At 70.2% G+C, this 57671-nt stretch carries 45 protein-coding genes and 2 pseudogenes (2 of these 47 only partly in view); 14 read left to right on the top strand and 33 right to left on the bottom strand.

Annotation, left to right across the window (positions count from 1 at the left end; all coding sequences use genetic code 11):
- The 6 genes from OG293_RS06470 to OG293_RS06495 all read right to left on the bottom strand — a co-directional run.
- Window positions 1-488, bottom strand: partial view of an 8-oxoguanine deaminase gene (locus tag OG293_RS06470; protein WP_405997794.1) — the 5' end (the start) only. It extends 889 nt beyond the left edge of the window; only the first 488 of its 1377 coding nucleotides appear in the window; it begins with the start codon at window positions 486-488; its stop codon lies off the left edge, out of view.
- A 147-nt stretch (window positions 489-635) separates the two neighbouring features.
- Entirely contained in the window at window positions 636-1577 is a 942-nt protein-coding gene (gene pucL, locus OG293_RS06475; RefSeq protein WP_405997795.1) for a factor-independent urate hydroxylase, read from the bottom strand.
- A 7-nt stretch (window positions 1578-1584) separates the two neighbouring features.
- Window positions 1585-1995 carry a hydroxyisourate hydrolase gene (gene uraH / locus OG293_RS06480; RefSeq protein ID WP_405997796.1) on the bottom strand — a complete coding sequence of 137 codons (411 nt, stop codon included), beginning with the start codon at window positions 1993-1995 and terminating at the stop codon, window positions 1585-1587.
- Window positions 1992-2504 (bottom strand): 2-oxo-4-hydroxy-4-carboxy-5-ureidoimidazoline decarboxylase, encoded by a 513-nt coding sequence (gene uraD, locus OG293_RS06485; RefSeq protein WP_405997797.1) that lies wholly within the window; start codon window positions 2502-2504, stop codon window positions 1992-1994. Before uraD ends, uraH begins: the two co-directional genes overlap by 4 nt.
- 149 nt (window positions 2505-2653) lie before the next feature.
- Entirely contained in the window at window positions 2654-3031 is a 378-nt protein-coding gene (locus tag OG293_RS06490; RefSeq protein WP_405997798.1) for a helix-turn-helix domain-containing protein, read from the bottom strand.
- Window positions 3028-3279, bottom strand: a complete 252-nt coding sequence (locus OG293_RS06495; RefSeq protein ID WP_406003523.1) for a hypothetical protein — start codon at window positions 3277-3279, stop codon at window positions 3028-3030. The genes OG293_RS06490 and OG293_RS06495 overlap by 4 nt, the downstream gene beginning before the upstream one ends.
- Before the next feature lie 288 nt (window positions 3280-3567).
- Between OG293_RS06495 and OG293_RS06500 the strand changes: the two genes are divergently transcribed.
- The 3 genes and pseudogenes from OG293_RS06500 to OG293_RS06510 form a co-directional block, all read left to right on the top strand.
- Complete coding sequence (locus OG293_RS06500) at window positions 3568-4425, top strand: TIM barrel protein (protein WP_405997799.1); 858 nt, start codon at window positions 3568-3570, stop codon at window positions 4423-4425.
- 56 nt (window positions 4426-4481) lie between these two features.
- Window positions 4482-5372, top strand: coding sequence for a 2-hydroxy-3-oxopropionate reductase (locus OG293_RS06505; protein ID WP_405997800.1), 891 nt, complete (start codon window positions 4482-4484; stop codon window positions 5370-5372).
- A gap of 99 nt (window positions 5373-5471) precedes the next feature.
- Window positions 5472-5650: pseudogene (locus OG293_RS06510) on the top strand (catalase); the annotation flags it as partial.
- Between the two features lie 523 nt (window positions 5651-6173).
- On the opposite strand, the gene gcl reads toward OG293_RS06510, so the two are convergent.
- On the bottom strand, window positions 6174-7961 hold the full coding sequence (gene gcl, locus OG293_RS06515; protein ID WP_405997801.1) for a glyoxylate carboligase: 1788 nt from the start codon (window positions 7959-7961) through the stop codon (window positions 6174-6176).
- 204 nt (window positions 7962-8165) lie between these two features.
- Here gcl and OG293_RS06520 point away from each other — a divergent pair, with 204 nt between their 5' ends.
- The gene (locus tag OG293_RS06520) at window positions 8166-8885 is read left to right on the top strand and encodes a hypothetical protein (protein WP_405997802.1); all 720 of its coding nucleotides are present in this window, start codon (window positions 8166-8168) and stop codon (window positions 8883-8885) included.
- A gap of 111 nt (window positions 8886-8996) precedes the next feature.
- Here the strand turns inward: OG293_RS06520 and OG293_RS06525 are convergent, their stop codons facing one another.
- Window positions 8997-10613: an AMP-binding protein gene (locus tag OG293_RS06525; RefSeq protein WP_405997803.1), complete on the bottom strand. Its 1617-nt coding sequence runs from the start codon at window positions 10611-10613 to the stop codon at window positions 8997-8999.
- Window positions 10610-12298 (bottom strand): AMP-binding protein, encoded by a 1689-nt coding sequence (locus tag OG293_RS06530; RefSeq protein ID WP_405997804.1) that lies wholly within the window; start codon window positions 12296-12298, stop codon window positions 10610-10612. Before OG293_RS06530 ends, OG293_RS06525 begins: the two co-directional genes overlap by 4 nt.
- A gap of 101 nt (window positions 12299-12399) precedes the next feature.
- Here OG293_RS06530 and OG293_RS06535 point away from each other — a divergent pair, with 101 nt between their 5' ends.
- Both OG293_RS06535 and OG293_RS06540 read left to right on the top strand, forming a co-directional pair.
- Window positions 12400-13227 (top strand): response regulator transcription factor, encoded by an 828-nt coding sequence (locus OG293_RS06535; protein WP_405997805.1) that lies wholly within the window; start codon window positions 12400-12402, stop codon window positions 13225-13227.
- Between the two features lie 203 nt (window positions 13228-13430).
- Window positions 13431-14075, top strand: coding sequence for a LysE family translocator (locus OG293_RS06540; RefSeq protein ID WP_405997806.1), 645 nt, complete (start codon window positions 13431-13433; stop codon window positions 14073-14075).
- A gap of 195 nt (window positions 14076-14270) precedes the next feature.
- On the opposite strand, the gene OG293_RS06545 is transcribed toward OG293_RS06540, so the two are convergent.
- Entirely contained in the window at window positions 14271-15392 is a 1122-nt protein-coding gene (locus tag OG293_RS06545) for a winged helix DNA-binding domain-containing protein (RefSeq protein ID WP_405997807.1), read from the bottom strand.
- Between the two features lie 164 nt (window positions 15393-15556).
- Here OG293_RS06545 and OG293_RS06550 point away from each other — a divergent pair, with 164 nt between their 5' ends.
- Window positions 15557-16690, top strand: a complete 1134-nt coding sequence (locus tag OG293_RS06550; protein ID WP_405997808.1) for a magnesium and cobalt transport protein CorA — start codon at window positions 15557-15559, stop codon at window positions 16688-16690.
- A 57-nt stretch (window positions 16691-16747) separates the two neighbouring features.
- On the opposite strand, the gene OG293_RS06555 is transcribed toward OG293_RS06550, so the two are convergent.
- From OG293_RS06555 to OG293_RS06565, 3 genes are all read right to left on the bottom strand, one after another.
- A complete protein-coding gene (locus OG293_RS06555; protein ID WP_405997809.1) occupies window positions 16748-17851 on the bottom strand; it encodes a branched-chain amino acid aminotransferase in 1104 nt (367 codons plus the stop codon).
- Window positions 17852-17962: 111 nt separating this feature from the next.
- A complete protein-coding gene (locus tag OG293_RS06560; protein ID WP_405997810.1) occupies window positions 17963-18979 on the bottom strand; it encodes a class I SAM-dependent methyltransferase in 1017 nt (338 codons plus the stop codon).
- 435 nt (window positions 18980-19414) lie between these two features.
- Window positions 19415-28891: an amino acid adenylation domain-containing protein gene (locus OG293_RS06565; protein ID WP_405997811.1), complete on the bottom strand. Its 9477-nt coding sequence runs from the start codon at window positions 28889-28891 to the stop codon at window positions 19415-19417.
- A gap of 655 nt (window positions 28892-29546) precedes the next feature.
- Here OG293_RS06565 and OG293_RS06570 point away from each other — a divergent pair.
- Window positions 29547-29726: pseudogene (locus tag OG293_RS06570) on the top strand (hypothetical protein); the annotation flags it as partial.
- On the opposite strand, the gene OG293_RS06575 reads toward OG293_RS06570, so the two are convergent.
- The gene (locus OG293_RS06575) at window positions 29716-30516 is read right to left on the bottom strand and encodes a crotonase/enoyl-CoA hydratase family protein (protein ID WP_405997812.1); all 801 of its coding nucleotides are present in this window, start codon (window positions 30514-30516) and stop codon (window positions 29716-29718) included. The pseudogene OG293_RS06570 and the gene OG293_RS06575 overlap by 11 nt on opposite strands.
- 109 nt (window positions 30517-30625) lie before the next feature.
- On the opposite strand from OG293_RS06575, the gene OG293_RS06580 reads away from it, so the two are divergent.
- A complete protein-coding gene (locus OG293_RS06580) occupies window positions 30626-31468 on the top strand; it encodes a VOC family protein (RefSeq protein WP_405997813.1) in 843 nt (280 codons plus the stop codon).
- Window positions 31469-31540: 72 nt separating this feature from the next.
- On the opposite strand, the gene OG293_RS06585 is transcribed toward OG293_RS06580, so the two are convergent.
- The 4 genes from OG293_RS06585 to OG293_RS06600 all read right to left on the bottom strand — a co-directional run bounded on the left by OG293_RS06585 (window position 31541) and on the right by OG293_RS06600 (window position 35691).
- Window positions 31541-31771: a DUF6296 family protein gene (locus OG293_RS06585; protein ID WP_405997814.1), complete on the bottom strand. Its 231-nt coding sequence runs from the start codon at window positions 31769-31771 to the stop codon at window positions 31541-31543.
- Window positions 31772-32060: 289 nt separating this feature from the next.
- Window positions 32061-32606, bottom strand: a complete 546-nt coding sequence (locus OG293_RS06590) for a DM13 domain-containing protein (RefSeq protein WP_405997815.1) — start codon at window positions 32604-32606, stop codon at window positions 32061-32063.
- Between the two features lie 154 nt (window positions 32607-32760).
- Window positions 32761-34050, bottom strand: a complete 1290-nt coding sequence (locus OG293_RS06595) for an ATP-binding protein (RefSeq protein WP_405997816.1) — start codon at window positions 34048-34050, stop codon at window positions 32761-32763.
- A gap of 222 nt (window positions 34051-34272) precedes the next feature.
- Window positions 34273-35691: an aminotransferase class I/II-fold pyridoxal phosphate-dependent enzyme gene (locus OG293_RS06600; RefSeq protein WP_405997817.1), complete on the bottom strand. Its 1419-nt coding sequence runs from the start codon at window positions 35689-35691 to the stop codon at window positions 34273-34275.
- Window positions 35692-35766: 75 nt separating this feature from the next.
- Between OG293_RS06600 and OG293_RS06605 the strand changes: the two genes are divergently transcribed.
- Window positions 35767-36498 carry a class I SAM-dependent methyltransferase gene (locus OG293_RS06605; protein WP_405997818.1) on the top strand — a complete coding sequence of 244 codons (732 nt, stop codon included), beginning with the start codon at window positions 35767-35769 and terminating at the stop codon, window positions 36496-36498.
- 85 nt (window positions 36499-36583) lie between these two features.
- Here the strand turns inward: OG293_RS06605 and OG293_RS06610 are convergent, their stop codons facing one another.
- The 10 genes from OG293_RS06610 to OG293_RS06655 all read right to left on the bottom strand — a co-directional run bounded on the left by OG293_RS06610 (window position 36584) and on the right by OG293_RS06655 (window position 48630).
- Window positions 36584-36958, bottom strand: coding sequence for an RNHCP domain-containing protein (locus OG293_RS06610; protein WP_405997819.1), 375 nt, complete (start codon window positions 36956-36958; stop codon window positions 36584-36586).
- Window positions 36959-37228: 270 nt separating this feature from the next.
- Complete coding sequence (locus OG293_RS06615) at window positions 37229-38428, bottom strand: MAB_1171c family putative transporter (RefSeq protein ID WP_405997820.1); 1200 nt, start codon at window positions 38426-38428, stop codon at window positions 37229-37231.
- Between the two features lie 12 nt (window positions 38429-38440).
- The gene (locus tag OG293_RS06620) at window positions 38441-39892 is read right to left on the bottom strand and encodes an FAD-dependent oxidoreductase (RefSeq protein ID WP_405997821.1); all 1452 of its coding nucleotides are present in this window, start codon (window positions 39890-39892) and stop codon (window positions 38441-38443) included.
- Entirely contained in the window at window positions 39889-41085 is a 1197-nt protein-coding gene (locus OG293_RS06625; RefSeq protein ID WP_405997822.1) for an MAB_1171c family putative transporter, read from the bottom strand. Before OG293_RS06625 ends, OG293_RS06620 begins: the two co-directional genes overlap by 4 nt.
- Window positions 41072-41602 (bottom strand): toxin-antitoxin system, toxin component, encoded by a 531-nt coding sequence (locus OG293_RS06630; protein WP_405997823.1) that lies wholly within the window; start codon window positions 41600-41602, stop codon window positions 41072-41074. Before OG293_RS06630 ends, OG293_RS06625 begins: the two co-directional genes overlap by 14 nt.
- A gap of 175 nt (window positions 41603-41777) precedes the next feature.
- Complete coding sequence (locus OG293_RS06635) at window positions 41778-42929, bottom strand: XdhC family protein (RefSeq protein ID WP_405997824.1); 1152 nt, start codon at window positions 42927-42929, stop codon at window positions 41778-41780.
- A gap of 38 nt (window positions 42930-42967) precedes the next feature.
- Window positions 42968-44491, bottom strand: a complete 1524-nt coding sequence (locus OG293_RS06640) for an NCS2 family permease (protein ID WP_405997825.1) — start codon at window positions 44489-44491, stop codon at window positions 42968-42970.
- A gap of 244 nt (window positions 44492-44735) precedes the next feature.
- Window positions 44736-47144 carry a xanthine dehydrogenase family protein molybdopterin-binding subunit gene (locus OG293_RS06645; RefSeq protein ID WP_405997826.1) on the bottom strand — a complete coding sequence of 803 codons (2409 nt, stop codon included), beginning with the start codon at window positions 47142-47144 and terminating at the stop codon, window positions 44736-44738.
- A gap of 2 nt (window positions 47145-47146) precedes the next feature.
- On the bottom strand, window positions 47147-47740 hold the full coding sequence (locus OG293_RS06650) for a (2Fe-2S)-binding protein (RefSeq protein ID WP_405997827.1): 594 nt from the start codon (window positions 47738-47740) through the stop codon (window positions 47147-47149).
- Window positions 47740-48630, bottom strand: coding sequence for an FAD binding domain-containing protein (locus tag OG293_RS06655; RefSeq protein WP_405997828.1), 891 nt, complete (start codon window positions 48628-48630; stop codon window positions 47740-47742). Before OG293_RS06655 ends, OG293_RS06650 begins: the two co-directional genes overlap by 1 nt.
- Before the next feature lie 275 nt (window positions 48631-48905).
- Here OG293_RS06655 and OG293_RS06660 point away from each other — a divergent pair, with 275 nt between their 5' ends.
- Window positions 48906-50624, top strand: a complete 1719-nt coding sequence (locus OG293_RS06660) for a PucR family transcriptional regulator (RefSeq protein ID WP_405997829.1) — start codon at window positions 48906-48908, stop codon at window positions 50622-50624.
- Between the two features lie 372 nt (window positions 50625-50996).
- Entirely contained in the window at window positions 50997-51821 is an 825-nt protein-coding gene (locus tag OG293_RS06665; protein WP_405997830.1) for a hypothetical protein, read from the top strand.
- A 7-nt stretch (window positions 51822-51828) separates the two neighbouring features.
- Here the strand turns inward: OG293_RS06665 and OG293_RS06670 are convergent, their stop codons facing one another.
- The 3 genes from OG293_RS06670 to OG293_RS06680 all read right to left on the bottom strand — a co-directional run bounded on the left by OG293_RS06670 (window position 51829) and on the right by OG293_RS06680 (window position 53626).
- Window positions 51829-52257, bottom strand: a complete 429-nt coding sequence (locus tag OG293_RS06670; RefSeq protein ID WP_405997831.1) for a pyridoxamine 5'-phosphate oxidase family protein — start codon at window positions 52255-52257, stop codon at window positions 51829-51831.
- A gap of 79 nt (window positions 52258-52336) precedes the next feature.
- Complete coding sequence (locus tag OG293_RS06675) at window positions 52337-52702, bottom strand: hypothetical protein (RefSeq protein ID WP_405997832.1); 366 nt, start codon at window positions 52700-52702, stop codon at window positions 52337-52339.
- A gap of 141 nt (window positions 52703-52843) precedes the next feature.
- Window positions 52844-53626 (bottom strand): GntR family transcriptional regulator, encoded by a 783-nt coding sequence (locus OG293_RS06680; RefSeq protein ID WP_405997833.1) that lies wholly within the window; start codon window positions 53624-53626, stop codon window positions 52844-52846.
- 175 nt (window positions 53627-53801) lie between these two features.
- Here OG293_RS06680 and OG293_RS06685 point away from each other — a divergent pair, with 175 nt between their 5' ends.
- Window positions 53802-54647, top strand: a complete 846-nt coding sequence (locus OG293_RS06685) for a (2Fe-2S)-binding protein (protein WP_405997834.1) — start codon at window positions 53802-53804, stop codon at window positions 54645-54647.
- Between the two features lie 210 nt (window positions 54648-54857).
- Entirely contained in the window at window positions 54858-55931 is a 1074-nt protein-coding gene (locus tag OG293_RS06690) for a DUF2637 domain-containing protein (RefSeq protein ID WP_405997835.1), read from the top strand.
- A 71-nt stretch (window positions 55932-56002) separates the two neighbouring features.
- On the opposite strand, the gene OG293_RS06695 is transcribed toward OG293_RS06690, so the two are convergent.
- The gene (locus OG293_RS06695; protein WP_405997836.1) at window positions 56003-56461 is read right to left on the bottom strand and encodes an ATP-binding protein; all 459 of its coding nucleotides are present in this window, start codon (window positions 56459-56461) and stop codon (window positions 56003-56005) included.
- Between the two features lie 189 nt (window positions 56462-56650).
- A protein-coding gene (locus tag OG293_RS06700) for a protein phosphatase 2C domain-containing protein (RefSeq protein WP_405997837.1) crosses the window boundary here: on the bottom strand, window positions 56651-57671 show its 3' portion. It continues 590 nt past the right edge of the window; the window shows 1021 of its 1611 coding nt (coding positions 591-1611); its start codon lies beyond the right edge, outside the window; the stop codon is at window positions 56651-56653.

The raw sequence follows: 57671 nt of genomic DNA on the forward strand, positions 1-57671 counted from the left end.
CCGCGGTCCATGGAGCCGCGGGCGAGGGTGAAGCGGACACCCGTCTCGCTCGCCGCGCCGATGATCGCGCCGGACAGGTCGCCGGAGCCTTGGGGGTAGACGTAGTGGTGGTCCATCGCGGTGGTGACACCGCCGCGGGCCATCATGGCGAGTGAGCCCCGGGCGGCCGCGCGTGCCATCGGCTCGTCGATGCGCGCCCAGGTCGGATACAGCGCGACCAGCCAGTTGAAGAGGTTGTGGTCGGTGGCCAGGCCGCGGGTGATCCACTGGTAGAAGTGGTGGTGCGTGTTGACCAGGCCGGGCGTGACCAGATGACCGGTGCCGTCGATGCGGCGGACCACGTTCTCCAGGCCGTCGGGGGCCTGGCCGGCTCCCACGGACTCGATGCGGTTGTCCGCGACGACGACGTGGCCCGAGGCGTACTCGGTGTCGTTCGCGTCCACGGTCGCGATGGCACAGTTCTCGATGACGATGCGCGAAGCCGCCATGACGGGTCCTCGTTCTTCCCATTGGTGGAATGGACCCGGGGGTCGAGCGGGGTGACGACCGGGCCCGCGGTGCCGATGTTGCGCAGATGCCCCGCTCTCCCCCTGGGACCTGACGCCGGCGCGCGCGTCGGGGGTGTGGCGGGACGTCTACAGATTGGTCATGTCGACCGGAATCCGCGGCTCGACGCCGTCCCGCAGAATCGTGGCCTCGATCAGACCGTAGGGGCGGTCGGCCGCGAAATAGACTTCATTGTCGTTCTTGAGCCCGAATGGCTCCAGGTCGACCAGGAAGTGGTGGTTGTTCGGGAGCGAGAAGCGGATCTCATCGATCTCGCCGCAGCTGTCGATGACCCGCGAACCCATGTGGTAGAGGGTCTGCTGGAGCGAGAGGGAGTAAGTCCCGGCGAAGGCCTGGAGGATGTGCTTCCTGGCCTGCTCGTACGACTGCTCCCAGTGGGGCATCCGGTCGTCGTCGCTGCTCCAGCTGTAGCGCCAGGCGGCGGAGACGTCGGTGCACAGGATGCGGTCGTACGCCTCCTTGAGCGTTGTGTACTTGTCCTTCGCATAGCCCCAGAACTCCGAGTTGGTGGAGTTCATGACCGTGAGGTCCTTGAGCCCGGAAATGACCTCCCAGCGCTCACCGTCGAAGGTGATCTGGGTGGTACGCAGCTCCTGGCCCTTGCGGGCGAAGGAGTGCCGGACCTTGTCCGAGCCGATGATGTTGGCGTCGGAGGTCGCGATGCGCTCCCAGGCGTACTCCTGAATGCGGATGCGCGCCCGGTGGATCGGCTCCTGCGACGTCACGAAATGACGGGCGAGGTGGATACCGAACTGCTCGGCCGACTCGATGCCGTGCTCCTTGGCGAACGCGTACACCGTGTTCTTGGTGGTGTCGGTCGGCAGGACGTTGGCGTTGGAGCCGGAGTAGTGGACCTCCTCCATGTCGCCGGAGAGCGCGACCGAGACGTTCAGGTCCTTGATGTGGTGCGTATCGCCGTCCCGCGCAATCCTGACGACGCGGTTCTCTGCTTTGCCGTACTGGTTCTGGCCGAGAATCACAGGCCGGGAGTGGTGCGAATGAGCTGTCATGTGTCTGCTAGCTCCCTCGGTAAACGGAGTAGCCGAACGGGTTGAGCAGCAGCGGTACGTGATAGTGCTCGCCCGGGGTGACGGCGAACGTGATGGTCACCTCGGGGAAGAACGCACCGCTGTCCCTTACGCGGGGGGCGTCCTGCTGCGCCTCGGCTTGCCTGTCAAAGCTGTGCTGGTTGTTCAGGAAGTACGCCTCGGTCTCGAAGTCGAGACGTACGTGGGTGGTTCCTTCCGGCAGCGCCGGCAGGTCCTTGCAGCGCCCGTCGGCGTCGGTCGCGGATCCGCCGAGCACCGACCACATGGCGTCGGACCCGCCGCTGCGGGCCGCGAGCGAGACGGCAACGCCCTCGGCGGGCCGGCCGACGCTGGTGTCCAGGATGTGCGTGGACACCGATGCCGTGGTCTGCGTACTCATACGCTCTCTTCCTCTACGAGACGGGCCAGCCGGATGCGGTTGATCTTGCCCAGTTCGGCGCGGACGATATCCCGCTCCTGCTCGGGCGAGTTGCCGATCCGCTCCCGGACCGCGTCACGCATCTGCTCGCCGGTCCGGCCGGTGGCGCAGATCAGAAAGACATGCCCGAATCTGTCCTGGTAGGACAGATTCAGTTCGAGCATTTCGGTCTTGAGCTCCTCGGAGGCCCCGGCCATCCCGCTCTGCTCGCGGGAGGAAGTCGGGTCCCCGGGCTTCGGGCGGCCGATCGGCGGATGCCCCGCCATCGCTTCGGCCAGATCCTCGGCGGTGAGCTCGGCCGTGGCGGCGTCGCCGGCGTCGAAGAGGGCTTCCACGGTGGCGTACGGGCGCTGGGCGAGCAGTGTGCTCCCCCACGCCGAACTGGCACACACCTCGTGCAGTGCGGCCCGGGCCGCGCTGTCCTGTGAGGCGTTGAACCGGGCGAGGCCCGGTGTCGGACTCGAAGTCACGGGAGCCTCCGTGGCTGTTCTTCGCAGTGCGTCGGACGGGCTGCGGACAGCTAACGCCCTCGACAACACGGCGTCAACACATTGTTGAAAACTCGGCAACGCAGAAGCCGCCGCCCGGTTGACCCGGACGGCGGCCCCAGAGGCGGGTCTCAGCCGTTCTTCGCCGGGTTGTCCCTGTTCAGATAGTTGTAGACGGTGAAGCGGCTGACCCCGAGGGCGCCGGCCACCGTCTCCACGCCATGCCGTACAGAGAAGGCACCGCGTGCCTCCAGTGTGCGCACGACCAGCTGTTTGGTCTTGCGGTCCAGGTCGGACAGGGGCATTCCGTGGCGGCGCTCCATGGCGGCCAGGACGTGGTCCAGCGAGTCCGACAACTGGGGCAGTCGCACCGCGAGGACGTCCTCGCCCTCCCAGGCGAGCACCACATCGTCCGGATCGGCCTGATCCGGCCTCACTATCTCCGCGCCCATCGCGTCGACGAGCGGCTTCACGGCGCTGACCAGGGGGTGCTCTGCGGGCTCGGTCACTGCTCGCCCTCCCCGATCACGTTCACCTGAAGCGAGACCCGGGTGGCCCCGGCCTCCAGCGACCGGCGCAGCAGCGCGTCGACGGCCTTCAGGACCTCGTCGGCGCCCCCCTCGGCCGTATTGCCGAACGGGCCGACATCCACGGCATCCAGCGCGGCCGTCTGAATGACCTCCCGGGCGACCACCGCATGGGCGGGCACTTCGTCGAGGTCGAAGGGCTCGGTCGTGAACTCCACCCGCAATCGCACCATATCCCCACGGCACCCTTCCGACCTGCGATCTTTCCTGGATTCCACCGCCCTCCGGCGGGCGGAGGGGTGGAGCGACCTTACTTGAGACAGCCCGTGGGCGGCCCCTGCGCGAAGGGGCGCCCTGCGCCGGAGGGACTCCGCCCGGCAGTGCAGGCGTGCCGCGCCCCGACCGGCCCAAAGCCGGACGAGTTCACCGGGGCCCCCTTGACAGCCCTCCCACCTCCCCTGCAACCTTCCGTTAAGCAGAAACTTACTTCCGCAATACGGAAGGGGCGCGGACTCCCCATGACCCGCTTCTCAGACGGCGCAGCCACGGGCCGGCGCTTCGATGTGAACCTCTCGATCCTCTTCACGGAACTCCCGCTCCTGGAGCGCCCCGCGGCGGCGGCCGCGGCTGGCTTCACCGCGGTCGAGCTGTGGTGGCCCTGGATCGAGACCCCCACCCCGCCGCAGGCCGAACTCGACGCGCTCAGGAAGGCGCTCGACGACGCCGGCACCCAACTGGTGGGCCTGAACTTCTACGCCGGGCGGCTGCCCGGCCCCGACCGCGGTGCGCTCTCCCTGCCGGGCGAGGAGTCCGACCGCTTCCGCGCAAACGTCGACGTGGCCGCGGACTTCGCCGCCTCGGTGGGCTGCGCCGCACTCAACGCGCTGTACGGCAACCGTGTCGAGGGCGTCGACCCGCAGGTCCAGGACGGCATCGCACTGGCGAACCTGGTGCTCGCGGCCCGCGCGGCCGACCGCGTCGGCGCGATCCTGCTGATCGAGACCCTCAACAAGCCGGAGTCGCCGCTCTATCCGCTGGTGAGCGCCCCGGCCGCGATCGAGGTCATCGACAGGGTGAACGCCGCGACGGGACTGTCCAACGCGAAGTTCCTCCTGGACATCTACCACCTGTCGATGAACGGCGAGGACGTCAGCAGGGTCATCGCCGCGTACGCCGACAGGACCGGCCACGTCCAGATCGCCGACAACCCGGGCCGAGGCGCGCCGGGCAGCGGCTCGCTGCCGCTGGAGCAGTTCCTCGGCGAGCTGGGCAAGGCCGGTTACGACGGCTGGGTCGGCCTGGAGTACAAGGCCGGCGACCGCCCGAGCGCCGAACCCTTCGACTGGCTGCCCGCCGGGGCCCGCGCCGCCGAATGACGCGCCCGGCGCCCGGCGCCCGTCTTCACGTACGAGAGTTTCAGAGAGGCACCCCCATGAGCAATCTCCCCAAGGTCGCATGGATCGGACTCGGCATCATGGGCTCCCCCATGTCCGAGAACCTGCTCAAGGCCGGTTACGACGTCACCGGGTTCACCCTGGAGCAGGACAAGATCGACCGGCTGGTCACGGCCGGCGGCAAGGGCGCGGCCTCGATCGCCGAGGCCGTCAGGGACGCCGACGTCATCATCACGATGGTGCCCGCCTCCCCGCAGGTCGAGGCCATCTCCTACGGCCAGGACGGCATTGTGGAGAACGCCCGGCGAGGCGCCCTGCTGATCGACATGTCCTCCATCACCCCGCAGACCTCCGTGGACCTCGCGAAGAACGCGGCCGAGAAGGGCATCCGCGTGCTGGACGCCCCGGTGTCCGGCGGTGAGGCGGGAGCGATCGAGGCAGTCCTGTCCATCATGGCCGGCGGCGAGCAGGCCGACTTCGACAGCGCGCTGCCGATCCTTCGGGCGCTGGGCAGGACCATCGTCCTGTGCGGTCCGCACGGCTCCGGCCAGACGGTGAAGGCCGCCAACCAGCTGATCGTCGCGGTCAACATCCAGGCCTGCGCCGAGGCCGTCGTCTTCCTCGAGAAGTCCGGCGTGAACCTCCGGGCCGCGCTCGACGTCCTCAACGGCGGTCTGGCCGGCTCCACGGTCCTGACCCGCAAGACGGACAACTTCCTGAACCGGGACTTCAAGCCCGGCTTCCGGATCGACCTGCACCACAAGGACATGGGCATCGTCACCGACGCCGCCCGCAGTGTCGGTGCCGCGCTGCCCGTCGGCGCGGTGGTCGCCCAGCTCGTCGCGTCGCTGCGCGCGCAGGGCGACGGCGGCCTCGACCACTCCGCCCTGCTGCGCTCCGTCGAGCGTCTCTCCGGCCGGCAGGTCTGACCCTCACGGCCCGCTCAGGGCCCCTCGATCTCCGGGCGGCGTCGGCGCTGACACCTGTCCCGTCGCGCCCAGGCGCCGGCGTCGTCCGGAACCCCATCCAACCCCTTCGACCGCACCAAGGTGTGGCCTCACGGCGGCTATCCGCTCCAGCGGGTGGGCCGTCCGGTGCTCGACCGCAACCCCGACAACGTCTTCGCCGAGGTCGAGCAGGCCGCGTTCTCGCCGAACAACCTCGCCGAACAAACATCGTGCCCGGCATCGGCCCGTCCCCGGACAGGGCCGCCGGTGCCGACCACGGCAAGCGCGTCGAGGCCGTCCGCGCCCTGCGCGAGGACTGAGAGCGGCAAGGCCGCGCCCGGGACCTGACGGGAGGTCATGTCTCGGGCGCTCGCCCGCACCGCGGACCCGGCTGAGGGTGGTCACGCGGTACGGGCGGGCCGAGGACCGCGGCGGTGGTGCGATGCCGGTGCGGTGGTGAAGGCTCCGGAGACCGCTTCCTGACCTGAAGGAGGGTCCGAGCCGATATCCGGGTCACCGCCGGCATCGCGACCGGGCCTCAGAGGCAGTGCCGGGTCATGGAGACGGTCCATGGCCCGGCACGACCCATGTGGACGGCCTGCGAACCACCCAGGCTCCGGCGCCTTCTGATGTGCCGCCACATCCCCCGCCCCCGCAGCGCGACGCGCCAGACATCGGCGAGTCCTGGGGTTCCGGGCCCCGGCCGGTCCGGGAACACGGCGTCATGCCCCCGGTCCTCCTCATCGGAGTCCCGGGGGCATGCGCGGGTGGACGCGAAGGGTGTCAGACCTTCAGGAGCCTCACGGCCGTCGGCGCGTGACCCGGCTCCGTCGCCAGCTCCTCGAACTCGGTGACATTGCTCATGTCGACCGTCTTGCTCATCGAGATGTTGGTGACGCGCTCCAGGATGGCCTCGACGACCACCGGGACGCTGTACTCGGCGGCGAGCTTCTTGGCCTCCTCGAAGGCGGCAGCCAGCTCGTTCGGGTCGGTGACGCGGATCGCCTTGCAGCCGAGGCCCTCGACGACCTTGATGTGGTCGACGCCGTAGAGGCCGATCTCCGGGGTGTTGATGTTCTCGAACTCCAGATTGACCTGGAAGTCGATGTCCAGGCCGATCTGCGCCTGACGGATCAGGCCCAGGTAGGCGTTGTTCACCAGGACGTGGACGTACGGAATCCTGTGCTGCGCGCCGACCGCCAGCTCCTCCAGCATGAACTGGAAGTCGTAGTCGCCGGAGAGCGCGACGATCGGAGTCTGCGGGTCCGCGGTGGCGGCACCCAGCGCGGCCGGGATGGTCCAGCCGAGCGGGCCGGCCTGGCCGCAGTTGATCCAGTTGCGCGGCCTGTAGACGTGCAGCATCTGCGCGCCGGCGATCTGCGAGAGGCCGATGGTGGTGACGTAGCGCGTCTCCGGGCCGAACGCCCTGTTCATCTCCTCGTACACGCGCTGCGGCTTCATCGGGATGTCATCGAAGTGGGTACGGCGCAGCAGGGTGGCCTTGCGCTCCTGGGCGGAGGCGGCCCACTCACCGAAGTCCGGCAGCCTGCCCGCGGCCTTGAGGCCCTTCGCCACCTCGATGAACAGCTCCAGAGCGGCCTTGGCGTCGGAGGCTATGCCGTAGTCCGGGGCGAAGATCTTGCCGATCTGGGTGGGTTCGATGTCGACGTGGACGAACGTCCGGCCCTCGGTGTAGGCGTCCAGGTTGTAACCGGTGTGGCGGTTGGCCCAGCGGTTGCCGATGCCGAGGACGAAGTCCGACTCGAGGAAGGTCGCGTTGCCGTAGCGGTGCGAGGTCTGCACGCCGACCATGCCGGCGCTCAGCTCGTGGTCGTCGGGGATGGCGCCCCAGCCCATCAGGGTGGAGATGACCGGGACACCGGTGAGCTCGGCGAACTCGACAAGGAGGCCGCAGGCGTCGGCGTTGATGATGCCGCCGCCTGCGACGATCAGTGGGCGCTCGGACTCCAGCAGGAACCGGATGGCCTTCTCGGCCTGGGCGCGGGTCGCGGCGGGCTTGTAGACCGGCAGTGGCTCGTAGGTCTCGGGGGCGAACTCGATCTCGGTCTGCTGGACGTCGATCGGCAGGTCGATGAGGACCGGGCCGGGACGGCCGGAGCGCATCAGGTGGAAGGCCTGCTGGAAGACACCCGGGACCTGCGCGGCCTCAAGGACCGTGGTCGCGGCCTTGGTCACCGGCTTGGCGATCGCGGCGATGTCGACGGCCTGGAAGTCCTCCTTGTGGAGCTTGGAGACCGGGGCCTGGCCGGTGATGCAGAGGATCGGGATCGAGTCCGCGATCGCCGAGTACAGGCCGGTGATCATGTCCGTGCCCGCGGGACCCGAAGTGCCGATGCAGACCCCGATGTTGCCGGCCTTGGCACGCGTGTAGCCCTCGGCCATGTGGGAGGCGCCTTCGACATGGCGGGCGAGCGTGTGATCGATGCCGCCGCCGGCCTGGAGGGCCTTGTAGAAGGGGTTGATCGCCGCGCCCGGCACACCGAACGCGTGCGTGACGCCCTCGCGCTTGAGGATCTCAACTGCCGCTCGGGCAGCGGTCATACGAGGCATGGGGGCTCCTGCTTCGGCCGGGCGGAGTCGGGCGCTTCTGCGTCACTTCAGCATCCAATTCCGCATTGCGGAAGTATTGTTCTGCTATACGGAAGTAATCTAGGCCGCGCTCCGTGCGTCGTCAAGGGATGGCCGAAGTCGCTCCCCAAGGCATCCCACTTGGTGGACGATGGACGGCAGTACGAATGGAAAGGGGGATCAGCGGTGGCCGAGACCGTGCCGGTGCGCTGTCCGTCCTGCCGCCGCGACCATCTGTTCGCATCGCCGGTCTATCCCTGCGCGTGCGGAGCACCGCTCGCCCCGCCCCTGCTGCACGCCCCGCCCGAGCCGATCACGCACCGCACCTGGACCGGCGACTGGGTGACGGTCCGCTGCCGGACCTGCGGCCGTCAGGACCACTGGCCGCAGCCCGAGCTCGGCTGCCCCTGCGGCACGGTACTGCGCATCCCCGTACGGCCGGTGACCGCGCACGGCGAACCCACCACGGGGTTCTTCTCGACGCGCCCCTCGCACATCCCGCTGCCGCGCACCGCGACCGTGCCGCGACCGTCCTTCCGCCCGGTCACGATCCGCACCGCGCACGACGCCGTGACCGCCGCGGCGCGCTATCTGAAGTGGCTGGGCTTCCGGGACGTGGTCCAGCCCGAGGTACGGCCCTCCTCGGGAATCGATCTGCGCGGACCGGGCCTCGTCGCCCAGGTCGACCCCTCCACCCGCCCCGCCAGCCTGCGCGACGTCGAGTGTCTGTGGCTGAACGGGCTGACCACCTCGGCGGCGAGCGTCTTCTTCTCCCTCGCGGGATACGCGGACGACGCCCGGTCCCGCGCGGACGACCTGGGCATCCCCCTCTTCGTCATGGACCTCACGGGCAGCCCTCAGCCGGTGAACGCACCGGCCGACGAACTCATCTCCACCGGCGCCTGAGCTGTCCGTCAGCCCGGAACCCGGGAGTCGGCTCCGGCTGCCGCGCCTGAGCCACCGGATCCTCGGAGCCACCCAGTCCCCACCGGTTCCTGGGGCCTCGCCGGTCAGGCCCTAACTCCCCGTCCCGGGGCCGAACCTGCTGCGCAGCTCCACCTTTCTGACCTTGCCGCTCACCGTCATCGGGAACTCGGAGAGGATCTCCAGCCTGCGCGGGATCTTGTAGTGCGCAAGCCGCTCCCGGCAGTACGCGGTGATGTCCTCCAGGGTCGGCGGATCCGCCGGGTCGCGCGGGATGACGCAGGCCAGGATCTCCTCGCCGTAGCGCTCGTCGGGAACCCCGACCACCTGGACGTCCGTGATCCCTGGATGGCTGTGGAGAAACTCCTCGACCTCCCGCGGATACACGTTCTCACCACCCCTGATGATCATGTCCTTGATCCGGCCGACGATCTGGACGTATCCGTCCTCGCGCATCACGGCCAGGTCGCCGGTGTGCATCCACCGTCCCGCGTCGATCGCTTCGGCGGTCTTCTCCGGCTCGTCCCAGTAGCCCACCATCACGCTGTAGCCGCGGGTGCACAGCTCGCCCGCCGCGCCGCGCGGCAGTGTCACGCCGCTGACCGGATCGAGGACCTTCACCTCGACGTGGGGCAGCACCCGGCCGACCGTGCCGGTGCGCCGCTCCAGATCGTCGTCCCTGCGCGTCTGCGTGGAGACGGGCGATGTCTCCGTCATGCCGTAGCAGATCGAGACCTCGGCCATGTTCATCTCGGCGACGACACGCTTCATCACCTCCACCGGGCACGGCGAGCCCGCCATGATGCCGGTGCGCAGGGTGGACAGGTCGTACGAGGCGAAGTCCGGGAGGTTCAGCTCGGCGATGAACATCGTAGGGACGCCGTAGAGCGACGTGCAGCCCTCATCGGCGACCGCGCGGAGGGTGGCAGCCGGGTCGAACGAAGGCGCCGGGATGACCATGCAGGCGCCGTGCGAGGTCGCCGCGAGGTTGCCCATCACCATGCCGAAGCAGTGGTAGAAGGGCACGGGGATGCAGATCCGGTCGGCCTCGGTGTACGCGATCGACTCGCCCACGAAATAGCCGTTGTTGAGGATGTTGTGGTGGGAGAGGGTGGCGCCCTTGGGGAAGCCGGTGGTGCCCGAGGTGTACTGAATGTTGACCGGGACGTCGCAGGACAACTCCCCTTCACAGGCTGCCAGTTGTTCGTCCGTGACGGTTGCCGACGCGTCCAGCAGGACGTCCCAGGAGCCGTCCTCGATGTAGTGGACGGCCCGCAGCTCGGGGCAGTTGGGCCGCGCCTGCTCCACCAGCGCGCGGTAGTCGCTGCTCTTGTGCCGCTGAGAGGCGCAGAGCACCGAGATCCCGGCCTGCTTCAGCACGTATTCGAGCTCGTGCGCGCGGTAGGCCGGGTTGATGTTGACCATGATCGCGCCGATCCGGGCGGTCGCGTACTGCACGAGTACCCACTCCGCGCAGTTGACCGCCCAGATGCCGACCCGGTCGCCCGTGGCGACGCCGCTCCCGAGGAATCCGCGTGCGAGCCGGTTCACCGCCGCGCCGAATTCGGCGTATGTCCAGCGGGTGCCCGCGCCCACGTCGACCAGTGCGTCGCGGTCCGGCCAGGCGGCGACGGCCCGGTCGAGGTTGCGCCCGATGGTGTCGCCGAGCAGGGCGGTCGTGCCCGTGCCGTGCGCGTACGACAGCGTCATCGCAGGTCCCCCTCGGCGTACTCGGCCGACGAGCCCTCGGCCGTACGCTCGCGCAGCTCGACCCGGCGGATCTTGCCGGAGACGGTCTTGGGCAGTTCCGCGAACTCCAGCCGGCGGATGCGCTTGTACGGGGCGAGGACGGAGCGCGAGTGCTCGAAGAGCAGCTTCGCCGTGTCCGGGCCCGGCTCCCAGCCCTGCGCGAGCACGATGTACGCCTTCGGCACCGCGAGCCGCACCGGGTCCGGCGCCGGGACGACCGCCGCCTCCGCCACCGCTTCGTGCTCCAGCAGCGCGCTCTCCAGCTCGAACGGCGAGATCTTGTAGTCGGACGCCTTGAAGACCTCGTCGGAGCGGCCGACGAAGGTGATGTAGCCGTCGGCGTCGCGCGCGCCGATGTCGCCGGTGCGGTAGAAGCCGTCGGCCATCGCCTCGGCCGTACGCTCCGGGTCCCCGTGGTACCCGGTCATCAGCCCGACCGGGTCGAAGGACAGGTCCAGCGAGATCTCGCCCTCGTCCGCGCCCGGCTCGCCGGTCACCGGGTCGAGGAGCACGACCCGGTAGCCGGGGCTCGGGCGTCCCATCGACCCGGCCTTGAGGAGCTGGCCGGGACTGTTGGAGACCTGGACGGCCGTCTCCGTCTGACCGAAGCCGTCCCGGATGGTCACCCCCCATTCGCGCCGTACGGTCTCGATGACCTCGGGGTTGAGCGGCTCTCCAGCGGCCACGACCTCGCGCGGGGGCGTGCGCAGCAGAGCGAGATCCTCCTGGATCAGCATCCGCCAGACCGTGGGCGGCGCGCAGAAGCTGGTGACGCCCGCGCGGTCCATCTCCGCCATCAGCCGGGTGGCGTCGAAGCGTGCGTAGTTGTGGATGAAGACGGTCGCCTCGGCGTTCCAGGGCGCGAAGAGATTGGACCAGGCGTGCTTGGCCCAGCCCGGCGAGGAGATGTTGAGATGCACATCGCCGGGCTTGAGCCCGATCCAGTACATCGTCGCCAGATGACCGACGGGATACGAGGCATGGGTGTGCTCGACCAGCTTGGGGCGGGCGGTCGTGCCGGAGGTGAAGTAGAGCAGCAGCGGGTCGTCGGCGCGGGTGACGCCGTCGGGTTCGAACCCGGCGGGTGCGGAGAAGGCGTCGTCGAAGTCGAGCCAGCCGGACGCGAGTTCCTCGCCGGGCGCCTTGACCGCGATCCGGGTGTAGTCACCTGGTACCTCGGCGAATTTTCCGGTGTCCTCCCCGCGCACGATGACATGTGCGGCGCGTCCGCGGTCGATCCGGTCCCGGAGGTCCAGGGGGCCGAGCAGCGGTGTGGCGGGGATGACGACCGCACGGAGCTTCATCGCGGCGAGGGCGGTCATCCACAGCTCCTGCTGGTTGCCCAGCATCACCAGGATGCGGTCACCTGCCCGCACGCCCTGTTCGCGCAGCCAGTTGGCGACCTCGTCCGACCGCAGGGACATCTCGCCGTACGAGAGGGTGATCTCGCGGCCGTCCTCCTCCACGATGTGCAGGGCGGTCCTGCCGTTGCCCTCGGCGATGACGTCGAACCAGTCCAGCGCCCAGTTGAAACGCTCGGGCCGGGGCCACGCGAAGCCCTCGTACGCCGTCGCGTAGTCGTCCCGGTGCCGCAGCAGGAAGTCCCGGGCTGCCCGGAAGCTCTCCGTTGCGCTGTCTGACGTCATGTGTCCTCCTCGTTGCGGGACGGCCTACTGACATCGTGTAATCAGTGCCCCAGGTCTCACTACCCCCGTACGGGGGTGACCCAGCACGAAGAGAGGACGCGGTGCCCGAGTCGGCCGATGTGGTGGAGATGCGAGCGGCGCTGCTGCGACTGCGGCGGACGACCGGGCTGACCGTCGCCTTCGGCGGGCTGCTGCGGGACGCGCGGCAGCTGCGGATCGCCGAACTCAGCGGGGCGGCGACGGGCGCCCTGCGCGGTCTCGCGATCAGCGCGGGCAACGGCCTCGGCGGGAAGTCCATCGCCCTGTCGCGGCCGTGTGCGGTGACCGATTACCCCTCGGCGCGCCACATCAGCCACGAGTACGACGCGGCGGTCGCGGCGGAGGGCCTGCGCTCGGTGCTGGCGGTGCCGGTCGTCGTACGGCGCAAGGTGCGGGGCGTGCTGTACGGCGCTCTGCGTGAGCCGTCGGCGCTCGGCGAGCGGATCTTCGACGCCGCTGTGGCCGCCGCGCGCGATGTGGAGCAGGCACTGGTCGTACGGGACGAGGTACAGCGACTGCTGGTGGCTTCGCGCGAGCCGGTGGCGGGACCGGAGGCGTGGGAGGAGGTCCGTGAGGCGCACGGTGAGCTGCGCGCGCTGGCACCGCGGATCGTCGACGAGGGCCTGCGGCGGGATCTGCTGGCGGTCTGCGGGCGCCTGGCCACCGCGGCGGGCGGGACGCCCCGGCCGCGTACGGTCACGCTCGCGCCGCGGGAACTGGATGTTCTGGCGTGCGTGGCGGCGGGCTCAACGAACGCGTCGGCGGCGGAGAGGCTCGGGGTGAAGCCGGAGACGGTGAAGGGGTACCTTCGGGCGGCGATGCGGAAGCTGGGGGCGCACACACGGCTGGAGGCGGTGGTGTCGGCCCGCCGCGCGGGCCTGCTGCCATGACCCGCATACCGCCGTCACCGCCTACCGCCAAATGCCCCGTCCGCCGCCGTCACCGCCTACCGCCGTGACCCGCATGCCGCCATGACCCGCCCGCCGCCCGGCCGGATAGCCGCGCCGCCACCTCCCCACTCCCCACCGGGCTCAATGCGGTGCCCGGCCGCACGCCCCTGGGCGGCAGGCCGGCCATCAGGTTGAATGAGCGAATGGTGTCCACCGACCGTTTGCTCGCCTTCGCCGCCATGTCCCTTCTGGTGATCGTGATCCCGGGGCCGAGCGTGCTCTTCGTGATCGGCCGGGCGCTCGCCCACGGCCGCCGTACCGCCGTGGCCACGGCCCTCGGCAATGTCGTCGGCTCGTACGCCCTGGTGGTGGCCGTCGCGCTGGGTGTCGGCACGCTGGTGGAGCGCTCGGCGTCGGTGTTCCTGGCGGTGAAGCTGGCCGGGGCCGCCTATCTGGTCTTTCTCGGGGTACAGGCGTTCCGGCACCGCAAGGAGATGAAGGTCTCGGACATGTCCGCCCCGGCGGGACCTGCGCGCGGCGATGCGCGCACGGTGCTCGACGGCATCCTCGTGGGCGTCACCAACCCCAAGGGCATCGTCTTCTTCGCCGCGGTACTTCCGCAGTTCGTGGACCACTCGGCGGGGCACCTGCCCGCGCAGATGCTGCTGCTCGGCCTGGTCCCGATCTCGATCGGCCTGGTCACGGACACCCTCTGGGGGCTGGGCGCCGCGGCGGCGCGAACCTGGTTCGCCCGCTCGGAACGCCGGCTGTCGATGGTGGGCGGCGCGGGCGGATTCGCGATGATCGGGCTGGGTGTGACGGTCGCCGCGACGGGACGCGCGGACTGACCCGTCCCACGGCCGGGACGCACCGTCAGGGATGCGTCAAACACCGGGTGCCGGCGGTCAGCAGGGCATCAGGGCATCAGGCCGCGCTGACGGTCCCGCGGGCGGGCGAAGCTTCTGCGGGTCCCGCGGTACGCGGTGAACCGGGGCTCGCACGGCGCGTCCGCGTATCCGCCGGACTGTGACCGCCCGTGACCGCTACTCGGTGAAGGTCCCGAAGCGGATGTCGTGGGCGGTGGCCGGGGAAAAGATGCTGAGCATCCGCGCACCCTCCTCGGCCAGCTCGCCGCGCTGCGCGCGGGTCAGCTCCCCGAAAGGCTGCACCGTCACAACGGCCTCCTCCTTGGTCTCGGCCAGCCGCCAGATCCCGGCGAGGAACCCGTCGACGAGGAAGGTGGAGTAGGCCTGATTGCCTTTCCACGTGCGTACCTTGTACGCCTCGGGCACCACGCGGGCACGGTCGCCGTGCGAGAGCAGCAGATTGTCGAACTCGGGCAGGAACCGGGGCGGCGCGGGGGTGTCGGCGTCGGGACGGGGAGCGTCGGGGAGGTCGAACAGCTCGACGCCCCGCTCGTCCTGGAAGACGGCGAGAGCGGGCCGCAGCCGTTCGAAGACCTCCCTCATCCGGGTCAGCCCGGACCAGGTCTGCATGTCCTTCACGGAAGCGGGCCCGAAGGCGGTCAGGTAGCGCAGCACCGTCTCGTCAGGGGCGGCCACGGGCTCGGCCTCCCGGCCGAACCAGTGCTCGGCGGTGGTCAGGGTGACCTGGCCGCTCCTTCCCCAGAGACCACGCGGGGTGACCTGCACCAGTGGAAGCAGACAGCGGGCCGCGACGGAGAGCGCGAACGGATCGGCGTCCGGCCAGTCCTTCAGGAGCGCCTCCCGCAGCTCCTTCATCGTCCTGGGCTGCTCCTCGACCAGCTCACGCGCGAGGACCCGGAGCCTTTCGAGATCGACTCCGGCCAGCCCGGTCCGGAACATCCTGAGCTCCCGGTCGCGCGCGGCCTGGACCAGCGGGCGGAGGGTCAGACAGTCCTCGGCGGTGTGCGTGTGGATGGTGGAGCGCATGGTGACCAGGCGTCCGACCTCGCGCGACGCCATGAGCGCGGAGAGCTCCTCGGGGTCGAAGCCGTCGAGCCGGGCGGCGAGGGCGTAGTACGGCGGCTTGACGTTCTGCGCCTGGAGGCCGACGAGATGCTCGACGGCACCCTTGACGGACATGTCCGCCCCGGGGGCGCGGCGCAGCAGAAGCTGACGTTCCAGGGTGGCGCGGTTCAGGGCGCGGTTGCCGAGTACGGGACGGGTCGTCTTCGAGGCCATGCCCACACGTTACCCACGCTTGCGGACAGCTCCTGTCCGCAATGCTCAAGCCATCCTCGTCACCCCGTCATGCCGGGGCAATTCGACCCGGATATCCTGCTCCGTGGCCGTACCGGCGCACACGAAGAAGGCAACGATCCCCGAGGTAGGAGGTGAACGACGCGATGCCACTGTCCCCGAGGAGAAACCAATGGCGCCGCCGCCTCCTTCCTCCCGCGAGCCCCCCGCCGGCCGCTCCTTCGCCGGCTCCCGACGCTCCCCCTGTGCACAAGGACCAGGGCAGTGTCGTCCAGGCCGCCCTCTACCGCGACGGCCGGCGCGTCTCCACGCCCGACTCGCTCGCCCAGACCTTCCGCCAGCTGCGCGAGTACCCCGACGGCATGGCATGGATCGGCCTGCACCGTCCCACCGAGGCTGAAGTCCTGTCACTGGCCGAGGAGTTCGACCTCCACGAGCTCGCCGTCGAGGACGCGCTGGAGGCCCACCAGCGCCCGAAGCTCGAACGCTACGGCGACACGCTTTTCGTGGTGCTGCGCGCCGCCCGCTATCTCGACGCCCAGGAGGAGGTCGAATTCGGCGAGCTGCACGTCTTCGTCGGCAGGGACTTCCTGATCACGGTCCGCCACGGCGCGGCACCGGACCTGTCGGCGGTGCGCCGCCGGATGGAGAAGACCCCCGAACTGCTGGCACTGGGCCCGGAGGCGGTGCTGTACGCGATCCTGGACGCGGTGGTGGACGGCTACGCCCCGGTCGTGTCCGGTGTGCAGAACGACATCGACGAGATCGAGACCCAGGTCTTCGGCGGTGACCCGGCGGTGTCCCGCCGTATCTACGAACTCGCACGCGAAATGGTCGAGTTCCAGCGAGCCACCCGCCCCCTGGTCGGCATGCTGCACGCCCTGATGGCGGGCTTCGCCAAGTACGGCACGGACGAGGAGCTCCAGCGCTATCTTCGCGACGTCGCGGACCATGTCACGCACACGAGCGAACGCGTGGACGGCTTCCGCCAGGCACTGGCGGACATCCTCACGGTGAACGCGACGCTCGTGACGCAGCAGCAGAACGAAGAGATGCGGGCGATGGCGGAGGCCGGCTTCGAGCAGAACGAGGAGATCAAGAAGATCTCCTCGTGGGCCGCCATCCTCTTTGCACCCACGCTCGTGGGAACCATCTACGGCATGAACTTCGAGACGATGCCGGAACTGAAGTGGGCGGCGGGGTATCCCTTCGCGATCCTGCTGATGGCGGTGGTTTGCGTCAGTCTGTACTTCATCTTCAAGCGCCGGGACTGGCTCTGAGTCACGTGGAGCGACCCGGGCAACCGGTGTTGATGCATTTCCGCGGTCGAGGACATCTCAGTCGACCGGGAACAGCCATCGACGGGCATCGGCGGATTCGTCGTGCTGCACCTCCGACAGCCGCCGCGCCAACCGCATGGTGACCTCGCCGGGCTTACCGTCCCGTACCTGCCAGGAGCCGGTCGTGGAGCGGACTTGACCCACCGGGCTGATACCGGCCGCGGTGCCGCAGGCGAAGACCTCGGTCAGCGCTCCGCTGGCGCAGTCGGCCCGCCACCGGTCCACCGAGATGGGGGCCTCGACCGTGTCCATGCCGAGATCGGCGGCCAGCGTGAGCACCGAATCCCGTGTGACACCGGGCAGGATGGTGCCGGACAGCGGCGGGGTCAGCAGCCGAGGCCGCACCCCACCGCCGTAAACGAAGAAGACGTTCATCCCGCCCATTTCCTCGACCCAGCTGTGTTCGGCGGAGTCCAGCCACACCACCTGATCGCATCCGTGCTCAGCGGCCTGCGCCTGGGCCGGGTAGGTGGCCGCGTAGTTGCCGGCGTACTTCGCCGCACCGGTTCCACCCGGCGCGGCCCGGGTGTACTCGTCGGTCAGCCAGACCCGGACCGGCCGAGGTTCTCGGCCGAAGAATCCTTCAGTGACAAAGGCAATGACCAGCAACTGGTACTCGGTGGCCGGCCGCAGCGCGAGCTTCGGCTCCGAGGCGAACAGGATCGGGCGCAGGTACAGGCTGACGTTCGGATCGTTGGGCAGCCACTCCCGGTCCTGCCTGGTCAGTTCGGCCACCGCCGAGACGAACATCGACTCCGGCAGTTCGGGCATGTGCAGCCGGCGTGCGGAGGCCCGGAAGCGGCGCGCGTACTCGTCCGGGCGGAAGATTCCCAGGCCGCCCCGCACCGTCCGAAACGCCTTCAGGCCCTCGAACACCACCTGGCCGTAATGCAGGCCGACCATCGCCGGGTCCATCGGAAGCGGGCCGTAGGGAACCAGTTCGGCTTCGTGCCAGCCGCTCGCGGTCGACCAACGCATGCGCACCATGTGCTCGGTGAACGCGCCCCCGAAGGCGAGGTGCGCCAGCCGCGCGGTGCGCTCAGCGGCGGACAGCCTGGTCGCCGCGGGTCTCAACTGCACAGTCACGGGCGCTGGTTCCATGCTGTCCTCCTGCCGAACTGCCGGATCGGGCTCAGACCATCGGAGCGAAGAAGAAGTCCTGCCGGACAGCTGACCCGGGTGTGGGGCAGGTGACCCCGCACCCGGTGCGGGTCAGTGCTTCTTCGCGATGAACAGCCGGCCCGTGGGGAACCGGTGCGGCAGGCACCGGACGTCCGAGAACCCCGCCGCCAGCAGCTTGTCGGTCCACTCCTGCTCGTTGAGCAGCCGCCGACGCATGAACTGCTGGTGGTAGTACGTCACGATCGCACTGAACCGGCGCTCCCTCGGGTCGGGCACGTAGGGCACCGCCTCCGTGATCGCCATCATGCCGCCCGGCCGCAACGCGTCCCGGCAGCTGGCCAGGGTCCGGTCGGCGACGTCCTCCTCTTCGGGCATCATGTCGTGGAAGACGAACCCGGCGTGCACCACGTCGGCGTCCTTCACCGGCGTCGGGTCGGTGGCCACCGACTGGATCGCCCGCTCGTACACGGTGATCCGGTCGGCCACCCCCGCTCGCTCGGCCGCCAGCTCCGCTTCCCGGCACGCCTCGCCGTCCAGGTCGAGCGCCACGGCCGTGGTGTCCTTCAGGGTCAGCATGATCTCGATGAGCAGCCGGGCGGTGCCCGCGCCGAGGTCGACCACATGCGACGGACCGGCATCGAGGATGGTCCGCAGCGCCACGGGATAGAAGCCGAACGAGCCCATCCACTGCGAGCTCACGGCGACCTGCCGGCCGTCGCGGCTGTGCCGCTTGCCGGCGGCCACGTTGTCGGTGAGGAACTCCACTGCGTTCTCTATGAATGGCCGGTTCGCGTTGAGCGCCCAGGACAGGTAACCGGACTCGTACAGGATCTGGTCGAAGTCCGCCGCCACCTGGTACGTCCCGGCCGACTCGACCACCAGCGCCGCCGAGGTCAGAGCCTCCAGGTAGTTCGCCACACCCTGCCTCGGCAGCCCGGTGGCCGACACCAGGTGCTCGATGTCGACCTGCCGGCCTTTCTCGATGTGGGGCAGCAACCCGATCCGGTCGCCGATCTCCAGCAGCGCCGCCGCTCCCGCGACGTCCGCTGCCGTCTCGCGAGCAACTGCCGCGGCGGTGGCGGTCGCCGGGTTCTGTATCGTTGTCATCTGCCGTGTTCCTTTCAGTAATTTCTCGATCGCTGCCTGAATTTCTCGATCACTGCCGCCTGACGATGAAAATCCAGCCGTACGTGTCGGGCGTATGACCACGGCACAGATCGACGAACATTTCTCGGAGTTGCCGGGTCCGCCGTGTATCACGGATCCGGCGTGACGGTCACGCCCGTGCCGCATGCGAATACCTCGGCCATGGAGCCGTCCGCGCACACGGTGCACGGAACACCGAACGCGTCAGCGAGAATGCGGCGGAGGAGCAGAACCATTCGGATTCCCGGGCAACCAGCCGCAGCCTTCGATTTCCCTCGCAGATCCAGGTATCCAGATCCTCAACCCGTCATGCCAATTGTTGGCGCGCCCCCGCCAGGTTCGCCAACCGAATGACAGAAGTTGGCAAGAGGTCGAAAAGGAACGGCGGGGGGTCGGTCACCGGTGCCGCGCCTCCCGGAGCATGCGGTTGATGACTCGGCTGATCTCGGCCGCGTTCCGCGGCCAGTACATCTCGTTGTGAGCGCAGGCGATGTCGACGCGCTGGACCCGGCCGTCGACGTACCGGTGCCACAGCACGTCCATCTCCGCATCGAGTTGGCGCTTGTCGTGGGTCTCCGGGTCGAGGAGCGCGTTGAAGAAGACGACATCACCACGGTACCGCGGTGATGTGTAGCGCCGCATCTGCTCCAGGTGCTCGATGAAGATCGACGAAGCGGTGCTGACCAGGAACTCGTACTCCTCCATTCCCCTGAGGTGCCCCATGTAGTTGACGAGGAACATGCGCACCATGTCCTCGTCGAGGAGCTCAAGGTCGGAGAAGTGACTGGCGGGTGCTGAGTCCAGCAGCGCGAGGAGCGCCACCTCCTCTCCGCGGCGCTGCAGCTCCGCGGCCATCGCGTGGGCCAGGGTGCCCCCGAAGGACCAGCCGAGCAGGTAGTACGGGCCACACGGCTGGACGTCCTGCACCTGCCGCACGTAGTCCTCGACCATGTCCTCGATGGAGGCCGACCGGGGCGTGGTTCCGTCGAAGCCGCGCGCCTGGATACCGTAGAGCGGCCAGGACTGGTCGATGTGCCGCCCGAAGCTCAGGTAGGGCCAGCTCAGGCCTCCACCGGGGTGCAGCCACCACAGCGGGGGATTCTTCCCCTCGGTGCGGATCGGCAGCAGGGCGGCGAACGGGTCTTCGAAGTTCACCTGTGTGTCCGCGGACAGCTGCTCCGCCAGCTCGGCCACCGTGGGGTACTGGAACACCGTCCGGATCGGGACGTCCACGCCCAGCTTCTCGTGGATCTGCCAGACGAGGCGGGTCAGCCGCAGGGAGTGGCCGCCGCAGGCGAAGAAGTCGTCGTCGATCCCGATCCGGTCCAGGCCCAGCACCTCGGCGAACAACCCGGCCAGTGCCTCCTCGCGCGGTGTGCGCGGGGCGCGGTACGCACCGCCGGCCGGGTCGGGGTCGGGCAGTGCGGCACGGTCCACCTTCCCGTTCTTGGTGAGCGGCAGCCGGTCGAGGAGCATGATCTCGCTCGGCATCATGAACGCGGGCAGTTCGCGTGTCAGTTCCTCGCGCAGCAGCGACGGCAGCCGGGACGCACGGCCGGAGACCGCGGGCGAGTTGACGAGCCGCCCGAACGGCGTCCGCGCGGGTCGGTAGACGCCGTCGCAGACGGGGGCGTCGCCGTCGGGCAGCACGACCGCCTCGAAGTGCTCCGCCGCCTGTGCCGACCAGGTGCAGTACACCGCCAGCCCCTGTGCGGCGCCCCATGCCTCCAGCTCGGCCGGGTCGAGCGCGCCCCGGTCGTCGATCGGGCCACCCCACTCGCCCGCCTCGGTGACCAGCCTGGCGTTCGGCACCCGGGTGAGGCGGATCTGGCCGTGCCGCGCAAGCACGGGCGCCACGTCGGACAGCTGGTGGACATCGCTTCCCCAGGTCACCACCGGCAGGTCCGCGAGGTCCAGGGCCCGGCCAGGTCCCTTGTGCAGCACGACCTCGTAGCGGTGGCGGGTCAGCTCGTTGTGGTGGGTGCCCTGCTTGAGGCGGATGTCGGTGGCGACCACGTCCGGATGCACATCGGCCCACTGTGTGAAGTAGTCCGGATCGATGACCAGTTCCTTCTCGTCCAAGAGCGCGCGCGACACCGCGGCCTGCACGGCGGCGGCCCGGTCGTCCGGGCGTCGCGAACGGTGGACCGCGGCGCTGAACGACCTCTGGGTGCGGTAGTTGCGGACGTCACCGATCACCAGGCGTCCGCCGGGCGCGAGCCGGTCCATCGCGATGTCGAGCACCCGGGTGAGGTAGTCGGCGTCCGGGAAGTACGACACGACCGAGTTGAGGATCACCGTGTCGAAGTGCGCCGCGGGAATGTCGCCTGCCTCGTCGGCGGGCTGGCAGCGCAGGGTCACCCGGTTCGACAGCCGCCGGTCGGCGCCGACTTGAGCGCTCAGCCGCTCGATGACGGGGGCGGAGAAGTCGATGCCCCAGTACTCCGCCACCTCCGTCGCCAGCGGTCCCAGCAGCAGGCCCGAGCCGACACCGATCTCCAGCACTCGCTGCGGGCGCAGGGCGCGCACCCGCCCCACCATGGCATCGCGCCAGGCCCGCATCTCGGGCAGCGGGATGGCCTGACCGGTGTACGAGCTGTTCCACCCGGTGAAGTCGTCGCCGACTCCCCCCAGGTCCACCTCGGTCCCGCCATACACGCCGTCGTAGATCTCGCGCCACTCCCCGACCTGCTCGACGGCCTCGTGGTCGGACGACCCCGACGCGCCGGGCACCACGTAGGCGACCAGGCTGCGTTCACCGAGCCGGTCCTCGCGGCTGACCACGACCGCCTGTGCCACGCCCTCGCGCCTGCGCAGCGCCGCCTCGACCTCCCCCGGCTCCACGCGGAAGCCGCGGATCTTGATCTGGTCGTCCACCCGGCCCACGTATTCCAGGTGCCCGGCGGAGCTCCAGCGCACCAGGTCACCGGTGCGGTACATCCGCGCACCAGACAACCCGAACGGGTCGGCGACAAACCGCTGACCGGTCAGGCCCGGACGGCCCGCGTACCCGCGAGCCACTCCGTCGCCCCCGATGTACAGCTCACCGACCACGCCGGGCGGCACCGGCCGGAGGCGCTCGTCCAAGGCACGCAGCATGGTGCCCTGCATGGGGCCACCGATCGGCACCGGATCGGTGCAGTCGTCAACCGAGGTCAACCGGTGCCGGGCGGCGAATGCCGTGGTCTCCGTCGGCCCGTACCCGTTCACCACGGTGAGACCAGGCCAGGCACCGAGAATCCGGCGGACGGCGGCGGGCGGCATGACTTCACCGCCCGCCCACACCTCGGCGACGCCCGTGAAGCACTCCGGGTGCTGCTCCACCATCGCGGCGAACAGGCCCGTGGGCAGGCACAGCCCGGTCACCCCCCGCTCGACGATGGCACGGGCCAGTTCCGCGGTGTCCAACTGACCGGCGGATGCCACCACAGCGGTGCCGCCGCCGAGCAGCGGCACCCACAGCTCCCACGTGGACGCGTCGAACGTCTGCGCCGAGTGGACCAGGACACGGCGAAACGCATCGCCCGCCCAGCAGTCGTCGAGTGCGAGGTCGATCACGTTCCGGTGGGTCACCTCGACGCCCTTGGGCTGGCCGGTGGAGCCGGATGTGTACATCACATATGCGGTGCTCTGCTCCCCGACGCCGTCGGCCTCGGGCGGCGAGTCCGGACACCCGTCGAGGTTCTCGTCGGCGAGGGTGTCGTCCACGGTGACGGTGGGGGCGAGGTCGGCGAGCATGAAGTCGATACGCTCGGACGGGTAGCCGGGGTCGACCGGCACATACGCGGCTCCGGTCTTCAGCACCCCGAGGATGGTCGCGACCAGCAGCGGTGAGCGTTCGAGCAGGAGCGCCACCCGGGTGTGCGGGCGGGCGCCGCGTGCGCGGAGGTGGTGGGCGATGCGGTTGGACCAGCGGTCCAGTTCGGCGTAGGTCCAGCTGAGCGTGCCGTCCGCGCAGACCAGCGCGGTCGCGTCCGGGGTCACGGCGGCCGTGGCGGCGAACCGCTGGTGGACGGTACCGGACACGGACCGGGCGTCCCCGCGGCCCTGACCGCCCCACCGGGTCAGCGCCGCGCGCTCACCGTCCGCGAGGATGTCCACGGCCCCTATGGGCGTGTCCGGCGCTGCGACCACCCGGCGCAGGAAGTCCAGCCAGCGGTCGAGCAGCGCGGTGATCGTGCCGGCGTCGAACAACTCCGTCGCGTACTCCACGAACCCTGAGATCCGGGAACGCCCGTCATCGTCGTCGTCCCGTTCGCCGAGATTGATGGACAGGTCGAAATGCGAGACACCCGGGCTGAAGAACTCCTCGGACACGCTCAGGCCCGGCAGGGCGAACTCCGCTCGCGTGTTGTTCTGCAGTGCCAGGCACACCTGGAAGAGCGAGTGGTGCGCGGTCGACCGCACCGGGTTCAGGACCTCGACCAGGTGCTCGAACGGGATGTCCTGGTGATCGTAGGCGGCGAGGCTGGTCTCCCGTACCCGGCCGACGAGTTCGGCGAATCCGGGGTCGCCGGAGGTGTCCGCCCGCAGCACCCAGGTGTTGACGAAGAAGCCGACCAATGCATTCAGCGCCTCGTCGGTGCGTCCGGCGATGGGCGAACCGATCGGCACGTCCGTGCCCACACCCAGCCTGGTGAACATCGCCGCGAGCCCGGCGTGGAGCACCATCGACACGGTGGCACCGGTCTCCCGGGCCAACCGCCGGATACCTTCGGTGAGTTGGTCGTCGAATTCGAGCGGAACCTGGTCGCCGGCGAAGGACGCCACCGCGGGCCGTGACCGGTCGGCTGGCAGCTCTACGGTCTCCGGCAGATCGGCCAGCTGGGCCGTCCAGTAGTCCAGCTGACGCCGGTACAGGCTGCCCGGGTCCTCGCTGTTCCCCAGCAGGTCCCGTTGCCACAGGGCGTAGTCCGCGTACTGCACCGCAAGCGGCTCCCACACCGGCGGCAGGCCGTCACGGCGGGCCTCGTACGCTGTGATGAGGTCCTTCGCCAACGGGAGGGCCGACCAACCATCGGACGCGATGTGGTGCGCGCCGATCAGGAACACCGACTCACGCTCGCTGATCCGGAACAACCACGCACGGATCGGGATCTCGGTTGCCAGGTCGAACGGCAGGCGCGCCGCCTCACGCAGGGCAGCCGGAACTTCGGCCTCGGTGACCTCACGTTCCTGCCAGGGCACCTGGATCGCGGTCGGGGGGAGGATCTGCTGGTACGGCTGCCCCGCCTCCTCACCGAAAACGGTGCGCAGCGACTCGTGCCGCACCACGACGTCACGCAGGGCTCGGCGGAGCGCCGCCGCGTCGAGGTCACCGCGCATCCGCAGGGCCAGCGAGACGTTGTAGGTCGCCGACGGCCCCTCGAACCGGTGGATGAACCACAGCCGCTGCTGCGCGAAGGAGACCGGCAGCCGCTCGGGCCTGACCTGAGGGACCAGGGGCGGGCGGACAGTGCTCACGGTCGTCAGGTGAGCCGCCAGCTCGGCGACCGTGGGCGCCTGGAAGACGACCCGGATCGGGATCTCCACACCGTGCGCAGCGCGAATACGGCTGACCAGTTTGGTCGCCAGCAGCGAGTGGCCCCCGACGGTGAAGAAGTTGTCGTCCACCCCGACCCGGTCCAGGCCCAGCACCGCGGCGAACAACGCGCACAGTGACTCCTCCTCCGGTGTGGATGGGGCCCGGCCACCACTGCCTGCCGTGTAGTCCGGGACCGGCAGCGCGCGCCGGTCCGGCTTGCCGTTGTCCGTCAACGGCACACCGCCGATCGGCACGATCACGGCCGGCACCATGTACTCGGGCAGGACGTCCCGCAGGTACCCGCGAAGAGCGGGCAGCAGCGCGGCAATGCCGCTCGCGACCGCAGGGTCGTTGACCAGCGCCCGGTCCCCTTGCCCGGGCACGTACGTTCCGGTCAGGACCCGGCCGGCCACCAGGCCGTCCCGGAAGACGAGCACATCAAGCTGGTCGACCGCAGTCGCCGACCACGTCACCACCGCGTCCCAGCCATGCCGCTCGGCCCACAAACGGATCGCGGACGGGTCGAGCGATGGCGCCTGCGGCGCGGCGGAGTCCTCCTGGCCCAGTTCACGTGCCGCCGCGACCTCGTCGGTCAGGCGCGCATTCGGGACACCGGTGATCCGCACGACTGTTTCGTCCTGGCCGCCCACCTCATCGGCGAGGCGGTCGAGGTCTGCGTCCCATGCGATGGCGGGGACGGCGTCCAGGGGCAGCACGTCGCCGGGTTCCATGGTGCCCGGCTTGTGCAGCACGACCTCGTACCGGTGCCGGGTGAGCTCGTTGTGGTGGATGCCGTCCTTGACCCGGACATCGACACCCGCTCCCCCCGCCCGCTCCGACCAGCGCAGGAACCACTCGGGATCGACCACCAGTTCCTTCTCCAGCAGCACCGCCTGCTCCACCGCACCGCGCAGCACCGCCGGCTCCGTACCCGGGTGCCTCGCCCGCTGGACCGCGACCTGCAACACCCGCAACGAGCCCGCCCGCCGGACATCGCCCAGGACAATCCGGCCACCCGGCGCGAGCAGTTCCCACACCCCGTCCAGGACCCGCTCAAGGTAGTGCTCGTTCGGGAAGTACTGCACTACCGAGTTGAGCACCACAGTGTCGAACCCGCCCCGGGGAAGTCCGCACAGGTCGTCGGCGGCCTGGCAGCGCAGCTCGACCCGGTCGGACAGACCCGCCCCCCTCACCTGGTCCCGCAACCGCTCGATCACCGACGAGGAGAAATCGGTGGCCCAGTACTCCTCCACCCGGCCCGCCACACGCGCGAGCAGCAGACCCGAACCGACACCGACCTCAAGCACACGCCGGGGTGACCAGCACAGAACTCCCTCCACCGCGGCGTCCCGCCACGCATGCATCTCCTCCAACGGGATCGGCTCACCCGTGCAGGAGCTGTTCCAGCCGGTGAAGTCCTCACCGAACTCAACGCCGCCGGCGTCCAGATACGCCTGATCGTAAACCTCCAGCCACTGCCCGACCCGCTCGTCCGCCCCACCCCCGGTCCCCAAGACCCCGGCATCCGCAACAACGTAGGCGACCAGCCGCAGATCACCTGGCTGGTCCTCCCGCGCGGTGACAACCGCCTGCCGCACAGCCGGATGACGGACCAGAACATGCTCGACCTCACCGGGTTCGACACGGAACCCCCGCAACTTCACCTGGTGATCCGCACGGCCGAGGAAACAGATGTTCCCGTCCGGGAAGAAACAGGCACGGTCCCCCGTCCGGTAGAGCCGGTCACCCTCCCGCCCACTGAACGGATCAACGACGAAGCGTTCCGCTGTCAGCCCGGGCCGGCCGGCATAACCGGTACACAGACACTCCCCACCGATGTACAGATCACCCTCAACACCAACCGGACACGGCTCCAAATCCCCGTCGAGCACGTAATAACGCGCATTGTCGACAGGACGGCCATACGGAATACTCCGCCACCCCGGATCCACCTCACGAACACGGAAATAGTTCGACCACACCGTCGCCTCAGTCGCCCCGCCGAGACTGACAACCTCCGCTCCCCGGAACACCCTGCGCACCTCATCCGGCAAAGCCAACGGCGTGTAGTCACCGGAAAGAAACACCAGACGAAGATGATGAGCTCCCTCCCACTCGTCCTGCCGGGACAGCAGCGAGGCCACCTGGTTGAGCGTGGTCGGCACCGAGTCCCAGAACGTGACCGGCTCGGTGAGCAGCACATCGAGCAGCAGGCCGGGATCGCGCTGCTCGGCATCGTCAGCGATGTAGAGGCCGCCACCACAGCCCAGGAGACCGAAGATGTCGAAGACCGAGAGGTCGAAGCCCAGCGAGGTGACGCACAGGCCGACATCCTCGGGCCCGAAGCCGAAGGTGCGGTAGCACCAGTTGAGCAGGTTGTGCACCGGCCGATGGGTCACCACCACGCCCTTGGGCTTTCCGGTGCTCCCGGAGGTGAAGATGACGTACGCGGTGTTGTCCGGCCCGGCGACCGGCTCCGGATTGCCCTCAGCGCGAGAGGGGGGAGACACCTCGGGCCCCGCCACCTCGACGAGCTCGACACCGGCCGGAACCGCCCAGTGTTCGGTGTCCGGCGTGGACAGCACGATGCCCGCCCCCGCGTCAGCGAGCATGCCGGCCACGCGCTCGGCCGGCAACGACGGTTCCAGAGGCAGATACGCCCCGCCCGCCTTCAGCACACCGAACACCGCAGCGATCATGACCGGACCACGGGGAACACCGACTCCGACCACCGTCTCCGCGCCGACGCCACGCTCCTTCAGATCCCACGCGATCCGGTTCGCCCGCCTGTTCAACTCGCCGTAGGTCATGGTTCCCCCGGCCCACCGCAACGCGACCGCCTCCGGCCGCCGCCCGGCCTGCTCCTCGAACAGCAGGTGAACCGGCCCAGGACACGGGAACTCGCGGGCCGTGTCATTCCACTCGACCAGAATCCTGTGGCGCTCATCCGCGCCAAGCAGGACTCCGCCGACCTCGGGCGGCGCGGCCGCGCTGTCGTGCTCCTTCTGCGCATCGGCCGGCACGTCGACCGCGCCGACGGCGATCCCCGGATCGGCGACCGCCTGCTCCACCACCGCTACGAACCGGGCCGCGATCCCCTCCACCGTCGAACGGTCGAAGAGATCGACGGCATACTCGATCTCCCCCACGACCGACCCGTCGGACTCGTCCGGCGCCAGATTGAAAAACAGATCGAACTTCGCCGTGCCGGTCGGGATGGGCTCCATCGACACCATCACACCCGGCATGTCCAACTCCGGCGCCGCATTGTTCTGCCACGCAAGCACCACCTGGAACAAGGGGTGATGTGCCGTCGACCGCTCCGGCCGCAGCAATTCGAGCAGCGCTTCGAACGGGACGTCCTGGTTCTCGTACGCCGCGAGCGCCTTCTGCCGGACCTGCTCCAGCACCGACTCGAACGACGACTCCGAGGCCAGCCGGACGCGCAGCACCCACGAGTTGACGAAGAACCCCACCAGATCGTTCAGCGCCTCATCGGTGCGCCCCGCGATCGGTGATCCGACCGTCACGTCGTCACCACTGCCCATCCGGTGCAGCAACACCACCAGCGCGGCCTGCAACACCATCGACACCGTCGCACCGCGAGCCCGCGCCATCTCTTCGACCCGCGTCCGCACCTCGGTCGAGAGGCCGATCTCCACCGACCCGCCCCGGTTGCTCGCCACCGCGGGCCGGGGCCGGTCCAGCGACAGCGGCAACGGCTTGGACACCCCGGCGAGTTCCTCGCGCCAGTACGCCGCCTGGATCGACAGGAGGCTCTCCGGGTCTGCCAGGTCCCCCAGCTCCTCCCGCTGCCACAGCGCGTAGTCCGCGTACTGCACCGGCAGTTCCGTCCATTCCGGCTCACGACCGGCCACCCGCGCGCGGTACGCCACGGACACGTCCCGCGCCAACGGCGCCAACGACCCACCGTCACCGGCGATATGGTGAATCACCAGCACCAGCAGGAACTCTTCGTCACCGCTCTGGACGAGGCTTCCCCGCAGCGGTACGTCGGCCGACAGGTCGAACCAGCTACTGGTGACGGAGGAGATCACACCAGGCACCCGCTCAGGAGCCACCCGGCCCCAGTCCTTCCAGGGCAGATCGACCTCGGCCGGGTTGAGGATGCGCTGGAACGGCTCGCCGTCCACGTCACCGAACACCGTCCGAAGGACCTCGTGGCGCGCCATCACGTCCTGGAACGCCGCGCGTAACGCAGCCGTGTCGAGCGCTCCGGTGAACCGAAGGAGCAGCGGGATGTTGTACGTCGAGGAAGGACCCTCGAAGCGGTTGATGAACCAGATGCGACGCTGCGCGTACGACAGGGGAATCATTTCCTCGTTCACCTTTCGATCATCGTGCGCAGTGGAACGGCTCCCACGCCGCGAGGTTCCGGGTGACCAGCCTCGGCCGGTCGTCGCCCGGCGGAAGTTCACCGCCAGAGCGCCTGCTTCCGCCATGGCCACTCTCGGCGCCGAGGTGAAGAGGGGGAACGCCCAGGTCGCCTTCGACGCTCCACAGCGACACCACGCTGTTCGGTCGGTCCGGTGCGAACTCCTGCGCAAGCCACATAGCCTCCTGCGCGGCCGTAACGCCGATCCACCCCATCCAGGCATCCCCCCGCAGACGTGGTATCCAGATCACCGGGGCACTCATCGCACCCAATCGTTAGGGCGACTCGGGGGATTGGCCACTCAGGTGAAAGAAGTTGGTCAGAGATCAAGGGACAGCGAAGGAATCTGCCTGAAGGCGTGGCGCTCAGCCGCTCGGATCGGTTGAGCCGGACTCCTCGGGTTCGGAAACCGGTGCCACCGCGGACGCTCACCGAGACACACCCGCGACCCGGCCTGCGGCATGCACCACACATCCCCCTGTCGGGGCAGTGCTCTTGAGCGGACGATCGGGCGGGTTGCCGCACCGATGCTGTCCGAGTTCCGCTGCGACGGCATCGGGCAACCGACCTAGGGCGAGGCACTGCCTGCCGTGGGGCAGTCCGCGCCCGGCGCGGCGCTGGAGCGGCAGTTGCGGCCCCTCGCCGACGATCTCGTCAGCCACGTCATCGAGGACTGCGGCCACATCATTGCGCTGGACCGGCCCGAGACCCTGCTCGCGTTGCTGAAGCCTTTCCTCGCCGCCGACCTGGACGTTCCGCGGCAGCGGGGGCAGCGCGTCAGTCCTTGAACGAGCCGTGTCGGCCGGCCCCGCGCGCAAAACGCTCGGCGCCGGCCCCGGTCTCCCCCGCGGTGAGCGGGACCATGCCGTGCCGGTACTCGGCGGCCAGCGCCTCCGGCTCGCTCAGACCGTGCTGTTCGCGGGCCGAGAGCCGGTCGTGGCGCAGACACAACTGGGGGAACGCGGCGATCTCGTGGGCCAGTTCCTCGGCCGCCCTGCGCGCGTCACCGGCCGGGACGAGCCGGTTGGCGAGCCCGATGTCGTACGCCTCACGGGCCGGGACGGGGCGTCCCGTGAGGATCATGTCCATCGCCCGGCTCTCGCCGATCAGGCGCGGCAGGCGCACGGTGCCGCCGTCCACCAGGGGCACGCCCCAGCGGCGGCAGAAGACGCCGAAGACCGCGTCCTCCTCGACGACGCGCAGATCGCACCAGATCGCCAGCTCCAGGCCGCCGGCCACCGCGTGTCCGGACACCGCGGCGACGACCGGCTTGCTCAGCCTCATCCGGGTGGGGCCCATGGGTCCGTCGCCCCGGGCCCGCACCATGTTGCCGCGTTCGGTGCCGATGCCCTTGAGATCGGCTCCGGCGCAGAAGGTGCCGCCCTCGCCCCACAGCACGGCGACGGCCGCGTCCTCGTCGGCCTCGAACCGGCGGAAGGCGTCCGCGAGCCGGGCGGCCGTCGGACCGTCGACGGCGTTGCGGACCTCGGGCCGGGCGAGGATCACCGTGAAAACGGGACCGTCGCGTTCGATCCGTACCGTGGGCTTCTCACTCCCTGCCGCGGGCTTCTCGCTCATTCGTCCGCCCTCCCCGAGGTGGTCACGCAAGCTCCGGCGCAGGATCCTACGCGGCCGGGTCACAGGGCAGGGCTCGCGATGAGTCCCGCGTCGCGACAGGATGGAGGCGATGGACAGGAATTCGACAGCTGGTACCCCGGGCGTCACATCGAGTCACGAGGTCTTCGGCGCACCCTGCTGGATCACGCTGATGACACGCGACCTGGCGGCAGCCCGGTCCTTCTACGGCGCGGTCCTCGGCTGGCAGTTCCGGCGTGCCCGCCTGGGCGACGAGTTCCGGCTCGCGCTCTTCGAGGGCACGCCCGTCGCCGGTATCGGCGCTCTCGGCCCCGCTCTGCCCGTCCCGGTCGCCTGGACGCCCTACTTCGCCGTCGCCGATGTCGACGAGACCGCCGCGCGGATCCTGGAGCGCAGCGCCACCGTCGCCGTGGGCCCGCTCCGCTTCCCCGTGGGCCGCGGGGCCCTGGCCGCGGACCGTGACGGCGCCGTCTTCGGCATCTGGGAGGGGCAGCTCGTCTCGGACTGGCAGGCCTGGCGCAAGAACGCGCCGGCCTGGCTGCGGCTGCGGACCCGGGACGCCTTCGACGCGGCGATCTTCTACGGCGAGGTCCTGGAGTGGGCCTGCGATCGGCCCGGCTGCTGCCAGGTCGACTACCGGGAGGGCGAGGTCGTCCTGCACCAGCACGGCCAGATCCTCGCCCGGCTCAGCTCCGGCGCGGTCGACACGGCACCCGACCCGCTGGTCCGGCCGCGGTGGCACGTCCACTTCCCGGTGGCCGACGTCGAGGCCACGGTCGAGGCAGCGCTGCGCCACGGCGGCTCGGTCCTCGGGCGGGGGCCGACCGCCCATGGCGAGGAGGCGGTGCTGCGCGATCCCGACGGCGCGCTGTTCACCGTGACCAGCAGACCTTCCTCAGGCACCGGCCCGAGCGCGCCATGGGCACCGGCCTGAGCGCGCCATGGGCAGGCCTGAACGGCCCACGGCACATCACTGAGCGCCGGGGGCGCCGGGGCGCCCGGCGGATCAGGAGGCGAGCGGCCGTACCGTCAGCGGCGCCCCGATCACCTGATGGCCGCCACTGGCCAGCATGCGCACCTCGCCCCGGTCGCTGATCTCCGCGCGCACGATGCCCGTCTCGTCCTCGTAGACCGGGTATCCCCCGGCTCCCGCCTGCGCGGTACGCCGGACGATCACCGTGTCGTCCTCGACGGCGGACGCCTGAAACACCAGCTCGTAACTTTCCGGGTAATCCATGGGGCCTCCCGACACGATCCATGGTCGCGCAGACCGGCCCGCCGCGCCTGCCGCGCACGCGGCACCCGTAGCGCCCAGGGTCTTTCGTTTGGATCAGGCCGGGCCCGCCAAGATCCAAACGAGCGGCCCTACCGGAAGATCGCCATGGCCTGGGCCTCCAGGACCCCGTCCTCGGCGTTCCAGTCCTGGACCTTGCCCAGGCAGCGGGCCGAGCGGTAGGCGTGGTCGAGCGTTCAGCTCGCGGGCCGCACTGGGCGCCTGTCGGGTCCGCACGGGCTTTCGGGCAGGGCTACGCAGGCGCCAGCTCGGCGGCTCCGAAGGAGACGTCGAAACGGTCGCACCAGATGCTGACGCTCGTGTAACCGGCCAGATCGAGATCCTCGGGGACCGCGTAGTTCTGGTCTCCCTTGTTGCCCTTGAGCTTTCCGAGACTGATGTGCTTGCCGTCGTCGAAGACCCGCCAGCCCGCGGGGCCCGCCTTCACCGGGGCATCGGTCAGCAGCACCCGCAGGTCGGGGCCGTTGCTCGTGTCCAGGTTCTCCAGTCGCAGGACGCGGGAGCCGTCGGACAGCCGTACGATCCGGGCCGAGCCGGAGGTCTCGTGCTCATGGCTGATGAGCGCGCCCGACACAAGGGTTCGCGGGCCGGTCGACGAGCCCCCGGGGGCCGTTGTGCCCGCCGGAGCGCCGACCGCGGCGGGCAGTTCGTCCCGTACCGTCTCGTCCACCCACAGCTTCCAGGGCTGGAACCAGTAGACCCCCGCGGCGAGCAGCATCGCTCCGACGGCCACGACTCCGGCGATCACGGGCCTGCTCGGCAACCGTACGCGTCCCACAACAACCTCCTGGTGTCAGCCCGTTGTCCTGCTGTATGAGTCCATTCAACGGCACTTCGGGCACCGGAAGGCCGCCCGGCGGATGACGGAAGTCTTACGGCGTTCGGGCCGGTGCCGGGGGCCGGGGGGAGCGCGCCGGCACCGCCCCGGGTCCTCAGAAGCGGGCGTGGGCCGTGATGTCCGCCCCGAACTCCTCGATCATCGCGGGCGTCACCGTCGGCCTGCACTGCGCGACGGCCGCCAGATAGTCCTCGGTGCTCGCGCCGAGCGTCCGGCGGTCTCCCGGCCCGTGTCCGATCGTCTCCAGGTCACGCTCGAAGGCGCACTGGGCGGCGATCCGGGCCGCGTGCTCGATGTCCGCCGGAGTGAACAGCTCTGTGGCGGCGACCAGCACCATGACGTCGACGTCGGGCCTGCCGTCCGTGTAGCGGGACCAGATGGCGGCGCGGGCAGCCGCGTCCGGAGTGCCGATCGGGATCAGGTAGTCGAACCTGCCCGGGCGCAGGAAGGCCGGGTCCAAGGAGCGTACGGAGTTGGTGGCACAGACCAGCAGCCGCTCGTCCCGCTCCCTGAAACCGGGGATGAGCTTGAGCAGTTCATTGGTCACACCGTGCATTCCCCCGGGCTGCGCGGGCTCGGTGCGCACCGGAGCGATCTCCTCGACCTCGTCGATGAAGACGAGGACCCGCTCCAGTTCGGCGATCCTCGCGAAGGCGCTGCGCAGGGCGGCGGCGAGATTGCCCTCGTCGGCCAGCCGGGAGGGGAGCAGTTCCACGAACGGCCAGCCGAGCTTGGAGGCGATGCCCCGGGCGAAGGTGGTCTTCCCGGTGCCGGGCGGGCCGAACAGCGCGATGGCCCGCGGCGGCCGGACGCCGTGCCGGGCCGCCCGCTCGGGCTCGGCGAGCGGCAGCACCACACGCCGCTCGATGAGGTCCTTCTCCGACTCCATGCCCGCGACCTCGGCCCACAGGTCGCTGGGCAGGAAACGCCCGCCGAGGTCTTCGAGAAGGCTGGCCGCGGGACCGTGGATCGGCTCGGCCTTCTCGAAGTAGGCCACGGCGGGCTGCCGGGTGTAGCCCGCGTTCAGCAGCCCCTCACCGAGCAGTTCCTCCTCGGGCAGCACATAGGCGACCCTGCCCACCCGGGCGGCGACGAGCCGGCGCTCCAGCTCCACCAGGAGCGCGCTGGCCAGCCCCCGGCCGCGCCAGGCCGAGGAGATGGCGATGCGCATCACCCAGGCGCGTTCACCGGCGACGGTGGCGAGCGCCGCGCCGATCGCGACGCCCTGGTGGACGGCGACGACGGCGGGCTGCCGGGAGGTGAGCGCGCCGATGCACTCGGCGAGCGAGAACACCGACGCCTGGCCCAGTTCGGCCGTGGTGTCGATCAGGTGGACCACCGCCGCGAGATCGCCCTCGCGGTAGTCACGGATGAGCCAGTTCACCGGTGCCGCCCCTCGTTGGTGCTGTTCCGGTGAGGCTAGGGGCGGCCGTGCGGCGGGTCCTGCTCCACAGTGAACAAGCCGGGGACGGAAGTCCGACGTTCCGTCCCTGGCCAGAGGGGCCGGGCGCCGGGTAGGACGCTCCCGAGGTCCTCTCGTTTGGATCGTGCCGGGCTCGCGTGCCCTGGCGCCGCGCACTGATCCGGCCTGATCCAGGCGAAAGACCTAGCCCTGGGTGATCAGACGGTCCACCGCCGCCACTCCCGTGGCGCCCGCCGTCATCCCCGGCAGCGCGGCGGCGACCGGTCGCTCCTGCGGGCGGGCGGGCCCAAGTCCCCGCGCGGGGACCGGCTGCTGGGCAAGTCCGAGCATCGGCTCGGGCTGCGGCATCCGGGGCTGCTGGACCCGTGCCTGCGGCTGCGGCCGAGGCGCGGGCGCCTCGGCCAGCATCGGCGCCATCTGCTGCGGCTCCGGTATCTGGGCGAGCATCGGAGCCACCTGCTGTGGCGGGGGCATCTGCGTGACCTGCCCGTACAGCACCTGCTCCATCGCCGAGATCAGCCGCATGACGTCCTGCTGGGGCCTCACCACCAGTCGCAGGAAACGGCTCGAACTGCCGACCTTGTTGCTGCACTCGCGCACGTGCACCCCGTGCTCGGCGAGCAGCCGGTCTCGCAGCACGACCCCGTCGGCGCCCTCGGGAAGCCTTACGTAGAGGAAGTTGCCCTGCGAGGGGTAGACCGTCAGTCCCGGAAGCTGGGAGAGCCGCCAGGTCATCTCCTGGCGGTCCCGGCGGGACTGCTGCAGGCTTTCGGCGTACTCCTGGCGGTGCTCCTTCAGCATGAACACCACGGTCTCGGCGAAGGAGTTGATGTTCCACTTCGGCAGAGCGGCCCGCACCTTTCCGGCGAGGGTCGGATTCGACACGAGGTAGCCGAAGCGCACCCCGTGCAGCCCGAAGTTCTTGCCCAGGCTGCGCAGCACGATCACATTCGTGCGCAGCACCGCCTCGGCGGCGACGCTCGGCGACCGCTCGGCGTCCGCGAATTCGAGGAACGACTCGTCGACGACGACCAGGTCCAGATCTTGGAGCGAGTCGATGAGGGCGATGACCTGCTGCTTGGGGAGGAAGCCGCCGTCGGGGTTGTTCGGGTTGCAGATGACGGCGGCACGTGAGCCCCGGGTGCGGATGAACTGCACGAAGGACGCCGGGTCGAGCCCGAAGCCGTGTGCCTCCGGCAGCAGCAGCATGTCGACGCGCTTGCCGGTCTCCATCGGCTGGTCGGTCCACCGTCCGAAGGTGGGCACGGGCACGGCCAGCGACTCGTGGACGAGCAGATGATCGATCCAGGTGATCAGTTCGGTGGATCCGTTGCCCATGGCGACGGTCTGCGGATTGAGCCCGAGCACCTGGCAGAGCTCGGCGGTGATGGTGTCGGCGGTGCTGGGGTAGTACGTGAGGATCTCGCGCAGCCGACTGCCGAGCTGGTCGAACATCGCGGGTGTGGGGAAGTAGGGGTTGCAAGGAATGCAGAAGTCGGTGATCTCGCCGGCCGGCCCGCCACCCGCCCTGTTCAGCGTGAAGTACGAAGGACTGTGCGCTGTGGACGCACGAAACAGTGCGGTGACATTACTTCCGGCCATGAACATGCCCTCCCCTGGCTGAACGGTCCCTGCGGTGCGACGGGACCCTTCACAGATACGGAGGAAGATGGAGTGATGTTCACTCCCTCCGGACCTACGTTCCGCGAACTCGCCGTGCAGGCGCTCTCCTCCACCGAGCGCGGCTACGACCTGTTGGCCCCGAAGTTCGACGAGACCCCTTTCCGTACTCCCGGCCCGCTGCTGGACGGGGTGGTGGACGGGCTACGACCGTTCGGCCCGTTCGCGGCCGGGCTCGACGTCTGCTGCGGTACCGGTGCCGGGGTGGGAGTGCTGCGGGAGCTGTGCCGGGAGCGGGTGACGGGCGTGGACTTCAGCGCGGGCATGCTCGCCGAGGGCAGAAGGTCACTGCCGGATCTCCCGGACGGCCCGGCCGTGAGCTGGGTCCGGGCCGACGCCCGCGCTCTCCCCTTCGCCGGGGAGTTCGATGTGGCGGTGAGCTTCGGCGCGTTCGGCCATTTCCTCCCCGGCGAGCGCCCCGCGCTCTTCGCCCAGGTCCACAAGGCGCTCAGGCCCGGCGGCCTGTTCGCCTTTCCGGTCCCGCACCCTCCCCGGGTCACGTCATGGCTCTACTGGGCGCTGTGGGGGTTCGACGGCGCGATGCGCGTACGGAATCTGCTGTGGCGTCCGCCGTTCGTGATGTACTACCGCACCTTCCGGCTCTCTCAGGTGCTGGCCGAACTGGAGGGGGCCGGGTTCTCGGTGCGGCTGCGGCCGGTGAAGGAACTGGGCCGGCTGGAGGACGGCAGCCCCCGGTGCCGCCTGGTGCTGGCCGAGCGCCGCCGCTGAGTCCCTCTCCCACTCCGCTCGACCCGCTGGGCCTGTGCGCGAGAGGGCGGATCCCGGACCGACGACGGCCCGGGATCCGCGTGACTCACAGAGCGGCGAGCCGCTCCAGCGGGAACGGCGGCTGCGCCAGGGGGCGCACCGCCAGACGGGTCAACGGCAGGGCGTTGTCGTCGCCTGCCGTGCGGTTCGCGTGGAGCACCCCGCAGCCGGTGCAGCGGTGGACGAGCACCCACTCACCGTCACCGCGGACGGAGATCGCGAGAGGTTCCATACGGGCTCCGCAGTCGGCGGCCCGGTCGCCGGGGGTGTCGTCGAGGTGACGGCTCCACAGGCAGTTCGGGCAGTGATTGCGGTGGCCGGTGCCCGCGGCGGTCATCGGCACGTCGAGGCCGCAGTGCAGGCAGCGGAAGGACTGGGCGCGTGCTTCGGTGCGGGCACGCCTGGAAGTGTTGCGGGACATCGTGGACACGACTCCTGAGGTGATGCGTGAAAAGGGCGTCAGCTCTGAACGCCGCCTCGCATCGAGGGAGTTCATACCGCGTGGACGGAAGGTCTTCCTCGGTCGCGAGAACAGCTCCGCCGGGCCCTGGGCATACAAGCACCACCTCTGTGTCGACAGCCGGATCGACGTCCGGTCTCTTGATGAGACCCCGTCGGCGCGCCGCGGGGCAACCGAATTGACGGGCGCGGAGGCCGCGGCCGGTACACGCCTTTCACGGCTCGTGGAGGCTCACCCATGACTGCTGCCTTCGGGCGTGGCCGCCCGCCTGCGTGCGGCGGCGACGATGGGAGAGCCGAAGGTGGAGGCCAGGGTCACCAGACTGCCCGACTGGGCGGTGTGGGCAAGCCGGGGTGCGTCCGGCGAGGGCTCGGGGGGTGGCGTCGGCGACGAACTCGCGGCGGCGTGCGCTCTGCAGGCCGAGGCGATCATCGCGGCCTCGGCCACGACATCGGCCGTCTCACGCGGGATGCCCTGCGAGCTCGCCGTGGCGAGGGCGTCGTCCCTGACGCGGCTGCTGAGATAGGGAGCCACCGTGAGCAGGCCGTCATGAATGGCGGCCTCCCGGGCCGACTTCCGCAGCTGCGCCGAGGACCAGAAGTCGATTCTCATGGTGGCGGCTGCCGAGGTCGTCGAGCCCGCCAGCTCCGTCCAGAGGGGCTTGAGCTGGCGGTACTGCCGGTAGGCGCGCCAGGTGGAGGATGCCCGCCGACCGGCCAGTGGCCAGATGAAGCCCCCGCCGACCATCAGCGCGGCGGCGGAGGCGAGCGGCGGGGCGAGGTAGGTGCTCAGGCCGTCCCAGTCCTTGCCGGCCCAACGGGCGCAGACGGCCGTGTACTTCGCCGCGAGGTAGCCCATGTCGAGAACGCCGCCCAGGACGATGAGGGCCAGGCCGGTGCGCAGAGCGCCGTCGACGTGGCGCAGCCATCGCCGGCACAGGACCGTCAGGACGACGCTTCCCACCGTGTGCGCGACCAGGTAGAGGGTGATCATTTCGCGGATGAACGGGGTGTTGGCGTAGTAGGTGTCCAGGTCGCGGAGCCGCTCGACGGGGGCGTCACCGAGCGCGAAGAGCACCACCAGGGCGACGGTGACGCCCGCGTATGTGCTCATGCAGACGATGGAGGCCCGCCGTACCCGCTCCGGTGGCCCGCCCCGCCAGTTGATGATCAGGACGATGCAGGACCCGGAGAAGGCGGTCAGGACGCCGTAGACGAGCGGGGCCGAGAAGTTGGTGATCCCGGTGACGCGGTTGACCGCGGAGATGGTGGGCGGCGCTGCGAGGAACAGGACGGCGCAGCCCACGAGGAGCAGGGCCGACACCGACCGCATGAGCGGTTCGTGCCAGGTGCGCCGGAGTTCGGGCAGCTTGATCAGGAAAGCGCCGACCAGCACGGCCGCGGGGAAGTAGAGGATGAGACCGTCGGACATCGTGCCCTGCCGTCACGGCGTGGAGGTGGCCTGCGCGCGTGGGCCCGCGGCGGCGCCGCCGGATGCCGCCTTGAGCTCCGCCTCGGTCAGCGGCGGTCCGCTCAGCGGCCTCCTGCCCGGACCGCGCAGCACGCCCACCACGGTGTCGGGATGGAGCCATGTCGTGGGCGATTCGGACATGGTCACGACGGCGAGGAAGGCCCGGGTGATCTGGGCACGGCCGGTCGCCGTACGGACAAGTCGGTTGACATAGGAGTTCGCGAGTCCGGTGCCCGGGCGGGGCTGCCGGCCCACGGCTCCGGGGTAGAGGATGTCCTGGGAGGTGGCCAGCTCCCAGGCCAGGCCGGCGGGGCGGGCGATGGCACGCTGGACGCGGCGGGCGAGGCCCGGGGTGCCGGGCCCGTGCTGGTGCAGCGTGTTCCGCAGCTCCACGAGGCCCTGGGCGGCCACCGTCATGCCCTGCCCGTACAGCGGGTTGTAGGTCGCCACCGAGTCGCCGACCACGATGAATCCGTCGGGCCATGCGGTGGCTCTCTCGAAGTATCTGCGGCGGTTGACGGTGCTGCGGGTCAAGGTGACGTCCGAGAGGGGCTCCGTCATGGCGATGAGGTCGCCGACGACGGGGTGCCGGACGGAGCGTGCGAAGGCCTCGAACCGGGCGGGGTCGCGGGAGGGTTCGCCTCCGCGGGTCCCCGACAGCGTGACCAGCCAGCGTCCCCCCTCGACAGGCACGACCGTCGCCGTCCGGCCGGGCACCGGGTCGCCGGGGTCGGACTGGACGTTGACGATGGGGAAGTCGTCGGCGCCCTCGGGCGCCCGGTAGAGGCGGCTGGCGTACACCAGGCCCGAGTCGACCTCCGCCTCCTCGATGCCGTCCACGCCCAGGGCCGACAGCCACTCGGGGGCCCGGGAGCCACGGCCGCTCGCGTCGACGACGAGTGCGGCCTCGATGCTCTGGTCGTCACCGCCGGGGGTGCGGACGCGCACCCCGCTCACCTTGCCGCCGCTGCCCTCCAGGGCTTGCATCTCGTGCCCCTGGAGCAGGGTGACGGCGGGGAGTTTCAGTACTTGCTCGCGCACCACCCAGTCCAGCAGGTCCCGGGTGCAGGCGATCATGTACTGCATCTCGGGCCAGCGGCGGAGCCAGCCCTCCGCCGTCATCGACACCAGGCCGGTCGGCAGCGGTATGCGACGGGCGCCGGCGGCCAGCCAGTGACCGGTGATCCCGGGCATCAGCTCCTCGAACGCGCGGGCTCCGCCGGACCACAGGACGTGTACGTGGCGTGCCTGTGGAAGCGACTTGCGTACGTGGGGCCCCTGCGGCAGTGCGTCGCGCTCGATGACCGTGACCTCCTCCATGACGCCGGCCAGGACCGCCGCCGCGAGCATGCCGGCCATGCCTCCGCCGACGACCACGGCACGGCGGGACGTGGCGGACCGCGCAGTCTGGGTGGAGCGCGTCATCGCGAACTGCTCTCTGTAGGGGCCGCGTTGTCGAATGCGGCTGCGACATAGGGGGAATGGAGGGCGCGCGAAAGCTGTACGAGTCGGCCGCGTCCCGGGCCGAGGACCGCTGTCAGGGCCACTGCTCCCGCGGAGGTGTGGCCTTCGGCCTCCGCCTTCGGACTGCTGGACTTCGCCGCGACGGCGGCGGAAACCATGGCCGCCACCCCCACGAGGTCCGCGTCCTCCTCGGACGCCTGGGCCTCGATCGCCGCGAGGTGCGCCCGCAGACGCACCTGGTCGTCGAAGTACGGCTGGAGTTTGAGGAGTTCGTCGTGGATGCCGGTCTCCCGCAGGGTGAGCCGCATGTCGGGATCGGCCCACCAGGGGATCTGCGGCAGTCCGGCGTGCTCACCAGGGGTGGACCGCAGCCGCCTCCACAGCGGGCCCAGGCGCAGGTAGATGAACCAGGCCCGCAGGGCGCCGCTGATCTGCGGGCCCAGCAGCGGCAGCAGGAACCCCACGGTCACGATCAGGCCGCCCGCGGCGACGATGGGCGGTGCCACCGTCGTGCTGAGGGCATCCCAGTCCTTGCCCGCCCACCGGCCGACGACGGCGGTCAGCTTGGCGGCGCCGAACACAAGGTTGAGTACAAAGCCGATCACGAGCACGACCAGGCCCACACGCAGCCATTCGCCCACCGCTCTGGCCCAGCGCAGACACAGCGTCACGGTCACCAGGGCCGCGACCATGTGCGCCACCAGGTAGGTGACGATCATCTCCCGGATGAACGGTGTGTTGGCGTAGTAGGTGTCCAGGTCGCGGAGCCGTTCGACCGGCGCGTCTCCCAGCGCGAAGAGAACGGGCAGGGCGACGATGGCCGTTCCGTAGCCGGCGATCCACAGCCGTTCGCTGCGACGGACCCTCTTCTCGGGCCCGCCCCGCCAGTTGACGATGAGTACCAGGCAGGCACAGCTGAACGCGCACATGATGCAGTAGACGAGCGGGCCCGAGAAGTTCGGGACGCCGGTGAGGTCGTTGACCGTGCTGATGGTGGGCGGCGCGGCGAAGAAGAAGCAGTTCGCCGCGGCGAACACCAGGAAACACACCGAACGCACCAGCGGGTCACGCCACCCCCGCATCAGCGCCGGGAGTTTGGCGATGAAGGCGATCCCCAGTGCGACGGCAGGAAGGTAATAGTCAGAGTTCCGCACTGTCAGCCCTGCGACCGAGCGAGGCCTGGATGCGCCGGGCCAGCTCGCTGCGTGGTGCGGCGGTCCCGGTCCCCTCCACCCATCCGCGCAGATGAGCTCCGAGCTCCAGTCCGAAGACCTCGGCGTCCGCTTCCTGCGCGTGCTGGAAGTCCGTACGGGCCGCCACGTTCTGCAGCGCGGCGTGCAGATCGGCGTCCTCGGTGAGGAGGCGTGCGGCCACGGCCGCTCCGGGCTCGTGGTGCCCGCAGTGACCGGCGATCATGTGCCACACCTCGTGGCCGAAGATGACCAACTGGTGCCAGGGGCTGGTCTTCTCCTGGATGACGATCATGTCGCGGTCGGCCATGTCCAGGTAGAGCCCGCTGGCCGTTCCCGGGGGGAAGTCGGCGAAGTGGTACACCACCGGCCTGCCGCGCATCGCCCCGAGATGCTCGCAGAGCGCCGCGAGCACGTCCTCGGGCCTGGACGGCCTGGCCCGCTCCAGAGCACCCGCCAGTTCGTCGCGGAGCTCGCGCATGGCGCTCTTTGTGCCCACTTCACTCCCCCAGTCCTGTCACGGTCCCGCTCCCGGCAGGACCCGCCCCGGCCCTTTGCCGCCCCGAGACGGGAATGAAGAGCCTCATCAGCCAAGGCTGTCAGGAGCGTAGCCGGTCGAACACCGCCTGAACCAGAAGGGGCTGAATCCCGACGCCTCAGGCGACCGAGCCGATGCGGCCCGCGGGGACCAGGTCGCCGTCGTGGTGGATCGGGGTGTGTGCTCCGGTCAGGGAGACTCCGCTGCCGCCACGCCGGTTCGCCACGATCTCGGCGGCGATCGACAGTGCCGTCTCCTGCGGGGTGCGGGCGCCGAGGTCCAGGCCGATCGGGCTGCGGAGCCTGGCGAGTTCGATTTCGGTGACGCCGACCTCGCGCAGGCGCTTGTTGCGTTCCTCATGGGTACGGCGGGAACCCATCGCGCCGACGTAGGCGACGGGAAGCCTGAGGGCCAGTTCGAGCAGGGGCACATCGAACTTGGCGTCGTGGGTGAGGACGCACAGGACCGTACGGCCGTCCACCTCCGTCGACTCCAGGTAGCGGTGCGGCCAGTCGACGACGATCTCGTCCGCCTCCGGGAATCGGGTCCTTGTCGCGAAGACGGGACGGGCGTCGCAGACGGTGACGTGGTGGCCGAGGAACTTCCCGACCCGTACGAGCGCCGACGCGAAGTCGATCGCCCCGAAGACGATCATCCGGGGCGCGGGGACGGACGATTCCACGAGGAGGGTCAGCGGCTGCCCGCAGCGGCTGCCGTCCGCTCCGATGGTGACGGTGCCCGTGCGGCCCGCGTCCAGCAGGGCGCTCGCCTCTCCCGCCGCGGTGCGGTCCAGTTCCCGGTGGCCGCCGAGCGAGCCGTCGTACGAGCCGTCGGTACGGACGAGGATCGCGCGGCCCATCACGTCCGCGGGACCGTCGGTGATCCGCGCGAGGGCCGCGGCGACGCCCTGGGCGGCGGCGGAGAGCGCGGCGGCGAACACAGCCTTTGCGGGAGCGTCCGCACCGAGGGGTGTGACCAGGATGTCGATGATGCCGCCGCAGGTCAGACCGACCGCGAAGGCGTCCTCGTCGCTGTAGCCGAACCGTTCGAGGACGGTGCGTCCGTCGATGAGCGACTGTCGGCACAGGTCGTACACCGCGCCTTCCACGCACCCTCCGGAGACCGACCCGATCGCCGTGCCCTCGCTGTCCACGGCGAGGGCGGCGCCCGGCTGCCGGGGCGCGCTGCCGCCGACGGCCACGACGGTGGCGACGGCGAACGCACGGCCCTGCTCGACCCACCGGTTCAGCTCGTCGGCGATGTCCAGCATGTCGGTCTCCTCAAGGGTGTGTGTAGGGCGGTGGAGCGTTACCTGACTCCGAGCCATCCCTCGATCGGGTGAAGGGCGAAGTAGGCCAGGAAGACGACGGACAGCACCCACATCAGCCAGCCGATGTCGCGTGCCCTGCCCTGGACCGCCTTGATCATCACGTGGGCGATGACGCCCGCTGCGATGCCTGCGGTGATCGAGTAGGTGAAGGGCATCAGCACGGTGGTGAGGAAGACCGGGATCGAGGTCGCCTGGTCGTTCCAGTCGATGTGCTTGGCGTTCGTCAGCATCATCGAGCCGATGACGACGAGCGCGGCGGCGGCCACCTGGGTGGGGATGAGCTGGGCGAGCGGGGTGAAGAACAGGCAGAGCGTGAAGGCGAGTCCGGTGATGACGCCGGCGAAGCCGGTACGTGCGCCGTCGCCGACACCGGCGGTGGACTCGACGAACACCGTCTGGCCGGACGCGCCGGCGATGCCGCCGATCGCGCCGCCCGCCCCGTCGATGGCGAGCGCCTTGTTGAGGCCCGGCATCCTGCCCTTGTCGTCGGCGAGGCCCGCCTGCTGGCCGATGCCGATGATGGTGCCCATGGCGTCGAAGAAGCCGGCCAGCACCAGGGTGAAGACGATGACGCCGACGGTGATACCACCGACGTTGCCCATGCCGCTGAAGGAGACGCTGCCGAAGAGGCCGAAGTCGGGCGTGCTGACGATGGATCCGGTGATCTCGGGGGCGTTCAGCCCGCCCCAGGCCTTCTTGTCGAGCCCGGCGAACTGGTGGACCAGGGCTGCGAAGACGGTGCCGCCGACGATGCCGATCAGGATCGCGCCGGGAACCTTGCGGACCTGGAGCAGGAAGATCAGCAGGACGGTGACGGCGAAGCAGAGCACCGGCCAGCCGGTGAGCATGTCGCTCGTGCCGAGCTGGATCGGCTTGGCGCCGGCGATGCCGCCCTCTCCGGGCATGGAGGTGACGAAGCCCGCCTGGACCAGGCCGATGAGGCAGACGAAGAGGCCGATGCCCATGGTGATGGCGTGCTTGAGCGCCAGGGGGATGGCGTTCATGATCAGTTCTCGCAGGCCGGTGACGACCAGCAGGACGATCACAAGGCCGTAGATGACGCACATGCCCATCGCGTTTTCCCAGGTCATTTCGGGAGCGACCTGGAAAGCCAGGACGGCGGAGACGCTGAGTCCCGCGGCGAGGGCCAGCGGCACATTGCCGATGAAGCCCATCACGATGGTGGTTGCGGCGGCGGCGAAGACGGTTGCGGTGGTGAGCTGATCCCCGTCGAGCTTGTGACCGGTCGCGTCGGGTACCGAGAGAATCACCGGGTTGAGAAGGATGATGTACGCCATCGCCATGAAGGTGGTGATGCCGCCGCGCACCTCCCGGCCGATGGTCGATCCGCGCTGGGTTATGTGGAAGTACCGGTCGAGCCAGGAGAGCCCGGCGGGCGGGCGAAGCGAGGTGGGGGTCCCCCCGGGCGGAAGGCTCTGGGGGTACGTGCCGGCGTCGGCGTCCTCGACGCTGGTTCTCGGCTTCTGGGACTGCTGGGTCATGGTGCCTACTCCCAAGGTTCACAGGGGCACCCGCATGGAGACCGAAGCTGCGGGATTTGGGATGGTGCGCTGGCTGCACGACCCGGGGGACGGCCCGAGACGAACTGGGTTCGGTACTGGTGGTGCTGGTGGGGGGTGCTCCAAGGACCGCGAGCGGTGCGGTACCGGGGTTCTCCGGGCGGCGCGGACCGGCGGGGAAGTGTGACGTTCCACGGAGCGCGGAGCGCCGCCCGGAGGGTTTGTGTCAGGTGCCGGTGAGGTGCTCGGGGCGTACCGGCGTCCTGTTCAGTTCCAGACCCGTCGCCTGCCGGATCGCCGCGAGGACGGCCGGGGTGGAGGAGAGGGTCGGGGCCTCGCCGACGCCGCGCAGCCCGTACGGCGCGTGGTCGTCGGCGAGTTCGAGCACGTCGACGGGGATCGTCGGCGTGTCGAGGATGGTGGGGATCAGATAGTCCGTGAAGGAGGGGTTGCGCACCTTCGCGGTCTTCGGGTCCACGATGATCTCTTCCATGACCGCCACGCCCAGGCCCTGGGTGGTGCCGCCCTGGATCTGGCCGACGACGGACAGCGGGTTGAGCGCCTTGCCGACGTCCTGGGCGCAGGCCAGTTCGATGACCTTGACCAGGCCGAGCTCGGTGTCCACCTCGACAACCGCGCGATGCGCGGCGAAGGAGTACTGGACGTGGCCGTTGCCCTGGCCGGTGACCAGGTCGAAGGCCTGGGTGGGGCGGTGGCGCCACTCCAGTTCGAGGTCGACGGCCTCGTCCTCGAGCACATCCACCAGGTCGGCGAGCACCTCGCCGCCGTCGGTGACGACCTTTCCGCCTTCGAGAAGCAGCTCGGCTGTGGCCCACGCGGGGTGGTAGGAGCCGAACTTCCTGCGGCCGATCTCCAGGACCCTCTCGCGGACGTTCTCGCAGGTGTGCTTCACCGCTCCGCCCGTGACGTACGTCTGGCGGGACGCGGACGTCGAACCGGCGGAGCCGACCTGGGTGTCGGCGGGCTGGATCGTCACCTGGGTGACACCGAGTTCGGTGCGGGCGATCTGGGCGTGGACGGTGACACCGCCCTGGCCGACCTCCGCCATCGCGGTGTGGACGGTCGCGACGGGCTCACCGCCCACGACCTCCATGCGCACCCGCGCGGTGGAGTAGTCGTCGAAGCCCTCGGAGAAGCCGACGTTCTTGATGCCGACCGCGTAGCCGATGCCCCGGACCACGCCTTCGCCGTGCGTGGTGTTGGACAGACCGCCGGGCAGGGCGCGGACGTCCGCCTCCTCACCGGCCGCGAGCCACTGCTGCTCGGGCGGCAGCGGCATGGCCTTGACGCGCCGCAGCAGTTCGGCGACGGGCGCCGGGGAGTCGACCGGCTGGCCGGTCGGCAACAGGGTGCCCTGCTCCATGGCGTTGAGCTGGCGGAACTCCACCGGGTCCATGCCCAGTTTCGCCGCGAGCTTGTCCATCTGGGCCTCGTACGCGAAGCACGCCTGGACCGCGCCGAATCCGCGCATGGCGCCGCAGGGGGGGTTGTTGGTGTAGAGCGCGATCGCCTCGATGTCCACATCGTCGACGACGTACGGGCCGACGCCCAGGGATGCGGCGTTGCCGACGACCGCCGGGGAGGCCGACGCGTAGGCGCCGCCGTCCAGGACGATCTTGCACTTCATGTGCGTGAGCTTGCCGTCCTTGGTGGCGCCGTGCTCGTAGGAGAGCTTCGCCGGGTGCCGGTGCACGTGTCCGAAGAACGACTCGAAACGGTTGTAGACGATCTTGACGGGCTTGCCGGTGCGCAGGGCGAGCAGGCAGGCGTGGATCTGCATCGACAGATCCTCGCGACCGCCGAACGCGCCGCCGACGCCGGAGAGCGTCATCCGCACCTTCTCCTCGGGCAGACCGAGGACGGGGGCGATCTGGCGCACATCGGAGTGGAGCCACTGGGTGGCGACATACAACTCGACGCCGCCGTCCTCGGACGGCACGGCGAGACCGGACTCGGGGCCGAGGAAGGCCTGGTCCTGCATGCCGAAGGTGTACTCGCCCCTGACGATCACATCGGCTCGCTCCGCCGCCTCGTCGGCGTCGCCGCGGACGATGGGCTGACGGTGCAGGATGTTCGGGTGCGGGACATGGCCGATGTGGTGGTCGGCGCGTCGCTCGTGGACCAGGATCGCGCCGGGCGCCGTCGCCGACGCCTCGTCGGTGATGAGCGGGAGCTCGACGTACTCGATCTTGATCTTGGCGGCGGCCCGGCGGGCGGTCTCCGGGTGGTCGGCGGCGACGAGCGCCACCGGCTCGCCGTGGTGGCGGACCTTGCCGTGGGCGAGAACCGGGGTGTCCTGGATCTCCAGCCCGTAGTTCTTCGTCTCGGTCGGCAGGTCGTCGTAGGTCAGTACGGCGTAGACGCCGGGCACCGCGAGCGCCTCGGAGATGTCGATGGACCTGATCTCGGCGTGCGCGAGGGTGCTGCGCAGCGTGTGCCCCCAGAGCATGTCCTCGTGCCACATGTCAGAGGAGTACGCGAACTCACCGGTGACCTTGAGGGTGCCGTCGGGGCGCAGCGTCGACTCGCCGACGCCGCCCTTGGTCTTGGAGCCCTGGGAGATGCTGGTCGGCGTTCCCGCGGGGGCGGAAGCGACCCGTGGATGCAGCGTCATGATCAGACCGCCTCTTCCTGACGGGCGGCCGCGAGGCGGACCGCGTCGAGGATCTTCTCGTAACCGGTGCAGCGGCAGAGGTTGCCGGACAGGGCCTCGCGGATGTCGGCGTCCGAGGGCTCGGCATTGCGCTCAAGCAGATCGTCGGCGGCCACCAGCAGACCGGGGGTGCAGAAACCGCACTGCACGGCACCCGCGTCGATGAACGCCTGCTGGATCGGCGAGAGTTCCGTCCGCTCTCCGGTATGCGAGTCCTTGGGCTTGGCCTGCCAGCGCTGGGCCGTGTCGATCGTCGTGCCGCAGGCTCCCGAAGCGCAGGCTCCACCGGGGTGGGCGTCCTCGCGGTGCCGGGCGTAGTCCGCCAGGCCCTCGACCGTGACGACCTCGCGGCCCTCGACCTGACCTGCGGCGACGAGACAGGAACAGACCGGGACGCCGTCGAGGCGGACCGTGCAGGAGCCGCACTCGCCCTGCTCGCAGGCGTTCTTGGAACCCGGCAGGCCCATGCGCTCACGCAGTACGTAGAGAAGGCTCTCGCCCTCCCAGACGTCGTCGGCTTCCTGCTGACGACCGTTGACCGTGAAGTTCACGCGCATTATGCGACTCCCTCAATGCTGCGGTCCGTGCCGCGGTACGACTCCCAGGTCCAGCCGAGCGTGCGGCGGGCCATGATTCCGACGGCGTGACGGCGGTAGCTCGCGGTGCCGCGCACATCGTCGATCGGGTTGCAGCCGCCGGAGGCGAGCTCCCCGAACTGCTTGGCGATCGACGGGGTGATGATCTTCCTGCTGTCCCAGAAGCCGCCCTCTTCGAGCGCGGCGTTCAAGAACTCCTCGGCAGCGCTCGCCCGGACCGGGGTCGGGGCGGCGGAGCCGATGCCGGTGCGAACCGTACGGGTCCCGGGGTGCAGTGCCAGGCCGAAGGCGCAGACGGCGATCACCATGGCGTTACGGGTGCCGACCTTGGAGTACTGCTGCGGGCCGTCGGCCTTGTCGATGTGCACGGCGCGGATCAGCTCGTCCGGGGCCAGCGCGTTGCGCTTCACACCGGTGTAGAACGCGTCGATCGGGATGAGGCGGCTGCCCCGCGCCGATTCGACCTCGACCTCGGCGCCCGCGGCGAGCAGGGCGGGGTGGGCGTCTCCGGCCGGGGATGCGGTGCCGAGGTTGCCGCCGACGCCGCCGCGGTTGCGGATCTGCGGGGAGGCCACGGTGTGCGACGCCAGCGCAAGGCCGGGCAGCTCGGCCCTGAGGTGCTCCATGATCTGGGTGTACGAAACGGATGCGCCCAGGCGGACGGTGTCCTCGCGGACCTCCCACTCACCAAGTTCGCCGATGCGATTCAGGTCCAGGAGGTACTCGGGCCGGCGGTGGTCGAAGTTGATCTCGACCATCACATCGGTGCCACCCGCGATGGGTACGGCGGTGGGGTGCTCGGCCTTGGCGGCGAGCGCCTCCTCCCAGCTGGCGGGGCGAAGGAAGTCCATGAGTGGCTCTCTTCTTCATCGGGGGCCGTTCGTCGCAGCGGGCCCGGGACGGCCGGCCCTCGACTGGATATTCACGTGCTGTCAACGAGGTATGCCCCAAGTACACAGGGCGTGCCGCGCCCGGTGCAGTCACCGAAACCATGAAGGAGTTGGCTGGTCGCCCGTCTCGTCTTGTAGATTCGAACGAAAGGCGAGACTCAGTAACCTCACTGTTTTCCCATGAAAACCTGGGCCATGAGCCACCGGCAACAACGAGACAGATCGGCGGCGACGAGATGCGGCTGCGCGCACTGCTGGACACCGATGCGCTGGGGCTGCGGCTGCTCGGCGGCGAGGGTGAACTCGACCGCGGCGTGCGCGGCGTGATGACCACCGACCTGAGGGACCCGAGCCGCTATCTCTCGGGCGGCGAACTGGTGCTGACCGGGCTCGCCTGGCGCCATACCGCCAAGGACTCCGAACCGTTCGTCCGCATCCTGGCGGGCGCCGGAGTGGCCGGTCTCGCGGCCGGCGAGGCTGAGCTCGGCGACATTCCGAGGGATCTGATCGAAGCGTGTTCGCGCCACCACCTGCCACTCTTTGCAGTTAATGAATCGGTTGCTTTTGCAACAATTACAGAGTACGTCGTACGCCAGGTCTCCGGCGAGCGCGCCGGGGACCTCGCCGCGGTCGTCGATCGGCACAGGAGGTTGATGACTTCCGGCCCCGCCGGCGGCGGGCCGGACGTCGTGCTCGACCTCCTCGGCTCCGACCTGGATCTTCGCGCCTGGGTGCTCTCCCCCACCGGCCGCCAGATCGCCGGCGCGGCCGAGCCGCTGTCCGGTCCGGTCAGCGTCAGGCTCGCGGGCGAGCATCTGGCGGCGACCCGCACCGGCCGGCCAGGACCGCATCGCGCGACCGCGGAAGGGGTGACCTACTCCCTGTTCCCGATCCGGAACACCGGTCGCGGAGCCGCCCCCGCCTCCCGGGATGTGCGCGAGACCGTTCTGTCGGACTGGCTGCTGGCGGTCGAGGCGGACGCGAGCGACTGGCCGGCCGCCAGGCTGGATCTGCTCCAGGGTGTGACCCAGCTGATCGCGGTCGAGCGCGACCGGCGCGAGGCGGCCCGCACGGTGAGACGCAGGCTCGCCCAGGATGTCCTTGAGCTCGTCCAGGCGGGTGCCGCGCCCGCGGAGATCGCGGCCCGGCTGCGGGTGGCCGCCCCTGTGCTGCTTCCGGGCCTGGGCACCGCGCCGCACTGGCAGGTCGTCGTCGCCCGGGTGGACTGGGGGCAGGACGCGGCCTCCGGCGGCGCGGCCGGCCTGCCCGCCCCGGCGATCGAGGGCGGCCCGGTCGCGCAGTCCCTGCTTGAGGAGATCCTGGTCGACCCGGCCGTGACCGGACCCGACTCCACGGACCGGATCGCCGTAGCCCACACGGGCGACGAGGCGATCGCGCTGGTCCCGCTGCCCGCCGCACCGGCCGAACCGGACGCGCAGGAGGTCGGCCCCGCAGAGGCCGGACTGCACGCGGACGCGCTGCTCAGCTCCGTACGCGCCCCGCTCTCGGCGGGTCTCGCCGACGACGGGCGGCTCACCCTGGGCGTCAGCGCGGCCGTCAGCTCCGCGGAGGGGCTGCGCGGCGCGCTGGAGGAGGCCCGGCACGCCCGCCGGGTGGCTGCGGCCAGGCCCGGCCGGGTCTGCGCGGCCGGGCACCACGAGCTGGCCTCGCATGTCCTGCTGCTGCCGTTCGTCCCCGACGATGTGCGGCGTGCGTTCACGGCCCGGCTGCTCGATCCCCTGCGTGACTACGACCGGCGGCACCGCGCGGAACTCATCCCGACGCTGGAGGCGTTCCTGGACTGCGACGGGTCGTGGACGCGGTGCGCGACGCGGCTGCATCTGCATGTGAACACCCTGCGGTACCGGGTGGGCAGGATCGAGCAACTGACGAGCCGCGACCTGTCGCGCCTGGAGGACAAGCTGGACTTCTTCCTGGCGCTGCGCATGAGCTGACGGTGTGCGCCGCCGGGCGGAGGGGACAGCCCGGGACGGAACCGGAGGACGCGCGGCGGCGTGGGCGAAGGAGCCGGAGGACGCGCGGCGGCGTGGGGTGGGGATCAGGGGCGCAGCCAGGGGGTTCGCGTCGGCGCAGGAGGCGCGTCCGAGGGCAGCGCGCCGGTTACGTGTCATCCTCACGGGCATCGCGAGATCCATCCCCCTGACGCCCGTGACCTTGAAAGACGCCTCCATCGCACCCCATCACGCCCCGGGCGATTGTGAATTCATTCACCTGACCCCTTGGCCAGGCATGCCTATCCATGCTGAGATGCGCATGACTCAACAGCTCAATGGCGTGCTCGGGGAGGGCAAGTGGCGCATACCGCCATGTCTGGTTCCGGAACCACTGCAGGTGACGATCCACTCCAGACCGCGGTATGGCGGCTGCGTTCGCGCGGCTGTTGGACCGATGCCGCAGCTCTGCTGACACCCCGGCTGGCGGAGCCCGCCGCGGCGCTGGAGCGGGCCGGACTGCTCGTCGAGCGCTGTCTGTTCACCGGCGAGGGCTGGGCGGAGGCGGAGGACGCGCTGCGTACGGCGGAGGCCGTGGCCCAGGACGACGAGGAACGCGGCGGGGCGGCCTGCGAGCGCGGGCGGCTGGCGTATGCCGCGACCCGGCTCGGCGTACGCGACCGCGCCGACGAGGCCCGCTCGGCGCTCGGCCGGGCGGCGGCGCTGCTCGCCTCCACCTCGCCCGGCCGTCCGCTGCTCGACTTCCGGCGCGGGCTCGTCGCCGAGCACATCGCCGACTCGCCCCAGGCGGCTCGCGCCGCCTATCAGCGCGCCCACGCCGGGGCCGTCACGCACCAGGACACGCTGCTGCTCTCCTTCACCTGGCTCCATCAGGCCGGACTCGCCCTGCGGGACGGCGAGTTGACGGAGGCACGGCACGGTTTCTCGCAGTCGCTGCGGATCCGCGAGGAGCTCGGTTATCTGATCGGTACGGCCCCAGTGCTGGCCGCGCTCGCCGACTGCGAGCCGGAGCCGGAGGCCGGCCGTCTGCGGGAGGAGGCACGCCGCCTGTTCCGCCTCCTCGGCGGCGTACCGGTCTGGCTGGGCGCTCAACTGGCCCGGCCCGTGCCGGCCCAGCCGTCCGCCACCCAGCCGTCCGCCACGGGGGCGTCCTCCACCGAGCCCGAGCCGGCGGCCTGATCGTCCCTCAGCCCTCACCGAGGTCGGCGCTGAGCCAGTGCTCGGGCCGCATATGGATGACGACCTGTTCGCCGTGCTCCTTCCAGGCGAAGTCGACGTAGGCGTCGACCTTTTCCGGGGCGAGGTAGCGGGCCGAGATCTCCCAGAGCTGATCGCGAGTGGCGGGGCCGGTCCCGATGACGGGCCCTTCCACGGAGACGTACCGGACGGTCGGCGTGAGGCGGTCGACCATCAGGGTGAAACGGCCCGCCCCGGCGATCAGGACACCTTTACGGGACTCCCGTCCGGTCATGATCCAGATGTGGCCGCCCCGCGCGTACTGGTACCAGATAGGCACGGTCAGCGGAGCCCGGCCGTCCTTGCCCGAGTCCACCGCCAGGGCGGCGATATGGGGCTCCGTCAGAAACTGCTCACGCTCTTCGCGGGTCAGGGCCATGGGACAACTCCTCGGTACGGATGCGGGATCCCGGGGCGCGCTCAGTTCGCCTACCCGCCGCAGGCTCCCGAGGAACGGACTATCCGGCCATCCAGGACAGCGTCCTGTCCGGATTCATGACGATCAGGACGGTGACAGCCACCACGACCACCCAGAGGAGCCCCCAGCCCCTGCGCCGCCGTGCCTGCCGCCGCTGATGATCCGGCCAGGCCCGCCACGCCGGGGGCTCGGCGCGCACAGCGCTCCGGCCCTTCCTCGTCCGCCTCCGGGCCCCGGACGGCCGCCGCGCGGCCTCCTCGTCCTCACGCCTCAGCCGCTCGGCCACCATCCGCGCCCGCGCGGACGGTTCCTTGGGTGCGGAGAGGCGCGCGGGCCCCTCGCTCTCCCGCTGGAACTCCTCCCATGCCTCGTCCGGTATGGACGACTCCGAAAACTCCGCGGTCATAACCCGTCCCCGTTCGTACGGACTTCACCAACGGCGGGACAGATTAGTGCAGAAGGCCGCCCATCCGCTGCGCGCCGGGCACGAGCCGATGCCGCCCGACGCCACCGCCGATCGCTGGATCCGGGAAACCGACCCCGGTCGTCAGCCGTCCGCGCCGGTGAAGTGCTCCCGTACGAGCGACCGCACCACCGTCAGGTCCTGCGCGATCAGGGCCTCCAGCAGCGCCATGTGTTCCGCCGCATCCGCCACCAGGTCAGCGCGGCGCGCGACCAGAGTGCCCGTCAGGGGCCACTGGGAGCGTCGGTGGAGGTCGTCCGCGACCATGACCAGCTGCTGGTTGCCGGCGAGGGCGAGCACCGCACGGTGGAAGGCGCGGTCCGTCTCCGCGTAGGCCGCGCGGTCGCCCCTGGCCGCCGCCGCTGCCGTCGCGTCCGCCAGCGGGCGCAGGGCGCGCCAGCGCACGGCCGGGACCGTGCGGGCCAGCCGGAGCATGACCGGGACCTCGATCATGGCGCGGACCTCGGCGAGCTCCGCCAGTTCACGGGGGCTGCGTACGGTGACGCGGAAGCCGCGGTTGGGGACGACCTCGACCGCGCCCTCGATCGCCAGTTGCTGCATCGCCTCCCGTACGGGTGTCGCCGAGACGCCGAAGCGTTCGCCGAGGACCGGGGCGGAGTAGACCTCACCGGGGATCAGCTCGCCGTCCACGAGGGCCGTGCGCAGTGCCTGGAGGATCTGACCGCGGACGGAGTGGCGCTGGACCGTCCGGGGCGCGGGCGGTTCGCTGTGGGTGTGTTCGCCGCGGGCCCGCTCCGGGACGCGGGGCTGCGACACCTGGGAGTCGGCGGGACGCGCCTGCCCCGGGATGCGCACGGACGCGTGCGGCTGCGGCGTCGCGGCGTCGCGCGCTCGGGCCTGCTCCACTCGGGTCCTCCTCCGGCCGGCTGCCGGGCCCGGCTCGCACAGGCGGGGCCCATGTGCCCCCGCGTAGGCGGGGGCACATGGGCACCATAGGCGGACAGAGCGGCAGTTCAAACACCGATCACATCGGGTAAGGTAAGGCTAACCTGCTAACGATCGCGATTCGGTGGTCCCCAGCATGACCGTTCCCGCCCTGTTGCCCGCCCTCACCTCGCCCGTCGAGGACGCGTACACGCGCCTGGCCGAGGTCTACTCCGGGCTGCGGATACGGGATCTCGCGGACGGCGAGAGCGTCCCGTCCGGCGGCGGCTGGGTCGGCGCGGCAGAGCTCGCCGAGGGCGGACCCGCCCTCGATGCCTTTCTGGCCTGGGACAACGCCCAGGTCCTGCGGGACTACGGACAACAGGCCCGCCCGGACGTGATCGCCAGCTTCGGTCTGCACCGGTACGCCTGGCCCGCCTGTCTGCTGATCACGGTCCCCTGGTTCCTGCACCGCAGGGTGCCGCGGCTTCCGGTCGAGGACGTGGCCTTCCAGCGCACGCTCGGCCGCATGGCGGTCCGGGTGAGGCAATTCACCTGCCTGCCCGGCGACCCGGCGGCCCAGTTGCCCGGCGCACGGGTCGTACCGGACGAGGAGACCCTGCGGGCGGAGGTGCGGGACGCCGTCGCCGAGCACATCGGACCCGTCCTGGACGGCTTCGGTCCGCGCATGCGGCGCGGCAGGCGCGCACTGTGGGGCATGGCGACCGACGAGATCGTCGAGGGCCTGTGGTACATCGCACATCTCCTCGACGAGGAGCAGCGGGCCGTGACGGAGCTGGACAGGCTGCTGCCCGGCACGGCCCAGCCGTATGTCGGGACCCCCGGCTTCCGCGCGCTGACCGGGCCGGACGGCGAGTCGCTGCCGACCCGGGACCGGGCGAGCTGCTGCCTCTTCTACACCCTGCGCCCCGAGGACACCTGCGTCACCTGTCCGCGCACCTGCGACGCGGACCGCGTGGACAGGATGCGGCAGAGCGCCTGATCTCCTGCGCTCTCTTGGTCACGCCACCCGGAAGGGTGACGTAAATAGAACTAACTCCCTTGATTTACACGGCTGTTCGAGGCAAACGCACCTATCGGTATGCCTCACAGCCCCATTGGCGTTCTCTTGCCCCGAAACCCCCTGGGGGCGCCGGCGCATCGGCCACTATGGCGCCCGAAAGGCTCTACCGCGATGCAAGGGACACCGCCCATGAGACTGACCGACATATCGCTGAACTGGCTGCTTCCCGGCGGCGTGATGCTCGTGGGAGTCCTGGTGGCGGTTGCGGTGCTCGCGCGCGGCAAGCGCGCCGGTGACAAGGCCTCGTCAGACGACTCCTGGGAACGCAGTGAGGAGCGCCGCAGGCGCAAGGAGGCGGTCTACGCCACGGCCTCCTACGTGCTCCTGTTCTGCTGCGCGGCAGTCGCCGCCGCGCTCTCCTTCCACGGACTGGTCGGCTTCGGCCAGCAGAACCTCAGCCTCAGCGGGGGCTGGGAGTATCTGGTTCCCTTCGGGCTCGACGGCGCGGCGATGTTCTGCTCGGTGCTCGCGGTGCGCGAGGCCAGTCACGGCGACGCGGCCCTCGGCTCACGCCTGCTGGTGTGGACCTTCGCCGGAGCGGCCGCCTGGTTCAACTGGGTGCATGCGCCACGGGGCCTGGACCATGCCGGCGCTCCGCACTTCTTCGCGGGCATGTCACTCTCGGCCGCGGTGCTGTTCGACCGAGCGCTCAAGCAGACCCGCCGGGCGGCACTGCGCGAACAGGGCCTGGTGCCGCGTCCGCTGCCACAGATCCGGATCGTGCGGTGGCTGAGGGCGCCCCGGGAGACCTTCGGTGCCTGGTCGCTGATGCTCCTGGAAGGCGTACGCACCCTGGACGAGGCGGTGGACGAGGTGCGTGAGGACCGGCGCGAGAAGGAGCGGAACCGACTTCGCAGGCGGGACCGCGAAAAGCTGGAGAGGGCGCAGATCAGAGCGCTCAACCGGCAGCACCGCGCCTGGGGGATCGGGCGTGCGGACCGCAGGTCGGAGCTTCCGGCCCTCAATTCCACGTCGGCGTCAGCGCAGGCCGTCTCCGGCAGTGTGGAGTCCCTCGCGGAGCCTGCGATATCCGAGCCGGGACAGCTGCCGCTTCGACACCGGCCCTCCCTCCAGGCCGTGAGAACGGCCGGTGGCGCTGAGCCGCGCACGGTCGACCTCACCGCGGAGGACGACACCCAGGCGCTCCCGCGTCTCGACTCCCTTGAGCGCAAGCTCAAGGATCTGGAGCAGCAGTTCGGCTGAGGGCCCAGTGCCCGTCGGGGCACCGGCCGGGCAGCCGTCGGGCACCCGCACACGGAAGGCCGGTCTGCGCGTCAGACCGGCCTTCCGTGCAGTTCGAACCAGACCACCTTGCCCACGCCGTACGTACACACGCCCCAGGCGTCCGCGAGGCTCTGCACCAGCACCAGGCCTCGGCCATGGGTGTCGAGGTGCGCGGCCGGCGTATGAGGAACGGGCAGTCCTGCCATGAAGTCCCGGACCTCCACACGAAGCGTCGAGGCGGCGACGGTGGCCGTGAAGACCGCGCCATGGTCCGTGTGGACCAGCGCGTTGGTCACCAGTTCACTGGCGAGCAGCTCAGCCACGTCCGCCGCGTCCTGCTCCGCCCAGGTCCGAAGTAACTTCCGTAACTCCCGGCGCACTTCAGGGACGGATGTCAGATCCGTACAGCCCAGTCTGCGATGCAGCCGGTCACCCGGCCCCTCCTCAGTCCCCCGGTCCCCGCCGTGCCCGCCCGCGGCTGGTCCGGCCCCTTCCTGACGCTCACTCATGATCCCCACCCGCACGTCGGAACAGCCCCTTCTCCAAAACGACCCCTGATGCCGAACACGTTCACGGACATGCATGCCCCGACCGGGCCATACCACTCATGTCGATTCATCAACTAAATCGTGAAGAAATCACGGCCTCGGGACGTTTCGTACATGGGAGCGAGCCAGGCGTCCCCAGCGCGCCCGCGGTTACGCCTCCCAGACGGCCACGGCCGTACGGTCGTCGGCGTAGCCCTTCACCCTCAGCTGGGTGTCCGCCAGGAATGCGGGGAGACCGGGCGGCTCGCCCGGACCCCAGCGCCCCGCCAGCTCCTTCCCCAGCGCGGGCTCCCCGCGCAGCGGCTCGGCCAGGCCGGTGCTGCACAGGAGCAGGGTGTCGCCCGGGCGGGCCACGGAGGCACGGAATCGGAAGGGCTCGGCGGGCGGCGGGGGCGGCGCCTCGATGTACGGCGAGGGCGGTGTCGGGATCCCGAGGTCCATGGTGAGACGGTCGCCCTCCGGGGTCTCGGCCGGCGAGGACCCGAATCCGACGACGGGAGCGCCGGCGACGGCCTCCGACTCGGGGTTGGGCGGCTCGATGTCCTGCCACACGCCGTCCCGGAGGCGGAAGAGACCTCCACCGCCGACGCCGAAGAACACCCGGGTGCGGCATTGGGGATCGGCGGAGAGCAGCAGACAGCGCAGTTGGGCGGTGTACTCCTCCGGCTGGACGCCGAGCTCGGCGGCGCGGGCGCGCAGCTTGCCGAAACTGCGGTCGGTGAGCCGGTGCAGCCCTGACTTGAGGTCGCCGCGGCGGCCCGCCCTTATGTCCTCGGAGAGTCGGACGTGGCTGCGGCCGACGGCCGTGCCGATCCAGCGGCAGGCATCGGCCGCGGCGCGATGGGCCCCCTCGGCTGCGCGGGCACCGCTGGCGACGGCGACCAGCACGAGTGCGGTCTCGCCGGTGCCGAAGCGGGCGGTGAGCAGGGCGTCCCGGCGCGGCTCGCCGCGGTAGCGGGCGGAGTCACCGCGCACGGAGGCCGCGCGCAGGGTGTACGTGCCGTAGCGGGCGCCGTCGAGCGCCGTGTCGGCGACGAGTTCGTCGAGCTGCGACGGTTCGGCAGCGGGGAGGGCGGTGGGTTCCGCGTCGTACGTGGGCGGGCGGTCGCCGACGTGGGTGATCCGGAGCCGGGCGTGCGGGGGTACCGGCCGGCGGCCCGACTGCTCGGCG

The sequence above is a fragment of the Streptomyces sp. NBC_00829 genome, assembly GCF_045161795.1.
Classification (GTDB): domain Bacteria; phylum Actinomycetota; class Actinomycetes; order Streptomycetales; family Streptomycetaceae; genus Streptomyces.

Excerpts from the sequence above, each read along its gene's own strand:
- pucL (WP_405997795.1), bottom strand. The coding sequence starts at position 1,577 with ATGACAGCTCATTCGCACCACTCCCGGCCTGTGATTCTCGGCCAGAAC.
- uraH (WP_405997796.1), bottom strand. The coding sequence starts at position 1,995 with ATGAGTACGCAGACCACGGCATCGGTGTCCACGCACATCCTGGACACC.
- OG293_RS06500 (WP_405997799.1), top strand. The coding sequence starts at position 3,568 with ATGACCCGCTTCTCAGACGGCGCAGCCACGGGCCGGCGCTTCGATGTG.
- OG293_RS06505 (WP_405997800.1), top strand. The coding sequence starts at position 4,482 with ATGAGCAATCTCCCCAAGGTCGCATGGATCGGACTCGGCATCATGGGC.
- gcl (WP_405997801.1), bottom strand. The coding sequence starts at position 7,961 with ATGCCTCGTATGACCGCTGCCCGAGCGGCAGTTGAGATCCTCAAGCGC.
- OG293_RS06525 (WP_405997803.1), bottom strand. The coding sequence starts at position 10,613 with ATGACGCTGTCGTACGCGCACGGCACGGGCACGACCGCCCTGCTCGGC.
- OG293_RS06530 (WP_405997804.1), bottom strand. The coding sequence starts at position 12,298 with ATGACGTCAGACAGCGCAACGGAGAGCTTCCGGGCAGCCCGGGACTTC.
- OG293_RS06540 (WP_405997806.1), top strand. The coding sequence starts at position 13,431 with ATGGTGTCCACCGACCGTTTGCTCGCCTTCGCCGCCATGTCCCTTCTG.
- OG293_RS06545 (WP_405997807.1), bottom strand. The coding sequence starts at position 15,392 with ATGGCCTCGAAGACGACCCGTCCCGTACTCGGCAACCGCGCCCTGAAC.
- OG293_RS06550 (WP_405997808.1), top strand. The coding sequence starts at position 15,557 with ATGCCACTGTCCCCGAGGAGAAACCAATGGCGCCGCCGCCTCCTTCCT.
- OG293_RS06555 (WP_405997809.1), bottom strand. The coding sequence starts at position 17,851 with ATGGAACCAGCGCCCGTGACTGTGCAGTTGAGACCCGCGGCGACCAGG.
- OG293_RS06560 (WP_405997810.1), bottom strand. The coding sequence starts at position 18,979 with ATGACAACGATACAGAACCCGGCGACCGCCACCGCCGCGGCAGTTGCT.
- OG293_RS06575 (WP_405997812.1), bottom strand. The coding sequence starts at position 30,516 with ATGAGCGAGAAGCCCGCGGCAGGGAGTGAGAAGCCCACGGTACGGATC.
- OG293_RS06580 (WP_405997813.1), top strand. The coding sequence starts at position 30,626 with ATGGACAGGAATTCGACAGCTGGTACCCCGGGCGTCACATCGAGTCAC.
- OG293_RS06585 (WP_405997814.1), bottom strand. The coding sequence starts at position 31,771 with ATGGATTACCCGGAAAGTTACGAGCTGGTGTTTCAGGCGTCCGCCGTC.
- OG293_RS06600 (WP_405997817.1), bottom strand. The coding sequence starts at position 35,691 with ATGGCCGGAAGTAATGTCACCGCACTGTTTCGTGCGTCCACAGCGCAC.
- OG293_RS06605 (WP_405997818.1), top strand. The coding sequence starts at position 35,767 with ATGTTCACTCCCTCCGGACCTACGTTCCGCGAACTCGCCGTGCAGGCG.
- OG293_RS06610 (WP_405997819.1), bottom strand. The coding sequence starts at position 36,958 with ATGTCCCGCAACACTTCCAGGCGTGCCCGCACCGAAGCACGCGCCCAG.
- OG293_RS06615 (WP_405997820.1), bottom strand. The coding sequence starts at position 38,428 with ATGTCCGACGGTCTCATCCTCTACTTCCCCGCGGCCGTGCTGGTCGGC.
- OG293_RS06620 (WP_405997821.1), bottom strand. The coding sequence starts at position 39,892 with ATGACGCGCTCCACCCAGACTGCGCGGTCCGCCACGTCCCGCCGTGCC.
- OG293_RS06630 (WP_405997823.1), bottom strand. The coding sequence starts at position 41,602 with ATGCGCGAGCTCCGCGACGAACTGGCGGGTGCTCTGGAGCGGGCCAGG.
- OG293_RS06635 (WP_405997824.1), bottom strand. The coding sequence starts at position 42,929 with ATGCTGGACATCGCCGACGAGCTGAACCGGTGGGTCGAGCAGGGCCGT.
- OG293_RS06640 (WP_405997825.1), bottom strand. The coding sequence starts at position 44,491 with ATGACCCAGCAGTCCCAGAAGCCGAGAACCAGCGTCGAGGACGCCGAC.
- OG293_RS06645 (WP_405997826.1), bottom strand. The coding sequence starts at position 47,144 with ATGACGCTGCATCCACGGGTCGCTTCCGCCCCCGCGGGAACGCCGACC.
- OG293_RS06650 (WP_405997827.1), bottom strand. The coding sequence starts at position 47,740 with ATGCGCGTGAACTTCACGGTCAACGGTCGTCAGCAGGAAGCCGACGAC.
- OG293_RS06655 (WP_405997828.1), bottom strand. The coding sequence starts at position 48,630 with ATGGACTTCCTTCGCCCCGCCAGCTGGGAGGAGGCGCTCGCCGCCAAG.
- OG293_RS06660 (WP_405997829.1), top strand. The coding sequence starts at position 48,906 with ATGCGGCTGCGCGCACTGCTGGACACCGATGCGCTGGGGCTGCGGCTG.
- OG293_RS06665 (WP_405997830.1), top strand. The coding sequence starts at position 50,997 with ATGTCTGGTTCCGGAACCACTGCAGGTGACGATCCACTCCAGACCGCG.
- OG293_RS06670 (WP_405997831.1), bottom strand. The coding sequence starts at position 52,257 with ATGGCCCTGACCCGCGAAGAGCGTGAGCAGTTTCTGACGGAGCCCCAT.
- OG293_RS06675 (WP_405997832.1), bottom strand. The coding sequence starts at position 52,702 with ATGACCGCGGAGTTTTCGGAGTCGTCCATACCGGACGAGGCATGGGAG.
- OG293_RS06685 (WP_405997834.1), top strand. The coding sequence starts at position 53,802 with ATGACCGTTCCCGCCCTGTTGCCCGCCCTCACCTCGCCCGTCGAGGAC.
- OG293_RS06690 (WP_405997835.1), top strand. The coding sequence starts at position 54,858 with ATGAGACTGACCGACATATCGCTGAACTGGCTGCTTCCCGGCGGCGTG.
- OG293_RS06695 (WP_405997836.1), bottom strand. The coding sequence starts at position 56,461 with ATGAGTGAGCGTCAGGAAGGGGCCGGACCAGCCGCGGGCGGGCACGGC.